Annotated in this window: 52 protein-coding genes (1 of these 52 cut by a window edge); 29 read left to right on the top strand and 23 right to left on the bottom strand. The window is 69.3% G+C overall.

The window, feature by feature from the left end; genetic code table 11:
- Positions 1–201, top strand: partial view of a hypothetical protein gene (locus ON19_RS38055; RefSeq protein WP_157230084.1) — the 3' portion only. It extends 90 nt beyond the left edge of the window; 201 of the gene's 291 nt are visible here — the last part of the coding sequence; its start codon lies off the left edge, out of view; its stop codon occupies positions 199–201.
- 377 nt (positions 202–578) lie between these two features.
- Here the strand turns inward: ON19_RS38055 and ON19_RS38050 are convergent, their stop codons facing one another.
- The gene (locus tag ON19_RS38050; protein ID WP_227954882.1) at positions 579–1,511 is read right to left on the bottom strand and encodes a helix-turn-helix domain-containing protein; all 933 of its coding nucleotides are present in this window, start codon (positions 1,509–1,511) and stop codon (positions 579–581) included.
- Between the two features lie 181 nt (positions 1,512–1,692).
- A complete protein-coding gene (locus tag ON19_RS38045; RefSeq protein WP_157230083.1) occupies positions 1,693–2,871 on the bottom strand; it encodes a helix-turn-helix transcriptional regulator in 1,179 nt (392 codons plus the stop codon).
- A 302-nt stretch (positions 2,872–3,173) separates the two neighbouring features.
- Here ON19_RS38045 and ON19_RS38040 point away from each other — a divergent pair, with 302 nt between their 5' ends.
- From ON19_RS38040 to ON19_RS42725, 6 genes are all read left to right on the top strand, one after another.
- Positions 3,174–3,629 (top strand): hypothetical protein, encoded by a 456-nt coding sequence (locus ON19_RS38040; protein ID WP_051169773.1) that lies wholly within the window; start codon positions 3,174–3,176, stop codon positions 3,627–3,629.
- Between the two features lie 19 nt (positions 3,630–3,648).
- Positions 3,649–3,948: a hypothetical protein gene (locus ON19_RS38035; protein ID WP_218006555.1), complete on the top strand. Its 300-nt coding sequence runs from the start codon at positions 3,649–3,651 to the stop codon at positions 3,946–3,948.
- Entirely contained in the window at positions 3,945–4,259 is a 315-nt protein-coding gene (locus ON19_RS38030; RefSeq protein WP_043704388.1) for a hypothetical protein, read from the top strand. Before ON19_RS38035 ends, ON19_RS38030 begins: the two co-directional genes overlap by 4 nt.
- A gap of 267 nt (positions 4,260–4,526) precedes the next feature.
- Entirely contained in the window at positions 4,527–4,736 is a 210-nt protein-coding gene (locus ON19_RS38025; protein ID WP_043704387.1) for a hypothetical protein, read from the top strand.
- A 136-nt stretch (positions 4,737–4,872) separates the two neighbouring features.
- Complete coding sequence (locus tag ON19_RS38020; protein ID WP_043704385.1) at positions 4,873–5,373, top strand: hypothetical protein; 501 nt, start codon at positions 4,873–4,875, stop codon at positions 5,371–5,373.
- A 28-nt stretch (positions 5,374–5,401) separates the two neighbouring features.
- Positions 5,402–6,484 (top strand): hypothetical protein, encoded by a 1,083-nt coding sequence (locus ON19_RS42725; protein ID WP_157230082.1) that lies wholly within the window; start codon positions 5,402–5,404, stop codon positions 6,482–6,484.
- Positions 6,485–6,623: 139 nt separating this feature from the next.
- Here the strand turns inward: ON19_RS42725 and ON19_RS38010 are convergent, their stop codons facing one another.
- The gene (locus ON19_RS38010) at positions 6,624–7,322 is read right to left on the bottom strand and encodes a DUF8020 domain-containing protein (RefSeq protein ID WP_043704381.1); all 699 of its coding nucleotides are present in this window, start codon (positions 7,320–7,322) and stop codon (positions 6,624–6,626) included.
- Positions 7,323–7,405: 83 nt separating this feature from the next.
- Complete coding sequence (locus tag ON19_RS38005; protein WP_043704380.1) at positions 7,406–8,338, bottom strand: PDR/VanB family oxidoreductase; 933 nt, start codon at positions 8,336–8,338, stop codon at positions 7,406–7,408.
- Between the two features lie 146 nt (positions 8,339–8,484).
- On the opposite strand from ON19_RS38005, the gene ON19_RS38000 reads away from it, so the two are divergent.
- Genes ON19_RS38000 through ON19_RS37965 form a run of 8 tightly spaced genes read left to right on the top strand, consistent with a single transcriptional unit; the run spans position 8,485 to position 16,232 of the window.
- The gene (locus ON19_RS38000; RefSeq protein ID WP_043704378.1) at positions 8,485–9,645 is read left to right on the top strand and encodes an acyl-CoA dehydrogenase family protein; all 1,161 of its coding nucleotides are present in this window, start codon (positions 8,485–8,487) and stop codon (positions 9,643–9,645) included.
- A gap of 10 nt (positions 9,646–9,655) precedes the next feature.
- On the top strand, positions 9,656–10,180 hold the full coding sequence (locus ON19_RS37995; RefSeq protein WP_043704376.1) for a YiiD C-terminal domain-containing protein: 525 nt from the start codon (positions 9,656–9,658) through the stop codon (positions 10,178–10,180).
- The gene (locus ON19_RS37990) at positions 10,177–11,070 is read left to right on the top strand and encodes an alpha/beta hydrolase family protein (RefSeq protein WP_043704374.1); all 894 of its coding nucleotides are present in this window, start codon (positions 10,177–10,179) and stop codon (positions 11,068–11,070) included. The genes ON19_RS37995 and ON19_RS37990 overlap by 4 nt, the downstream gene beginning before the upstream one ends.
- A 9-nt stretch (positions 11,071–11,079) precedes the next feature.
- On the top strand, positions 11,080–12,213 hold the full coding sequence (locus ON19_RS37985; RefSeq protein WP_043704372.1) for an ABC transporter ATP-binding protein: 1,134 nt from the start codon (positions 11,080–11,082) through the stop codon (positions 12,211–12,213).
- A gap of 34 nt (positions 12,214–12,247) precedes the next feature.
- The gene (locus ON19_RS37980) at positions 12,248–13,621 is read left to right on the top strand and encodes an ABC transporter substrate-binding protein (protein WP_227954883.1); all 1,374 of its coding nucleotides are present in this window, start codon (positions 12,248–12,250) and stop codon (positions 13,619–13,621) included.
- Positions 13,618–14,475: a metallophosphoesterase gene (locus tag ON19_RS37975; protein WP_043704368.1), complete on the top strand. Its 858-nt coding sequence runs from the start codon at positions 13,618–13,620 to the stop codon at positions 14,473–14,475. The genes ON19_RS37980 and ON19_RS37975 overlap by 4 nt, the downstream gene beginning before the upstream one ends.
- A gap of 4 nt (positions 14,476–14,479) precedes the next feature.
- Positions 14,480–15,430 (top strand): carbohydrate ABC transporter permease, encoded by a 951-nt coding sequence (locus ON19_RS37970; protein WP_043704367.1) that lies wholly within the window; start codon positions 14,480–14,482, stop codon positions 15,428–15,430.
- The gene (locus ON19_RS37965; protein WP_043704365.1) at positions 15,420–16,232 is read left to right on the top strand and encodes a carbohydrate ABC transporter permease; all 813 of its coding nucleotides are present in this window, start codon (positions 15,420–15,422) and stop codon (positions 16,230–16,232) included. Before ON19_RS37970 ends, ON19_RS37965 begins: the two co-directional genes overlap by 11 nt.
- Positions 16,233–16,257: 25 nt before the next feature.
- Here ON19_RS37965 and ON19_RS37960 read toward each other — a convergent pair whose 3' ends face one another.
- From ON19_RS37960 to ON19_RS37900, 13 genes are all read right to left on the bottom strand, one after another.
- Entirely contained in the window at positions 16,258–16,734 is a 477-nt protein-coding gene (locus tag ON19_RS37960) for a DUF3237 domain-containing protein (protein WP_043704362.1), read from the bottom strand.
- Positions 16,735–16,737: 3 nt separating this feature from the next.
- Positions 16,738–17,184 carry an ester cyclase gene (locus tag ON19_RS37955; protein WP_051169771.1) on the bottom strand — a complete coding sequence of 149 codons (447 nt, stop codon included), beginning with the start codon at positions 17,182–17,184 and terminating at the stop codon, positions 16,738–16,740.
- A gap of 73 nt (positions 17,185–17,257) precedes the next feature.
- A complete protein-coding gene (locus tag ON19_RS37950; protein ID WP_157230081.1) occupies positions 17,258–17,854 on the bottom strand; it encodes a hypothetical protein in 597 nt (198 codons plus the stop codon).
- 139 nt (positions 17,855–17,993) lie between these two features.
- Complete coding sequence (locus tag ON19_RS37945) at positions 17,994–19,370, bottom strand: acetyl-CoA carboxylase biotin carboxylase subunit (protein ID WP_043704358.1); 1,377 nt, start codon at positions 19,368–19,370, stop codon at positions 17,994–17,996.
- The gene (locus tag ON19_RS37940) at positions 19,367–19,882 is read right to left on the bottom strand and encodes an acetyl-CoA carboxylase biotin carboxyl carrier protein (protein WP_051169770.1); all 516 of its coding nucleotides are present in this window, start codon (positions 19,880–19,882) and stop codon (positions 19,367–19,369) included. Before ON19_RS37940 ends, ON19_RS37945 begins: the two co-directional genes overlap by 4 nt.
- Positions 19,882–21,564 (bottom strand): acetyl-CoA carboxylase carboxyl transferase subunit, encoded by a 1,683-nt coding sequence (locus tag ON19_RS37935; protein WP_043704356.1) that lies wholly within the window; start codon positions 21,562–21,564, stop codon positions 19,882–19,884. Before ON19_RS37935 ends, ON19_RS37940 begins: the two co-directional genes overlap by 1 nt.
- Positions 21,561–23,129: a PfaD family polyunsaturated fatty acid/polyketide biosynthesis protein gene (locus tag ON19_RS37930; RefSeq protein WP_043704354.1), complete on the bottom strand. Its 1,569-nt coding sequence runs from the start codon at positions 23,127–23,129 to the stop codon at positions 21,561–21,563. Before ON19_RS37930 ends, ON19_RS37935 begins: the two co-directional genes overlap by 4 nt.
- Positions 23,129–25,240, bottom strand: a complete 2,112-nt coding sequence (locus ON19_RS37925; RefSeq protein ID WP_043704352.1) for a beta-hydroxydecanoyl-ACP dehydratase — start codon at positions 25,238–25,240, stop codon at positions 23,129–23,131. The genes ON19_RS37930 and ON19_RS37925 overlap by 1 nt, the downstream gene beginning before the upstream one ends.
- Entirely contained in the window at positions 25,237–31,863 is a 6,627-nt protein-coding gene (locus ON19_RS37920) for a type I polyketide synthase (RefSeq protein ID WP_043704350.1), read from the bottom strand. The genes ON19_RS37925 and ON19_RS37920 overlap by 4 nt, the downstream gene beginning before the upstream one ends.
- A 28-nt stretch (positions 31,864–31,891) precedes the next feature.
- Positions 31,892–32,497 (bottom strand): SGNH/GDSL hydrolase family protein, encoded by a 606-nt coding sequence (locus tag ON19_RS37915; RefSeq protein WP_043704349.1) that lies wholly within the window; start codon positions 32,495–32,497, stop codon positions 31,892–31,894.
- Positions 32,494–33,744, bottom strand: a complete 1,251-nt coding sequence (locus ON19_RS37910) for an NAD(P)/FAD-dependent oxidoreductase (protein ID WP_043704347.1) — start codon at positions 33,742–33,744, stop codon at positions 32,494–32,496. Before ON19_RS37910 ends, ON19_RS37915 begins: the two co-directional genes overlap by 4 nt.
- Positions 33,745–33,848: 104 nt before the next feature.
- Positions 33,849–35,531: an AMP-dependent synthetase/ligase gene (locus ON19_RS37905; protein ID WP_227954884.1), complete on the bottom strand. Its 1,683-nt coding sequence runs from the start codon at positions 35,529–35,531 to the stop codon at positions 33,849–33,851.
- Between the two features lie 97 nt (positions 35,532–35,628).
- Positions 35,629–36,561 (bottom strand): LysR family transcriptional regulator, encoded by a 933-nt coding sequence (locus ON19_RS37900; RefSeq protein ID WP_043704345.1) that lies wholly within the window; start codon positions 36,559–36,561, stop codon positions 35,629–35,631.
- 350 nt (positions 36,562–36,911) lie between these two features.
- On the opposite strand from ON19_RS37900, the gene ON19_RS37895 reads away from it, so the two are divergent.
- Positions 36,912–38,147 carry a helix-turn-helix domain-containing protein gene (locus ON19_RS37895; RefSeq protein ID WP_043704343.1) on the top strand — a complete coding sequence of 412 codons (1,236 nt, stop codon included), beginning with the start codon at positions 36,912–36,914 and terminating at the stop codon, positions 38,145–38,147.
- Between the two features lie 83 nt (positions 38,148–38,230).
- Here the strand turns inward: ON19_RS37895 and ON19_RS43510 are convergent, their stop codons facing one another.
- The 3 genes from ON19_RS43510 to ON19_RS37885 all read right to left on the bottom strand — a co-directional run bounded on the left by ON19_RS43510 (position 38,231) and on the right by ON19_RS37885 (position 42,136).
- The gene (locus ON19_RS43510; RefSeq protein ID WP_083899988.1) at positions 38,231–40,255 is read right to left on the bottom strand and encodes a serine/threonine-protein kinase; all 2,025 of its coding nucleotides are present in this window, start codon (positions 40,253–40,255) and stop codon (positions 38,231–38,233) included.
- 295 nt (positions 40,256–40,550) lie between these two features.
- Positions 40,551–40,679, bottom strand: coding sequence for a hypothetical protein (locus tag ON19_RS44365; protein WP_255218462.1), 129 nt, complete (start codon positions 40,677–40,679; stop codon positions 40,551–40,553).
- 203 nt (positions 40,680–40,882) lie between these two features.
- Positions 40,883–42,136 carry a PucR family transcriptional regulator gene (locus ON19_RS37885; protein WP_043704341.1) on the bottom strand — a complete coding sequence of 418 codons (1,254 nt, stop codon included), beginning with the start codon at positions 42,134–42,136 and terminating at the stop codon, positions 40,883–40,885.
- A 126-nt stretch (positions 42,137–42,262) separates the two neighbouring features.
- On the opposite strand from ON19_RS37885, the gene pruA reads away from it, so the two are divergent.
- The 6 genes from pruA (at position 42,263) to ON19_RS37855 (ending at position 50,258) form a co-directional block, all read left to right on the top strand.
- Positions 42,263–43,900 carry an L-glutamate gamma-semialdehyde dehydrogenase gene (gene pruA, locus ON19_RS37880; RefSeq protein WP_043704339.1) on the top strand — a complete coding sequence of 546 codons (1,638 nt, stop codon included), beginning with the start codon at positions 42,263–42,265 and terminating at the stop codon, positions 43,898–43,900.
- Positions 43,900–44,859 (top strand): proline dehydrogenase family protein, encoded by a 960-nt coding sequence (locus tag ON19_RS37875; protein WP_043704337.1) that lies wholly within the window; start codon positions 43,900–43,902, stop codon positions 44,857–44,859. The genes pruA and ON19_RS37875 overlap by 1 nt, the downstream gene beginning before the upstream one ends.
- Positions 44,860–45,105: 246 nt before the next feature.
- Positions 45,106–46,560, top strand: a complete 1,455-nt coding sequence (locus ON19_RS37870; RefSeq protein WP_043704335.1) for an amino acid permease — start codon at positions 45,106–45,108, stop codon at positions 46,558–46,560.
- Positions 46,561–46,656: 96 nt separating this feature from the next.
- Positions 46,657–48,066, top strand: a complete 1,410-nt coding sequence (locus ON19_RS37865; protein WP_043704333.1) for an amidase — start codon at positions 46,657–46,659, stop codon at positions 48,064–48,066.
- 228 nt (positions 48,067–48,294) lie between these two features.
- Complete coding sequence (locus tag ON19_RS37860) at positions 48,295–48,936, top strand: GntR family transcriptional regulator (RefSeq protein ID WP_043704655.1); 642 nt, start codon at positions 48,295–48,297, stop codon at positions 48,934–48,936.
- Positions 48,936–50,258 (top strand): MFS transporter, encoded by a 1,323-nt coding sequence (locus ON19_RS37855; RefSeq protein ID WP_051169768.1) that lies wholly within the window; start codon positions 48,936–48,938, stop codon positions 50,256–50,258. The genes ON19_RS37860 and ON19_RS37855 overlap by 1 nt, the downstream gene beginning before the upstream one ends.
- Here ON19_RS37855 and ON19_RS37850 read toward each other — a convergent pair.
- Together ON19_RS37850 and ON19_RS37845 are read right to left on the bottom strand one after the other, a co-directional pair.
- Positions 50,173–50,604: a nitroreductase family deazaflavin-dependent oxidoreductase gene (locus ON19_RS37850; protein WP_043704650.1), complete on the bottom strand. Its 432-nt coding sequence runs from the start codon at positions 50,602–50,604 to the stop codon at positions 50,173–50,175. The two genes, ON19_RS37855 and ON19_RS37850, sit on opposite strands and share 86 nt — an antisense overlap.
- An 83-nt stretch (positions 50,605–50,687) precedes the next feature.
- The gene (locus ON19_RS37845) at positions 50,688–51,095 is read right to left on the bottom strand and encodes a TIGR03668 family PPOX class F420-dependent oxidoreductase (RefSeq protein ID WP_043704647.1); all 408 of its coding nucleotides are present in this window, start codon (positions 51,093–51,095) and stop codon (positions 50,688–50,690) included.
- A gap of 175 nt (positions 51,096–51,270) precedes the next feature.
- On the opposite strand from ON19_RS37845, the gene ON19_RS37840 reads away from it, so the two are divergent.
- Positions 51,271–51,687, top strand: a complete 417-nt coding sequence (locus ON19_RS37840; protein ID WP_157230080.1) for a hypothetical protein — start codon at positions 51,271–51,273, stop codon at positions 51,685–51,687.
- A gap of 107 nt (positions 51,688–51,794) precedes the next feature.
- Here the strand turns inward: ON19_RS37840 and ON19_RS43095 are convergent, their stop codons facing one another.
- On the bottom strand, positions 51,795–52,256 hold the full coding sequence (locus ON19_RS43095; RefSeq protein WP_169334258.1) for a hypothetical protein: 462 nt from the start codon (positions 52,254–52,256) through the stop codon (positions 51,795–51,797).
- Here ON19_RS43095 and ON19_RS37835 point away from each other — a divergent pair.
- The 6 genes from ON19_RS37835 to ON19_RS37810 are packed head-to-tail and all read left to right on the top strand — an operon-like array spanning position 52,249 to position 57,435.
- The gene (locus ON19_RS37835) at positions 52,249–53,538 is read left to right on the top strand and encodes a sensor histidine kinase (protein ID WP_227954885.1); all 1,290 of its coding nucleotides are present in this window, start codon (positions 52,249–52,251) and stop codon (positions 53,536–53,538) included. The genes ON19_RS43095 and ON19_RS37835 overlap by 8 nt on opposite strands.
- Positions 53,535–53,951: a roadblock/LC7 domain-containing protein gene (locus ON19_RS37830; protein WP_043704331.1), complete on the top strand. Its 417-nt coding sequence runs from the start codon at positions 53,535–53,537 to the stop codon at positions 53,949–53,951. The genes ON19_RS37835 and ON19_RS37830 overlap by 4 nt, the downstream gene beginning before the upstream one ends.
- The gene (locus tag ON19_RS37825) at positions 53,948–54,313 is read left to right on the top strand and encodes a DUF742 domain-containing protein (protein WP_043704329.1); all 366 of its coding nucleotides are present in this window, start codon (positions 53,948–53,950) and stop codon (positions 54,311–54,313) included. Before ON19_RS37830 ends, ON19_RS37825 begins: the two co-directional genes overlap by 4 nt.
- Entirely contained in the window at positions 54,294–54,938 is a 645-nt protein-coding gene (locus ON19_RS37820; protein ID WP_043704327.1) for a GTP-binding protein, read from the top strand. Before ON19_RS37825 ends, ON19_RS37820 begins: the two co-directional genes overlap by 20 nt.
- Positions 54,935–56,206, top strand: a complete 1,272-nt coding sequence (locus tag ON19_RS37815) for a cytochrome P450 family protein (RefSeq protein ID WP_043704325.1) — start codon at positions 54,935–54,937, stop codon at positions 56,204–56,206. Before ON19_RS37820 ends, ON19_RS37815 begins: the two co-directional genes overlap by 4 nt.
- Entirely contained in the window at positions 56,203–57,435 is a 1,233-nt protein-coding gene (locus tag ON19_RS37810) for a cytochrome P450 family protein (protein WP_043704324.1), read from the top strand. Before ON19_RS37815 ends, ON19_RS37810 begins: the two co-directional genes overlap by 4 nt.
- Positions 57,436–57,671: the final 236 nt, after the last annotated feature.

Here is a 57,671-nt window from a genome sequence, read left to right as displayed (position 1 = left end):
GGGACCTGCCAGGGCGATGCGGGCAGCTACCGACTCGAGATCGACTGCATCGGATACGACTTCACCGCCAATCCGCCGATCTTGGGCCGGTACACAGCGCGCAAAGACCTCCCTGTCGGACAGTCGGGCACGGTGGCTTGCCTCGGCCCCAACTGGTCCAGCGCCGGATGGGGTGTCGGCGCGCGCATCTTCCGGCTCTGAATGCCGGATGGTCCGATGACCGCCCGCATGGCCGGCCTTCGCGGTGGTCCGCCATGGCCTTGCGGGCATCGAGCCGTGCACACGGCGCGTGAACCGTTCCGTCTGCTATCGGCTTCGATCATGTCCGGTGCGGGTCGTGATCTATCGAAACCGGCTGAATAGACCTATGCGCGGGTGACACGTGCTGCACCATCACTGGAACCAGCGATCTCGTCCATCAGCATCCGCAAAGTCAGTGAGTGCTTCTCCGGCGGCAGTACATCCATCGCATCGCGTGCCGTCCGGATCCCTTCGGCTCGATCGCCCGCCCTGACCAGCATCAGACCGCGATGCATCTCCAGATGCGTTGCGAAGCGCGGCAACTCGACCGGAAGCTCTCAGCGCGCCTGCTCTTGCGAGGCGATCGCCGACTTCTCATCTCCCAGCCGCGCCGCCAGCAAGGAGAGGAACACGTTCATGCGCCACCACGGGACGGCGTAGTCAGAGGTCTGCTCGTAGGACCCCGCCTTGTCGAACACCCGGTGTCCCTCGTCCACAAGAGCGCGCCCCGCCTTGTGATCGCCGCGCAGTACCGCCGCGTGGGCCTTGCCCATGATCGCATTGAGACGACCCAAGCTCGGCTTGTCCGACAGCGCCAATGCCTGGTCGGCGAAGAGGTCGGCGACTCGCAGCGCCGCACCCTCGTAACCGAGCGCAATGGCCGCCCGCCCGCGCACCCACACGCGGGTCTGCTCGTCTTCGGAGCGATCTGCGGCCTCGGCAGCCATTCGATACCAAGTGACTGCCTTGGTGCCGTCCGACCCCGGAAACGTCTTCGCGTACAACGTCATCAGCCGGGCCGCCGCTCCCCACATCTGCGGACTATCCAACTGCTGTTGCAGAATCGCCAGGTCGATAGCCAGGCGCCGCTGGATATCCGCCGCACCGAGCGACATGTAATCGGTGCCGTAGGCGCTGAGCTTCGCCTGCCACGCCTCGAGGCTCGGCCCGGCATGATCCAGCCGCGCCGAGAATCCGGCCGCAAGCAGATCCGACGCCACTACCGGCGCGATACTCGTCGCAGCCACCTGAGCCAGGAACTTTCGTCTGTTCATGCCCTCGTCCTCGAAAACAGCCAGAGGCACATCCAGCACCGCCGATAGATGGCGTAGCCAAAAGCGGCTGGGCACCGTGTCTCCGTTCTCCCAACGCCTCGAGATGTACTCCCGAGAGATGCTCGCCCCCGAATGAGCCGCCAGCTCGTCCGCCAGCCGCCCCTGCGACCATCCCCGAGCCTTCCGGAGCTCACGGATCAACTCGCCCACACCCATACCGCGATCATCTCCCGGTTCGACATCGCGCTAAAGGATCAGCAACAGCTCCGACCGCGATTGCCACTACTGCCAGCCCTGTAGCGCAGCCATCGAGTGACTCAGGACGCAATGCCACTCCCTTGTGCCACTGCACAGGCACCCCCGCCTCGGCGGCGCTCGATTCAGCCCCGACGCTCGGCTACAACACGTCAGCCGCTATCGAGTCCAATCGGCGAACTGCACTCGATCGTGCCCATGGTGCGAGCGCGGCGCGTGTATTGCGGTAAACCTCCCGCAGGCGTGGCGATGTGTTGATCTTCGACAGCTCAACAGCACGTTCCGCTGCCCGGCATGCCCGATCAAGGTCCTCCCGGACAGTCAGTTTTGTCAGGTGAAGCAGCGCAAGCGCACGGTCTCGTACGTCAGTCTCGGGGATGCGATCTATCGATGCTTCGATCGTCTCGACCGCCGCGCGCGTCTCGCCTGCCATTTCCAGACTCTTGCTCGTCAGGAGACCGGTGAGCCAATCACTCATGTAGTACGCGTACGAGACGTCAGGCGTTGTCGGGTTGGCGTGCTTCCCTGAGATTCGATCCAGAAGCGGCCACGCCTCACGTGACCGCCCCGCGTACGCATACGCCTGCGCCGATTGCAGAAGCATGTAGTCGGCCATTCTCGGATCTGCCACTGGCAGCCTCATCGTTGCATCGGCCAAGTCGGCCGCCACCTGGTACCGATGGGTCCAGATCGCAAGCTGGGTTCTGTGGCACAGCATCCCAACCGCCACATCCTGGTCGCCTGCGTCCGTCGCATGGTCGTACGCAGCAACGAAAAGCCGATCGGACTTCTCGTATCGGCCCTGGTCCCATGCTGCCCATGCATTGCTTGCGGTGGCTTCGCTGGTGAGGGATTGAAGCTCCGGTCGAAGTCTCGACGGGCAGTCACGCAACAGTGCCGTACAGGCCCGCGACTGAGCCTCGATGATCGGCTGTGCCGCGTTCGAGCCCAACTGATCATCCAGCAGCATCGCCGAGTGGATGGTTGTGCGCAAATGACCGATCGCATCCGGGGTGACTATCGGTACATCATCGCCGCGCAGCGCAGATGCACCCACCAACACTCCTGTTGCGGCAAAGAATTGTCGCCGATCCACGTCGTCTCCAATCAACTTCCGGAACCGATCTTGTGCCCCATGGTCCGCGTCCGCCAGCAGTCTGTCCAGACCCGCCTGATGGGCGACACCCACTTGCGCCGAAGGACGGCCCTCCCAGAAACTGACCGTTCGCTGGCTGCAACGCAAAGCCTCCGCAAGGTCGTTCTGCGTCAGCCTGCATGCAGTCCGTAGCGCCTTCACATCAGCACCAGTCCACACCGTCACGCCCGTCACCGTGCCCCCTGTCGACTCCACTGGTATCGATTGGTAATACCTGCGCCTGTCCTACCTTCCACCCAGAATCCTCCCCCGGCAACCTTGGATAGGTACCCGGAACCGGGAAAGCCTCTCGCACAACCCAAACCCGCGCGAGAGGGCACCAGAGACGAGCACGGCGCATTGTCTCCGGTGGCAAATGCCCGCCCCGGTTTCGGGTCCACCAACCATTCCATCCAGTACGCAGCGTCAATCGTTCGAGTCAGGGGAGACGTTTTATGGATTCGCCGAAAAGAATTGGGGACACACCGATGTCGGTGTGCGACTTCTACCGAAAGGTGTGTGATCTGCCCGCCGAGGTTCACCCGCCGCATCTAGGGCGGATCACACTGCGTGCGGGCCGGGTGTGCGGGTTGATGATGCCCGCCTTCATCGGCTCGGAGGTCAAAGCGTGGATGCACCGCCACGACCACCGTGTGGGACCGATCTTGACCCACCCGCGCTATCAGCGTTGGACGTTCCTGACCCGCCCGGACCTGCCAACCGATGTCCGGCTGTATGCGGAGCTGTCACGGCTGAACGTATCCATACTCCGTGCCGGAGGAAGCATCAGCTTGCCCGGACCTGGACAGCGCCCCGGCCTCTTCCGGGCGTGGGTACAGCCACCCCGCGACCCCTACCGCCCACCGGCGCGGGTCGTGGTCGAGGCGCTCCGGGGATGCGCCGCCCAGCACGCGCGACAGCGCCAGGCGGTGGCGTATGCCTGACCACAGCAGCACGGCCACAATGCCATTCGGATGCGGCCCAGGCTGTGACCCGTGGATCACCGTCGAGCACTGCGGCATGGCCACCCTGAATCCGGCAACCGGTGAGGTGTCCTCGGTGAAATGCCCATACATGAACTGCTTCGGACAGATGGTGAAGATCGTCAACGGTCGCATGGCCGATCACGACTCACCGATGGACATCGCACTCGGCAGCCAGAAATGCCCGTGGATCGGTATCCGCGTCGTGTTCGACCCCACCCCACACCCCGAACTCATGCCTGCCCCGCCGCCAGGGCCGCCGCCGCGGGCCGGTCGATGACCGACGATCAGGACGCCGAGCGCAACGCCGCCGAACTCGACGTCCTCACCGACGTGATCGGCACCCTCATGGCCAGCACTGCGGTCGCCGTACGGGACGGGATGACCGAGACCACCCGTGTGCGCCTGATGGCCGTGGTTGTCTTTGAACTGATCTCCAGCGCCCGCACCGCCGCCGCACCGCACACCGGCCGCCTGTACGCCGCGCCGGTGCTCGATCCGATCATCGACAACATCCCCGCAGCTGATGACATCACCTTTCTGGACCTGTTGATACCCGCGATCATCGGCCAGCACATCACCGGCACCTGACAACGACCTCTCCAGACCGCCCCGGCACGCCACGCGGCCCCCCTGGTCCCCCCTTTGCACCATAGGGGAAGCACCCATATGCCGGGGCACCCGAAAGGGGAAGGCTGCGCGGACGGGACTCCACATCGGTGTGCCCAACCGAACCCTTCGCCAGCCTTCCCCGGTCCTCCTCAAACACACTGAGCGACAGGATTATTCGATACCCGCGTGACTCCCTTTCACGGAAGGTCCGCCTATGCACACTCCCAGCACGAAGCGGGGTACGTGATGACATCCCCGCTGCCGAACGAACCGGACGTGCACCTGGTCGTCCGGATGCGCGGCTACCACCTGCACTACGCCGCGTGCCGCACTGCCGCTTTGATCTTCGTCCAGGACGAAGGGGTCCGGCACCGCACAGACGGAGTGTCCGTCGCCGGTGACGCACCCGACCACTTACCGAGGTTGCCCGGGGAACGGCTGTATGCAGAGCGATGATGAATCCGGTTCAGGCATCCAACGATCGCGACACCCCGCTTCGCTCCGCCGCTTGCCCGTTGACGCGCGCGGGCGCAAAACTGTACTGCTCAGCCCGCGATACCCAGACAGCCAACATGAGGGGAAGGCCCGGCCAGTGGACGACGAACAGATCGGTTTCGATATCGAATTCGATGACAAAACCCAAGCATTCCTTGATTGGGTTGCGCCCGAACGCATGGAATCGCAGATACGGAAATTCTTGTCTGACACGGTTCCGGGCATTGCCGACTATTCGGACACTTGGTGGACGCAGCCGCTTACGACACGCATCTTGGAAGCGGCGAAAGAAGTTTTCGGCGATCGCGATGGATTCCGCTCTCCCGAAAATCGGGACACTGCGGATCAATTCATTCGTTTCTACGGTGAATGCTTTGTCCGGCGAGCTGGAATGAAATGGACCAACCGCCCAGAGTGGAGCGGCGCCCCCTTCTACACGGATTTCAGTCCGGCGGTACACGACGGCAACGGCGAAGAAACCCGAAGCATGGCCTCGATGACGGACTATTTGTTTCTCGAAGACGATGGCCCCGGCATGGCGGACTACGTGATCACATCGGCCGCCCGAGACATACGCAAAGCCCGAAAGGGCACATAACACCTGGTAAACGGGGGTGGGCACTGTCATGCCCGACGAATACGACGCCATTCGGCAGCGACTGACCAACTACGAAAAGGGTCTGTACTTCGAACTGGGCAGGGCGCAGGAGCGGGGGGAAACTCCCGAAAAAGGCTGGGTGCGTCAGTTCAGAATCGAAACCAGTAAAGGCCCACGTGTTCTGGATAACGCCCGCACCGAAGACCGAGGTACCCGAGGTGTAGAGCGTAAATCCGGGCGGATCAATGAGCGGGACACTCGCGAGCAGTTAGTAAAAGAGCGGGCAGGACTCGAGTCGGGTCAGTTGACCCGTTCCCGGTGGGAAACGGTGGCCGGTGAGAAGGTCCCTCGCGCCGTCGCCGCTGAATTGCAAGCAATGGCGCGCGATTTTCCGGGCCGGTTTCATCACGAGATCGTTTCCCGTGCCGATGCACTACGCGCTATGCAACTCGGTCAATCTCTGATGTCCAAGCAGCTCGAATTGATGCGGGTGTACGAGCTGGATCGTGCCGAGCGTGCCCGTGAACGGCTGGCGAAGATACGCGAGATTGTGCGGGCACAAGAGCGCGCCGAAGGATTCCGGAAGATGCAGCAGTTCCGGGAAGCCGCTGCGCGCGGCAGGGCCGAGGCCCCCCAGCAGGCCGAACGCGACCGGCAGGCACGCGAGCAAGCCGAGCGAGCCCAGCAGGCACACCGAACGCCGGAAACCGAACGTGCGCGGGTGGAACGGGAGGCGGCCGAACGGGTGGCGCGGGAATTTCCACCACCCAGCCAGTACCCGCAGTGGGAGGCCGCCGACGCTGGGGACCAAGCGGCCCGAGAAGCGGCCGACGCCGTTAGGGCGGAGCGGGAAGCAGTCGAGGCACGCGCGGCAGCCGAGAAAGAACGTGAAGCCGCTGCCTTGCAGGCCCTGAACGCGGCGCGGAACGCGGCGTTCAAAGAGTTGGACGAGAAAGGGCGTCTGTCGGAGGTGGAAAGAGTTCTCTGGCTTGGGCAGGCGCAGCATCCACAAGCGGCGGTGAGACAGCCGCCTGGTTCTGCGCCGAGCGTTGTGCGAGGCGGCACCGGACAAGGACAGGAACGCTCACGCGGACTATCCCGCGAACAATAGCCATCCGCGCTCGATCGGCTCACCGTGTAGTCGGCCTCGCTGCTCGGGAGGTGCTTGACGGAAAGACCCCGCCCGGCGTTACCGCCGGACGGGGTCAGGTGTCCCCCAACGAACGAGACGTCGGGTTCTTCCCCACTACCTACTTCGCCGGGGCCGGCGGAGGCTGATTGATAGTGGTGAAGTACTGGATGGCGGCGCCGATCGCCACCGGGGCGGTGACCAGGATCTGGCCCGCGATGGTGCCCAGGGCGCCGATCGCGATGATGCCGCCGAGGCAGCCGATGGCCGCCGCCGGGATGAACGCGCCGAACAGGCCGACGATCGCCGCCGAGGCGACGGTCGCGCCCGCGATGCCGCCGAGCACGCAGCCGACCGCGCCGCCGCCGATGCCGCCGACCAGGGTGCCGATGGTGGCGCCCATGGCGATGGTGCTGGTCATGCGGGACCAGGCGGCCTGCTCACGGTCGTACTCGTTCTTCCACGGCGCCTTGTCTTCGAACGGCAGGGCGACCGGCTTGTAGGCCGCGTTCGCCATGTCGAACTGCGGAGTGAGTGTCGCGGTGCGGCCGGCGATGTCGGCCACGATCGGGAACTCGAAGTCATCCACGCGGAACTTCAACGGCATGCCGGTGAGCACGGTGCCGTTGGCGGCCTTGACCTTGAAGACACCCTCTTCGACGACCATCGAACCGGCATCGGTGGTGACAATGGACTGGGTGTCGGTGGCGTAGGCGGTGAAGTCGACGGCGTCGTCGCTGTCGGGCTGCGCACCGGCGGAGCCGGAGGCAATCCCGACTGCGGCGACCAGCCCTGCGGCCACCGCAACGATTTTCCTCATCCTTTTTACTTTCCTCTCGGTTTTCTCAGGGGAAGCGGCCGCGCCGAGCGCGCCGCACGCCTGCCGCGATCGCGGCGGGCAGGTCAGAGGTCGAGGACGAGCGGGCCGGACCTGGCCCGGGAGACGCACAGCATCATCGTGTCGCCGCGCGCCCGCTCCTCGTCGGTGAGCAGTTCGTCCCGGTGCTCGATGTCGCCGGCCAGAACCGCGGTTTCGCAACTGCCGCAGGTGCCTTCGCGGCACGAGGTGACGATGCCGATTCCGGCGGACTCCAAGACGTCGGCGATGGACTGGTTCGGCCCGATCCGGAACGTCCTGCCGCTGGCCGCCAACCGCACCTCGAACGGCTCGTTCGGGGCGAACTGCACCTGCCGCGGCACGAAACGCTCGACGTGCACCGGCACTCCGCGTCGCGCGCCTTCGGCCTCCGCGGCGGCCAGCAGCGGTTCCGGTCCGCAGCAGTACACGGCGGCCTCGCCCAGGTCGGCGAAGATCTCCTCCAGCGGCAGCAGGCCGTGCTCGTCCTGGGGCAGCAGATTCGCCCGTGGGTAGCGCTCGGCGAGGGCGGCGGCGAACGCCATGTGCCCCCTGGTGCGGCCGCCGTAGTACAGCGACCAGCGCGCACCCGCGGCTTCCGCGGCGGCCACCATGGGCAGGATCGGCGTGATCCCGATTCCGCCGGCCAGAAAGACGTACCCGTCCCGGCCGACGAGTTCGAAGTTGTTGCGCGGCACGGACACTCGCAACACCGAGCCGGGTTGCGCGGCGCGATGCAGATAGGCCGAGCCACCGCGCCCGTCCGGTTCGTGCAGCACCGCTACCCGCCAGCGCGCCCGGTCGGCCGGGTCGCCGCACAGCGAGTACTGCCGCACGCCCGCCGCGCCGACCGCGACATCGATGTGGGCTCCCGGCGTCCACGACGGCAGTTCGCCACCGTCGACCGGGGCCAAGTCGAGCGAGAACACGCCCTCGGCCTCGTCGCGGCGGCGCCAGACTCGCACCGCTATGTCAGTCATATCCGTCCCCTAGCCCGGCAACGTCTCCGCGATCACCGTCGCCGAGACGAGCCGCCCCCGCAGCGAACGAATGGGCAGTCGATTCGCGCAATCGACGTTGACTATCGCCCCCTCCCCCGGTCGCGCGCCGCGCCGAGACTGACGCCATGACCACTGTGGCGCAATTGGTGGACAAGACCACCCAGTTCATTCGGGACCAGGTCGTTCCGGTGGAACGCGAGGTCGTCGTGGACGGGCGGGTGATGGACGACGCACTGCGGCTCGAGCTGCAGAAGAAGGCCAAGGAGGCCGGCGTCTTCGGCCCGCTGTCGGATCCGCGGTACGGCGGGCTCGGCCTGGACACCCGCGCCCAGGCGCAGGTGCTCGAAGCCGCGGGCGCCAGCCTGCTCGGCCCGATCGCACTCAACGCGTGGGCCCCCGACGACGGCAACATCCACCTGCTCGCGCACGTGGCGAACGAGGAGCAGAAGCAACGCTATCTCGCACCGCTGGCCGCGGGCGACGTCCGTTCCGCGATCGCTATGACCGAACCGGCCCCGGGCGCCGGATCCGACCCCGGCATGTTGCAGACCGTCGCCGAGGAGACCGAATCCGGCTGGGTCATCAACGGCGCCAAGCACTTCACCACGGGCGCGCAGGGCGCGGCGTTCACCATCTGCGTGGCGCGCACCGGTGACGGCCCGACGATGTTCCTCGTCGACCAGGACAACCCCGGGTTGCGGGTGGGCCGCCGTATGCCGACCCTCGACCACACCAGCGCGCCCGGCGGGCACTGCGAGGTGACCTTCGCCGACTGCGAGGTGCCCGATTCCGCCGTGCTGGGCCAAGTCGGCCAGGGTCTGGCGCTCGCGCAGGTCCGGCTCGCGCCCTCGCGGCTGGTGTTCTGCATGAACTGGCTCGGGCTCGCGGTGCGGGCGCACCAGCTGACCATCGAGCACATCGGGACGCGCACGTCCTTCGGCGTCCCGATCGCCGAGCACGGCATAGCCCAGGGGCTGATCGCCGACAACGAGATCGACATCGCCGCCGCGCGCGGCGTGATCCGCACCGCCGCCGAGACCATCGACGCCCAAGGGCCGACCTCCTCGCAGGCGCGGCACGAAGCGTCGATCGCCAAGACGTTCGTTTCCGAAGCGGTCTGGCGGGTCATCGACCGGGCGGTCCAGCTGCACGGCGGGCTCGGCGTCTGCGAGGACCACCTGGTCGCCCGATTCCTCGTGGAGGCCAGGGCCTTCCGGATCTACGAGGGACCGTCGGAGGTCCTGCGCTGGTCCATCGCCCGCCGCGCCCTGCGCACCAAACGCTGAAGGAGAGACCATGACCACGCGTGAGATCGCCGGCTTCGCGGCCGCCTATCCCGACCTCGAGTGCGCCGCCGTCGATTACGAATACCTGCGAGCGGTGTCCCAGGAGATGGTTCCGTTCGGCCGCCACGTCGGCACGCTGATCACCGAGATCGGGCCGGACCGCGCCGTCGTCGAAATCCCCGCAGTCGGCGCGGTGCGCAACCACATGGGCACCGTGCACGCGGGCGCGCTGTTCACCGCCGCCGACATCGGCGGAGCGGCCGCGTTCGTCGGCGCCGCGGCCACCCGCCTGCCTACCGTCGAGCGGCTGGTGCTGCGCGGCGGTAGCGCGTCCTACCGCAAACCCGCCGTCGGCCGTATCCGCGCCGTCGCGACCGTCGACCAGCGCGAGCTCGCCGACGTGCTCGCCGCGACGGCTTCGCAGCGCTTCGAACTGACCGGCAAGGCCACGCTGCTCGACGACGGCGACGTCGTCGTCGCCAAGTTCACCTTCGACTACGTCTGCGACGTCACCATCGCGGAGGGCGACCGATGACCACCGCGACACCGAAGAACCGTTCGGAGTTCACCACCCTGGAGTCGACCACGGTCGAGACCGCCGACGGTGTCACCTTCACCGTGCGCTTCCTGGCATCGAAGAAGCCGGGCGCGCCCGTCGTGCTGATCCTGCCCGCCATGGCCATGAAGGCGAAGAACTACCTGCCGCTCGCGAAAGAGCTGCACGCTCAGGGGCTTTCGGTCGCCACGACCGACCTGCGGGCGCATGGCGAAGCCAAGCCCGAGCTGGGCCTGCACCGCGACTTCGGTTACCGGGAGATGATCGAGACCGACCTGCCCGCGCTCGTCGCGGCGGTGCGGACGCGCTTCCCCGAGGCGCCGATCCATCTGTTCGGGCACAGCCTGGGCGGACAGCTCGCGCTGCTGTTCGCGGCGGCCGAACCCGACCGGATCGCGGGGGTCACCGTCATCGGCACCGGCACCGTCTTCTGGTGGGCCTTCGGCGTCCGCCGCTGGTGGGAGGCGCTGAGCCAGATCCAGTGGATCGGCCTGGTCTCCCGGTGGAAGGGGCACTGGCCCGGCGGCGTGCTCATCCCGGCCCCGATGCCGGGCGGCGTCATGCGCGACTGGTCGATGCATTCGCTGACCAGCTACTACCGCCCGAAGGGCAGCAAGCGCCGGTACAACTCCCTGCTGCGCGACCTGACCGCTCCGGTGCTGGTGATCTCACTGTCCGACGACGTGCTGGGCCCGAAGTCCAACGTCGACTTCCTGGTGTCCCGGATGCCGAAGGCCCGGGTGACGCACTGGCACGTCGACGAGAACTCGCCGGTGCAGCACCGCGACCACTTCCTCTGGGTGAAGGACTCGCCCGCGATCGCGGCCAGGGTGGCGACTTGGGTCGTCGCCGGCGAGCTGCCGGGCTGAGGGGCAGCGGTGGCACGACTGCGAATCGAAGCGGTGTCGAAGCGATTCGGCGCCGCCCACGCGGTGCACGAGGTCAGCCTCGACATCGCCGACGGCGAATTCATGGTGCTGCTCGGCCCGAGCGGCTGCGGCAAATCGACGCTCCTGCGGATGATCGCCGGACTGGAGGACCCGTCCGACGGCCGAATCCTGCTGGACGACAGAGACATCACCCACCACGCGCCCCAGCAGCGCGATCTGGCGATGGTGTTCCAGAGCTACGCGCTCTACCCGCACCTGACCGTCGCCAAGAACATCGGTTTCCCGCTGCGCGCCCGGCGCACGCCGCGGGCGAAGATCGCCGAGCGGGTGTCGGAGGTGGCCGCGGTACTCGGCCTGAGCGAGTTGCTGCGCCGCAGGCCGTCCGCGCTGTCGGGCGGACAGCGGCAGCGCGTCGCGCTGGCACGCGCCATGGTGCGCGATCCCGGCGCGTTCCTGATGGACGAGCCACTGTCCAACCTGGACGCGAAGCTGCGCAGCGCGACGCGCGCCGAGCTGATCGGACTACATCAGCGTCTCGGCGCGACATTCCTGTACGTGACCCACGACCAGGTCGAGGCCATGACCATGGCCGACCGGATCGCGCTGCTCAACGAGGGCCGGGTGGAGCAGGTCGGCACGCCGACCGAACTCTACGACCGTCCCCGTTCGACCTTCGTCGCCGGATTCCTGGGCGCACCGCCGATGAACCTGTTCCCGGCCGCCGTCACCGCGCGCGACGGTTCGCTGCGCGTAGTGGCCGACGGTATCGACACCGAATTGTCCGTCGCCGGTGCCGATTTCGGCGACGACCTGGAGGTGGTCGCCGGTATCCGCCCGGAACAGCTGCGCCTGGATCCGACCGGCGCCGACATCCGCGGCCGGGTGACGATGGTGGAGAACCTCGGCAGCGAGGAACTGATCCACTTCACCACCGGTGATCGCGTCCTGTGCGCCCGAGCGCCCCGGCCCGCGGGCGTCACGGTCGACGACAGCATCGCGCTGCGGGTCGACCCGGCGCACATCCACCTCTTCCATGCCACCTCCGGGCTGCGCCTGACCTGGCAGGAGACGCGGCGCGACGCCCGAATCGACAGCGCGGGCGAACCCGTCGCCGTCGCCTGAACCCGAACACCCCTACTCGATGAGGAGATACACCGTGAAACGCACCGCGCCCATTCTGGGCCTGGTGTTCGCAACCACCGTCGCGCTCAGCGCTTGCGGCGGCCTCGGGAGCACCACCACCGACTCGAACGCCACCGGCGCGCAGATCCCGGAGCTGAAGTCCGACCAGCAGGTGTCGCTCGTGTTCGAGTCCTACAACTACGGACTCGCCGGCGCCTGGACCGATACCTTCAACTCCTTGATCGCCGATTTCCGCACGAAGTTCCCGAACATCTCGGTGACCGCGCAGAAGCCGCAGGGCAACAGCCCGAACCCGGCCACCGACACCATCTCCAGCATCCAGAACCAGATGGTGGCGGGCAACCCGCCCGACGTCGCCCAGCTCGGCTTCAGCGACCTGGATTTCACCATCCACCAGCTCGGCGCCAAGCCGCTGGACACCCTGGTCGGCAAGCAGGACGTGCAGCGCAACTTCGACGGGGCGAAGCATCCCTTCGCGCCGAAGGCCCGCACGCTGGCCGATTGGGACGGCCACACCTACGGTGTGCCGTTCGTGTTCTCCACGCCGGTGCTGTATTACAACGCTTCGCTGTTCGCCGAAGCGGGCCTGGATCCGGCGAAGCCTCCGGCCACCTGGCAGCAGGTCGCGGAGGCCGCGACGGCGATCACCGGGAAGACCGGCAAGGGCGGGGTCTACATCGACTGCCTGACCAAGACCGCCAAGGACTGGTGCTTCCAGTCGATGGTGCGCTCCAACGGCGGCCGGGTGATCTCCGAGGACCGCACGAAGCTCACCTTCGCCGACGCTCCCGCGGTCGAGGTCGCGGCGATGAGCCAGCAGCTGGTCAACTCCGGCGGCATGCCCAAGCTCAACCAGAAACAGGGCTACGAGGCGTTCGCGCGCGGTGAGATCGGCATGATCCTGGAGACCAGCGCCATCCAGGGCACCTTCGTCACCGGCGCCAAGGACAAGTGGGATCTGCGCTCGGCGCCGATGCCGAGCTTCGCGGGCAAGCCGACCGTGCCGACCAATTCCGGCGCCTCGCTGCACATTCTGTCCAACGACCCGGCCAAGCAGCGCGCCGCCTGGGAGCTGATCAAGTTCCTCACCAGCGAATCCGCCTACAGCAAGATCTCGCAGGGCATCGGCTACCTGCCGCTGCGCACCGGCCTGATGGACGACCCGGCCGGATTGCAGGCCTGGTCGAAGCAGAACCCGCTGCTGGCGCCGAACGTCGCCCAGCTGGCGAACATGGAACCGTGGATCTCCATGCCGGGCAACAACTATCTGCAGATCCGCGACGGCATGATGGACGCGGTCGAGGCCGTCGTCTTCCAGGGCAAGGACCCGCAGTCCACCCTCACCGCCGCCCGCGACCAGGGCGCCGAACTCCTGCCGGCGTCATGAGCGAGGTGACGATCGTCCAGCTCACCGACACCCACATCCGGCCCACCGGGGAACGGGTGCACGGGATGGTGGACACCTACGCCAACCTCACCCACGTGCTGCAACAGCTGCGGGCCTCCCGGCAGCGCATCGACGCGCTGGTGCTCTCGGGCGATCTGACCGACACCGGGTCGCCCGAGGCCTACCGGCGGCTGCGCGGCGCGGTCGAGCCGGTAGCCGAAGAACTCGGCGCGACGACCGTGTACGTCATGGGCAACCACGACGAGCGCACCGCCTTCGCCACCGAACTGCTCGGAGCCGATCCCGCCGCAGTCGATCCCGACACCACGCACGACCAGGTGGTCGACGTGGCGGGTCTGCGGGTGATCGCGCTGGACAGCACGACGCCGCGCCGCCACGACGGCCGGCTCGAGGAGCAGCAACTGGACTGGCTCGCCGAGCAACTGCGCGAACCGGCGCCGCGCGGCACGCTGCTGGTGCTGCACCACCCGCCGATCCCCTCGCCGGTCGCGGCCACCGAGTACCTGCGACTGGAACGGCCCGAGCTGCTGGCCGAGGTGCTGGCGGACTCGGATGTGGGGCTGATCATCTGCGGGCACAACCACCTCACGGGCGCGGCGGCGCTGGCGGGTATCCCGGTCTGGATCGGGCCTGCGCTGGCCTACCGGATCGACACGATCGCGCCGTCCGGACGGCACCGGGGATTGATCGGATTCGGCTACAGCCGCATCGATCTGCTCGGCTCGACGCTGGTCGCCACGGCGATCGAGGCGACCCCCGCCGAGACCCTCTACGACCGGCCCGAGCAGGACGTGCTCGATCAGCTCGCCGCTCTGGCCGCGGAGGCCGGGTAACTCGATGTTCGTCGTCGAAACACCCCTCGCGACCACGGAGACGACCGAAACGGTCGCGCCGTCGCATCGCCCCGCCCGGTTCCGCCGGGCGGGGCGGTTCGCCGTGCCCTACCTGTATCTGGCGCCCGCGCTGGTGTTGCTCGTCGTGTGGATCTACCGGCCGCTGGTCCAAGCGATCGAGCTGTCCACGTATTCGTGGAACCTGCTGCCGACCTCGCCGATGAAACCGGTCGGCACCGGAAATTACGAACGGCTGCTGGATCTTCCGGCCTTCTGGGATTCGCTCGGCCGCACCGGCGTGCTGATCGCGGGCATGCTGCCGTTCACGGTCGTGCTCCCGCTGCTCATCGCGCTGGCCAGCCGACGGGTGCACGGCCGGGCGCGAACGGTGTACCACGCGTTCGTCTTCGTGCCGTTCCTGGTCGCGCCGGTCGCGGCGGCCGCGGTGTGGCGCTGGCTGCTGCATCCCGGCAGCGGCTTCGTCGACCAGGTCCTGCGCTCGGACCGCAACTGGGTCTACGACGTGGACACCGCGCACGGGGTGATCATCCTGATCACCGGCTGGCAGCTGCTCGGGTTCGCCGTGCTCGTGATCTGGGCGGGGCTGGCGGGCATCAGCGGTGACTACGACGAGGCCGCCCGGGTGGACGGCGCGAGCGCCCGGCAGATCCTCCGGTGGATCACCTTGCCCATGCTGTCTCCCACCCTGCTGTTCCTGGTGCTCACCACGGTTCTGCTCAGTCCGACCCTGACCTTCCCGCTCATCGACTCGATGACGCAGGGCGGCCCGTCGCAGGCGACCACCAACATCTACTACCTGCTGTGGGACTACGCCTTCCACAGCTTCGACGCCGGACTCAGCGCCGCCGCCGGTGTGCTGCTGTTCGCCGGGTTCGGAGTGATCGCAGGCATTCTGGTGTGGATCTCGGAAAAGGTTGCCTTCCATGATGATTGACCGATTGCGCGGCGCGGGCAGCCACCTGCTGCTGGCCGCGACCGCCCTGCTGTGCGCGTTCCCGATCTACTGGCTGTTCGCCACGTCGCTGCGGCGGCCCGAGGACGTCACCTCGCTGTCGCCGATCCCCTGGCCGATCTCGCTGGCCAACTACGGCGACGCGGCCGACAAAGTCGACGTGGCGGGCCTCATCGGCAACACCTTCTTCGTCGCGGCGCTCTCGGCGGCAGGCCAGCTACTGATCGCGCTGCTGGCCTCGTACGCCTTCGCGATGTACGTCTTCCCGTTCCAGAAACTGCTGTACCTGGCGTTCGTCGGCACGTGGCTGGTGCCGTTCCAAGTGACGATGCTGCCCAACTACGTCCTGCTGACCCGGCTCGGCCTGATCAATTCGCTCATCGGCGTGGTGCTTCCGACGCTGTGCTCGGCGCTGGCGGTCCTGCTGCTGCGCCAGCACATGGCGAGCTTCCCCAAAGAGCTCGTGGCGGCGGCGAAGATCGACGGCCGTTCCTCCTGGTCCATCCTCTGGACCGTGGTGGTACCGAATCTGCGGCCCGCCCTGGCGGCGCTGGGCATCCTGCTGTTCATCAACGCGTGGAACGAATACTTCTGGCCCGCGGTGGTACTGCGCCAGTCCAACAGTGTGCTCCAACTGGGTCTGCGCAGTTTCATGGGCACCGAGGGCGACCAGTGGGGGCCGATGATGGCGCTGGCCAGCCTCGCCTGCCTGCCGGTGCTGCTGATGTACCTGCTGCTGCAACGTCATATCGTCAACGCGTTCGTGCGGTCGGGGTTGAAGTAGGAGCATCGACTCGCGGGGCCCGCGGTCAGACGACCTCGAAAACCCGATAGGCGATGCCGCCCTCGACCGGATATCCCGAGCCCACGCACACGATGTCGTTGAGCCACAGGTAGTCCCGTGCACCGGTTTCGAACACCGGTGCCGTGCGGAAGTAGTAACGCCCCGGATCGACGAGGTGCCGCGTGGCCGGATCTCCGAGCCGATCCCGCACGTCCTCCGGCATGGTCCACCGCCCGCCGTAGGTCATCAGCACCAGCGCGCCGTCGTCGGTGCGCAAAGTGAGCCGCACATCGAGCGTCATGGTTGCGTCTTGCCGGAACAGCGCCCAGTCACCGCCGCCCGGCACCACCGCGCCGCGTAGCCGGGGCCCCTCGAACGACCCACCCGCCGCCCCGAACAGCACCCGCCCGTTCCCGATGTGCAACGGCGGCGCCAGATCCACCACGACGTCGAACAGCTGCCCGGTCTCGATCCCGGCGACATCCTTGACCCGTACGTCCATGATTCATCTCCTCGCGAACAGCTTCTGGCGGACCGCGTCGGTGGAGACGCCCGACTGGGCGCACAGCTCCGACAGGTCGAAATGGAAGTACTCCCCCGCGATCAGCCCGTCGGCGAACGCGAAGCGGAGGAAAACCGGCAACTCGGCGCGCCGACCGTTCGGCTCGACGCCGAACCGGTCACCGGTCATGGTCATCCGCGCCGTACCCCAGCAGACCAGCGTCTCGCCCGCCACCGCATGGCCGCTCAGCTCGACGTCATAGTCCGGAAACGACGCGAAGAAGGCCCGCAGCGCGAGCTCGTTCGCGTCCAGCCCGCGCGCCACCGACCCGAAAGCCGGCGCTTCCAAGACCATCGCGCCGTGCATGAGCCGCAACGCGGCCGGCACATCCTGCCTGCTCTTGACGACCGCGAGCTCTGTCGCCAGGTCCATCATCCAGCCACCGTCCATGCAGTAACTGTACGGTCGACCGTATTTATTGTCTACTACTGCCAAACCGTCGAGGGAGTGCAGCGTGGGTCATTCACCGCCGCGGTCGGGGAGTCGATGTCCTTGCACCGAGTTCTCCAACGGCCATCACCCCGCCTCCGATGGCGAAGATCGCGAATTCTGTCGCTGGTTCCGCGTTGTGCTGATAGAGCGCTGACATGAACAGCGCGAAGCCGATGGCCGCGATCGCCCCGCCGACCCACAGGCATACTTTGGCCCAGGCAGGAGCTCTCGAGAGGTCGTCCTGGTTGGCAACGTCGACGTTGGTCAAGATATTGTCGCGCCCGGCTACTTGGCCGTGGTTGTTCACCACGACCTGACCACCCTGTTCGGCCGCCGCCACGACATTCTGCCCGCCCAGCCGATCCAGCCGAGCGCGTATTTCGGACAGTTCCCGCGCGAATTGCTCATCGATCAGGGCTTCACGCTCGATTGCCTCGGCGACGCGGCGGCGCGCCTGAATGCTGTCCGGGTTTTGCGTAAGGACATCGACGGGCTGACGTCCGAGTCTGCGCGTCACCGCATCGGTGAGAGCACTGAACGCCTGGTCCAGTTGACCGTTCACCCACCGTCCGCTTGCTGCCCCTATCGCTGCGGCCAAATACGCGGCGATCGCCATCCCGTCGATCATGCTCGCCTCCTCCAGAGCCCACCGAGCACCACAATGGTCTCATCGAAGAAGCGGTCGTGTGCGTTTCTCGCGCAGCGAATTGCAGCGGGGTGCGCCGCCATCGGCCGCGGGCCGTCACCGCGTCCGATGGCGGCGGCTTTCATGAGGCGACGCGCGACACCGTGGTGAGGGTCCCGATGAGGGCGGTGTCGTGGTCCGCGGCGCGGAAGCGGGGGTGGTCGAGGATGTCGTGCAGGAATTCGGTGGTGGTGGCGATGCCTCTGCCACGGATCCTGGTCTCGGCCAGTGCCCTGCGCATGCGCGCGATGGCCGTGCGCCGGTCGGGCGCCCAGACGATGATCTTGGCGAGCAGCGAATCGTAGTGCGGCGGAATGGCGTAGCCGGGAGCGACGTGGGTGTCGATCCGGACGAACGGCCCACCCGGAAGCGTGCACTCGGTGAGTGTGCCGGGGGCCGGCGCGAATTCGCGTTGCGGGTCTTCGGCATTGATCCGGCATTCGATGGACACCCCGCGCGGGGTCGCGACGTCGGCGGGCAGCGCCAGCGGCAGGCCCGAAGCGATGCGCAATTGCTCGGCGACGAGATCGATGCCCGTGACCATCTCGGTGACCGGATGCTCGACCTGCAGGCGGCAGTTGACCTCCATGAAGTAGAACTGTCCCTGCTGGTCCAGGAGGAATTCGAAGGTACCGGCCCCGACGTAGCCGACGGCTTCGGCGCCACCCACGGCCGCCGCGCCGATCCGGGCGACGAGTTCCTCGGACAGTCCGGGGGCGGGCGACTCCTCGACGAGCTTCTGGTGCCGCCGCTGCAAAGAGCAGTCCCGGGCGCCGAGATGCCGCACCGTGCCGTGGCGATCGGCGAGGATCTGGACTTCGATGTGCCGCGCCGAGTCGAGGTAGCGCTCGACGTAGAGGCGTCCGTCACCGAACACCGCGGTGGCATTGGCGCGGGTCTCCTGCCAGGCCCCGGAGAAGTCGGCGGAGTCCCGCACCACCCGCATCCCGCGGCCGCCGCCGCCCGCCACCGCTTTGATGATCACCGGATAGCCGATGTCGTCGGCGAGGGCGTGCGCCTCGTCCACCGTGTCGAGCGGATCGCGGCTGCCCGGCAGCAGCGGCAGCCCCGCCGCGGCCATCAGCGACCGCGCCGTCGACTTGTCACCGAGATCGGCCATGATCGCCGCGGGCGTGCCGACGAATACGAAGCCCTCCGCCTCGCACACTTCGGCGAAATCGGGGTTCTCGGAGAGGAATCCGTATCCGGGGTGGATCGCGTCGGCCCCGGTGGCCCTGGCGGCCTCGATGACCGCCGGAATGTAGGAGTAGCTGCGCTTGGCGGGACCGGGACCGATGCGGAACGCCTGGTCGGCGAGCCGGACCGCGGCAGAATCGGCGTCGGCCGCGGAATACACCGCGACGGTGGCGATCCCGAGTTCGGCGCAGGTGCGGATGACCCGCACGGCGATCTCGCCGCGGTTGGCGACGAGCACCTTGCGGATCGGCCGCACGGTCATCGCACGACCTCGAGCACCAGCAGCGGTGCGCCGTGCTCGACCGCCTCCCCGTTCTCCACGAGGAATTCCGCCACCCGCCCCTCCCTGGTCGCGGTCACCGGGATCATCAGCTTCATCGCCTCGACGATGCCCACCTGCTGACCGGCCCGCACCGGGTCGCCCTCGGCGACGAACGGCGCGGCCCCCGGCTCCGGCGCGCGATAGAACACGCCGACGGTCTCGGCGGTGAGCGTGAAGGTGTCGGCGTCCGAACGACTTTCGGCGGATCCGGTGATCGGCGCCGCTGCCGCTGACGCGCCGTCGGCGGGCGCGACGGCGATGGGTTTGCTCGGCCCGGGGTGCCCGTCCCAGCTGATCCGCAGCACGAGCGGACCATTGGCGACGGTCACCGAGGTCGGCCCGGTCTCGGCCCGCACGGACAGCGCGTGGCGGGACAGCACGGCCAGCGCCTCGTCGGCGTCGACCGGATTCAGCGCCCGGCCGGCCGGCTCGGTGGTCACGGACTCGGTCATCACTTCTCCTGATCGTTCGTGGACAGTCCGAAGACACGGAAACGGTGGTGGCGGCGGTCGAGCAGCTCCGCGACCCGCAACCGCGCCAAGTCTGCGACCGCTTGACGCAGCGCCTGGCGCAGGGCGGCGGCGGCCGCGGCGGGATCTCGGTGCGCGCCGCCCTGCGGCTCGGTCAGCACGCCGTCGGCGACGCCGAGTTCGAGCAGGGAGGTCGAGTCCACCCGCAGCGCGGCGGCGGCGCGCGGTGCGGCGGCCGCGTCCTTCCACAGGATCGAGGCGCACCCTTCCGGGCTGATCACCGAGTAGACGGCGTTCTCGCAGACGAGCACGCGATCGGCCACGGCCAGCGCGAGCGCTCCCCCGCTACCGCCCTCGCCGGTGATCACGGTGACCACCGGAACGGGCAGCCCGGCAAGCAGTTTGAGCGATTCCGCGATGGCGACGGCCTGCCCCTGCTCCTCGGCGGTCACACCCGGGTAAGCACCCGCGGTGTCGACCAGGGTGATCACCGGAATGCCCAGCTTGGCGGCCAGGCGCAGCACGCGGGCCGACTTCCGGTAGCCGGCCGGGGTCGGCATACCGTAGTTGCGCTGCGCCAACTCGGTCGCCGTATGGCCCTTCTGCGTGCCGATCACGATGACCGGCGCGTCGTCGAGACGGGCCAGCGCGGTGATCATGGCGGGGCAGTCCGCCGACAACCGGTCGCCGTGCAACTCGACGAATTCGTCGAAGGACGCGGCCAGGTAGTCCAGTGTGGTCGGCCGGCCCAGTTCTCGCGCGGCCCGCACGCTCTGCCAGGCATCGCGCGGCGCGAGGCGGGCCGCGTCCACGCAGACCGGGTCCGGGTCGTCGGCGACCTCGATGCGGCGCGCGCTGTCGGCCGCCAGTGCCAGCAAGCGGGCCAACCGGTCCCGCAGGGCCGAACGGTGGCAGATCATGTCCACCACGCCGTGTTCGAGCAGGAATTCCGCGGTCTGGAATCCGGCGGGCAACGTCTCGCCGATGGTCTGCTGGATCACCCGTGGACCGGCGAATCCGAGACGCGCGCCGGGTTCGGCGATGATGATGTCGGTGGAGGTGGCGTAGGAGGCCGCGACGCCGCCGTAGGTGGGATCGGTGATCACCGAGATGGTCAGCACGCCCGCGTCGTCCAGGTCGCGCAGTGCCTGGCTGGTCTTGGCCATTTGCATCAGCGCGAGGATGCCTTCCTGCATGCGGGCGCCGCCGGAGGCGGTGACCAGCACGAGCGGCACGCGCGCCGCCAGCGCAGTCTCGGCAGCGACGGTGACCGCTTCGCCCACCGCGGCGCCGAGACTGCCGCCGAGGAACCGGAAGTCCATCACCGCCAGCACCACCGGCGCGCCGCCGATGGTGCCGCGCACGCACCGGATGGCGTCGGTCAGCCCGGTGCGGCGGCTCGCTTCGGCATGTCGCTCGGGATAGGGGCGGGAGTCGCTGAAGCCGAGCGGATCGGCGGCGGTGGCGGACGGCTCGAGGTACCGCGCCGAGCCCGGGTCCAGCAGCGCCTCGATGCGCTGGTCGGCGGTCAGCATGCCGTGCCCGTCGCAGTCCGGGCAGACCCGGCCGGACCGCTCGTAGCGTTTGGCGTAGAGCATGGCGGCGCAGGACGGGCACACCATCCAGGAGGTCCGGGTATCCGGACCGCTCTCCAGCGTGGTCATCGTTCCTCCCTCGGTCGGGGCACGAATCGGGCGCAGTCGGCGGGTAGCCGCACGCCCGCGGTACGCAACTGGGCGACCCGGGTCAGGTAGGCCGCGCCCAGCATCATCTGGTCGGCGATATCGGCGACGTGCCGGTTGCGCAGCGCGGCCAGGTAGCTTCCGGCCACCCAGTTGTTGAACCCGCCCATCGCGGGCCCGCACCAGATCTGGTAGTCGGCGACGCGGCCTGCCTCGCCGCGCATGCTCCACCCCGACGACAAGCCCAGGTACCACCGGAACACCAGGGCCATCTTGCGTTTCGGGTCGGCGTCGGCGCCGGCGAGCTGGGCCGGGTCACGCTCGGTGAAGTAGGTGACGCAGTCCTCCCACACGGCGTCCAGCGGCCGCTGGAACAGCGTGGCCTCCAGATCGCGACGCAGGTCGGCCGGGATCGCGTCGATGCCGTCGTAGGCGCGATAGGTGTCGTAGAGCCGCTGCGCGCGGGCGGCGAACATGGTGCCTCTGCGCAGCACCTGCACCTGGACGCCGAGCTCGAACATGTCCGAGGACGGCGCCATGGTGCAGTCGGCGAAAGCGGCTTGGGTGAGCAGCTGTTTGGTGGTGTCGCACTGGGCCGCTTCCCGGGTGGCCTGGTTCACCGACCCGGTCACCACGTAGGCGGCGCCCAGCGCGAAGGCCGCGGCCGCCGCGTCGGGGGTGCCGATGCCGCCCGCCGCGCCGACTCGGACCGCCGCCGCGGCGGGCACGGTGCGGGCCAGCCGGTCCCGGGCCGCGATCAGCTCGGGTAGCAGTACCAGCAACGGCCTGCGGTCGGTGTGACCGCCGGAGTCGGCTTCGGCCGTGATGTCGTCGGCCATCGGCACCTGTTCGGCGAGCCGGGCCTGCTCCGGCGTGAGGTCACCGGATTCGACCAGCATGCGCAGCAACCGGGTGGGCGCCGGGCGCAGGAACGGCTCGGCCACCTCGACCCGGGAGACCTTCGCGATCAGGCGGTTGCGCACCTCGACGCGTCCTTGCCGGTCGACGGCCAGCCCCGCCGCACGGTAGCGCACGACCTCGCCGGTGAGGTCCATGAACGCCGACGCTTCCACACAGCGCACCTGATGGCGCAGGCACGCGTCGACGATCGCGCGCTCCAGCGCGGGCTCGGAAGGGCTGTGGATCAGGTTGCACGCGAACGGCTTTCCGGGCAGCTCGCGGCTCAGCTCGGCCAGTGCCGCGTCCACCGCCGCGGGGGGCACGCCCGCCGCGCCGTAGGAGGCGAGATACCCCGCCCGGGCCATCGCCGAAACCAATGCGGGCGAGGCGATTCCGTTCGCCATGGCCCCCGCGGCGTACGCGGCGCGCACACCGTGGGCGGCGGCGAAGCGCCGATCACCCAGCTGCTCGGGCGGTAGCGGGGCCACCGCCGCGAGGACCTCGGCGTGTGCCGCGGTCCGCTCGTCGGTCGTCGCGCCCACCCGGCCCTCGTGGCGCACGATCCAGCAGGGGCGGGCCAGGTCGGACAAGACGGCGGTGATGTCGTCGGCGGTGTCCGCGAGGACACCGGCCGCGGATGTGGTCATCAGCGTTCCTCCCGCTCGGCGAGTTCGACCGCGAGGTCGGTCAGCTCGTAGATGCGCAGCCCCGGCTTCCACAGCGAGCCGTCGGCGACGACGGTGACGCCCCGTGGCCCGTGCTGGATCTCCTTGATGTGGGCTTCGAGTTCGACGGTGCCGTCGGTGGGCAGGAACTGCCCGCGGTAGCGCCAGCTGAACGGCCGCCCGGCGGGGATGCGGAAGACCGGATCACCGATCGTGTCGGCGAGGCCGGCGTCGAGCATCCACTCCTGGATCGCGTGGATCACCGATTCCACGCCGAGCGATCCCGGGATCACCGGGTCGAGGTGGAAGTGCCGGGCGAAGTACCAGTCCGACGGGTCGATCTCGCGCAGCGAGTGCAGATATCCCGCGTCGTACCGGCCGCCGCCGTCGACCACATCGACCCGATCGATCAGCGCCAAGGTGCGCCGGGCGCACAGCCTCGCTCGCGGGTCGGCCCGGCGGGCGGCGACGTCGATGGTGCGCACGTCCGCGCCGGGGTTCTCCGCGAGCCAGCTCGGTGCGGGGCGGCCCGCGTCGAGGCCGGTCTGGTTGGCGAGAGCCTCGTCGCTGAAGTATCCGAACATGGTCTCGCCCGCGTAGAACGGTTCGCCGTCCACGCTGAGGGTGTAGTCGAAGGTCTGCAGCGACGAGCCGGGCAGGACGGTGGTCGACAGCAGCCGGGAGGACTGGCGAATCGTCCTGTCTCGCAAGTCGATCTGCCGTAGCACGGTGGCGGTGCCGCCGAGGTTGCGCAGGCTCAGGGTGGTGCCGGGCTGGGTGAGCGTGGGGCCCGCGTAGTAACCCATCAGCAGTGCCGCCTGCAACGAGGTCTCCATGTAGACGAAGTGCGGCATGGAGTCGTTCGCGGTGTCGCCGTAGTACCAGGAGTCGGCCGGTGAGTCGTACTCGGTGGTGTAGGACGCGCCGTCCAGGTTTCCGCGGCGGCCGTCGAAGTCGAGCACCCGGTCGACCAGCAGCAGGCCGCCGGTCGGCAAGCGGGTCGCCCGCACGCCGGTGTACTGCGCGAATTCCGGTCCCATGGCGATGCCTTGGTCGCCGCGGGACAGATGCGTCATGTGGAACTCGTTGAGCAGCAAGCCTTCCGAGACCTGACCTGGGCCGACCCCGCTGCCCGGGCGTTCCACGACCGTGACCGTGACGTCGAGCGCGCCTTCCGCTCCGGCGATGGTCGCCGTACCGCAGATGTGCGGACGGGGCACCAGGTCGAGCGCGGTCACCGTCAGGGTGATCGTGCCGGACGCGACACCCGCGACCGTGCCCGCGCATTCCGCGACGAGGGAACTGCCCGACAGCGCCAGCGGCAGGCCGAGGTACAGCGCGAACACCTCCGCGGTCTGCGTCGCGGCCGCGCGTGGATCACCTTCGAACCGGGCCTCGACCCTGCCGTTGCCCGCGCCGCCGTACAACTCGATGGCGGTGACTTCGGTGAGCGCGAGTTCGGCCGTCCCGGCGAGCCGGGCCACCGCTTCGATGCCGGAGCGCCGGTGCGCCGCACCGAAGACGCCGCTCAGGTCGCCTTCGGTGAGGCGCAGCAGAGCCGCTCGATCCAGACGGGTGCGGCCGGTGCGGGCCAACGGCTTGAAGGCGGACTCCGCGGCGGTGAACCCGCCCCGAACGGAGGACACCGCGCGTGCCGTCCCGGGATCGACGCCTTCGTCAGCGTGACCACCGAAACCCGGACCGGACGCGGCCTGCGCCTCGCCCGGTCCCGCCGGGCGGCGCAGCGCCCGCTGCCACACCGCCCGCTGCATGGCCAGCTGCGCGTTCAACGCCGCCCGGTGCGCGGCGACGACACCGGAGCGGATTTCGGCGAGTGGACCGGCGGCGCGCGCCGCGGCACTGTCCGTGCGCTGCGCCGCCGACGCACCGGGTTGTGTCCCGGAGACGGCGAGACCATCCGCCGCACTGCTGTTCGGGGCATCGTCCGGGGACGGGGCGAGCGAACCCGCCCGCGGGCCCGCACTGCCGGGGTCCGGTCGGCGTGACGGCGATCCGTCGACGCTTCCCCGCAGGTCCGCCGCGAGCGCGGTCACCGGATCGAACGGAATGCCGTCGAATTCCAGGGTTGTCATGCCATCCACCGCCTCACCGAGGTCTGGAACTTCTCCGTCAGATCGGGTGTCGTCACCACCGTGACGTCCGAGAACTGTTGCAGCACCGTGCCGTCCGCCGTGGTGGCGGTGGCGTCGAGCCGGGCGTCGAGCCGACCGGCGCGCGGGTTGTCCACGGTGAGCAGGAACGGCTCGCCCGCGGGCAGCGGCCGGAAGTAGTCGATCCGCCCCACGCCGAGCGGCAGACAGGCACTGCCGAGCAGCCGGTGGCCCAGCACCGGCGGTCCCTGCAGGATCAGGTCGGCGAGGACCGGATCGTGCAGCCGCCCCGCGTAGGCGCCGCCCGCCACGGTGGCGGCGGGCAGTTCGCACTCGAAGACGATCGCGTCGTCGGAAACCGCACGCACCGAGCGCAATCCCTGCAACGCGGGCGCGTGGAACTGAACGGCGTCTCGGTAGATGGTCGCCGCGCCGGCCGGACCACCGGGCACCGGCTTGTGCGGGGGACGATCCGCCGCGTCGGCCAGCGCGAGGGCCGCCCGGAAGTGGACGGCGTGCTCGCCGCGCACGGTCGCGTGCACCGTGGACGCGTCTTCCCCCGGCACCAGCTCGAGTTCCACTTCATCGAGCGGACGGTCGAAGACGATCCCTTTGAGGACCTGGAAGTCCCGGACACCGACGACCGTGCGGCCCGGCAGGGCGCGTTCGGCGAAATCGACCATCGCGCCGAGACCGAAGGTGGCGGGCAGCACGATGTGCTCACCGATCCGGTGCGCCGCGATGATCGGATCCTCGCTGATCCCGGTGATCGTCCGCCGCGCCCGCACCGGGCCGGCGACGGCCGCCGTGTCCGACAGCGACTTCGCTGGTCCGACGAGCACGATCGTGTCCTCGGCGCGTGCCTCGGTGAACTGCTCGGTGAACGCCGCCGCGCCCATCCGCGGGTCGAGCAATTCGACTCCGCGCGTCCGGAAGTGCTCGCGCAAGGCGGGGGTCACCATGCCGCCGTCCCACGCACCCCAGTCGATCGCCGTGACGTGGCAGTTCGGCTGCTGGGTTCGCAGGCTCACCGCCAATCGTGCCAGCGCTTCGTTCGCGGCCGCGTAGTCGGCCTGGCCCGCGTTGCCGAACAGCCCGGCCACGGACGTGAACAGCACCAGATGCCGCAGTTCACCGAGCGCGCCGAGGACGGCGGCGAGCCCGGCGATCTTCGGATCGAGCACCCGGGCGACGGATTCGGCGGTCTTGTCGGTGATCACCGAGTCGGCCAGCACCCCTGCCCCGTGCACGACGCCGGTGATCGAGTCCCGCAAGGGCGCGAGTGCGGCGGCGACCGCCTGCTCATCCGTGGCATCGACGGCCAAGTACTCGGCGCGTGAGCCGAGGGCGGCCAGCGTCTCCCGGATCTCGCGGGTGGCGCGGACACCGGACACGGCACGCTCGATATCACGGGGCGTGGCGCCGGTACCGGCCAGCGCCCGTACCGCGGCGGACTTGAGTTCCGCGTCGGAAACCCCTGTCGCCCAGCCGGGTTCGACGCTCGGCTCGGAACGCCCGAGCAGCACGAAGCGCGCCTCGCTCCGCGCGGCCAGCGCCAGTACGCAGGTGGCCGTGACGCCGCGCGCGCCGCCGGTGACCAGCAGGACATCATCGGCGGTGAGCACCGTGGCATCCTGCTCGTCGGCCGGCCGGACCGGGGTGACCGTCCGTGCGGCCGCGTGCCCGCTCGGCACCGGGGTACGGCGTTCACCCGCCGCGTCGATACCGACCTCCAGGGTGTCGCGGGCGGAATCGGACAGCTCGGTCGTCACGAACTCGGCCAGCTGCCGTGGCGAGCAGGCCGGATCGATGTCCAGCGCCCGGCAGAACAGTCCGGGTTGTTCGGCCGCCAGGGTTTTCACCACACCGCCGATGCCGCCGAGCAGCGCGTGCTCCGGTTGCGCGGTGCCCAGGAAGCCCAGTGCGCCGTCGAGCCGCGTCACCGTCACGAAAGCCGCTCGCCCCGGCGCCCCGCGCAGTAGCGGCACAGCACGGCCCGCCGCGAGGATGCCGTCGGTCAGATAGCGCCGGGCCGACGCCCAGTCTGCCGAGCCGCCGAGCAGGACCACGCACACGTCGACGGGTTCGCCCGCGGTGTCGATACCGGCGACCGAATTCGTCTGGCGCACCGTCCATCCGAGTCCGGTCAGCGCGGCGGCGAGCGCCGTACGGTCGGAGTCGAGTTCACCGGTGGGGTCGAGGAGTACGGCCCGCGCTCCCTCGCGGTAGGGCGCTACCAACCGATCCAGCGGCGGCAGGGAGACGATTTCGACGGCGTGCCGCGACGTTCCCGCCGCGGCCTCAGCTTTTGGGTGGACATCACCACCCGCCGCTCCGGCGAGCTCCACCACGATCTGATCCAGCGTGCGAAGTGTCCCGAGTTGCTCCGGGCCGAGGCTCGGTAGGTTCGGAAAGCGTTCCTGTAGCGCGCCGATCACCTGCACCCGCTTGATCGAGTCCACCCCGAGATCGGCTTCCAGATCCATCGACGGATCCACCATCTCGACCGGATAACCCGTCTTCTCGGCAACCACCTCACGCAGCGCACGACGCAAAGCCTCACCTAAGACCTCGGCGTCGGCGCCGTTCGCCGACGGTCCGGCGGTATCCTGGGCGCTCGCGGTGCCGCCGAGCAGATCGACGATCTGATCCAGCGTCCGCACCGTGCCCAACTGCTCCGGACCCAAGCTCGGCAACTGCGGAAACCGTTCCTGTAGCGCGCCGATCACCTGCACCCGCTTGATCGAGTCCACCCCGAGATCGGCTTCCAGATCCATCGACGGATCCACCATCTCAACTGGATAACCCGTCTTCTCCGCAACCACCTCACGCAGCGCAAACCGCAACGCCTCACCCGAGACATCAGCGTCGGCCCCGGACGCGGTGGCCGGGTGAGTCGCACCGTTCGCGGACGGCTCGGGCGTGGTCCGCGGCCCCGCGCCGCCGAGCAGATCGACGATCTGATCCAGCGTCCGCACCGTGCCCAACTGCTCCGGGCCGAGGTTCGGCAACTGCGGGAAACGTTCCTGCACCGCGCCGATCACCTGCACCCGCTTGATCGAGTCCACCCCGAGATCGGCTTCCAGATCCATCGACGGATCCACCATCTCAACTGGATAACCCGTCTTCTCCGCGACCACCTCACGCAGCGCACTGCGCAGCGACTCGCCGGTCACCTGGCCGCCGACCGTCGCGGCTTCGGACGGTGCGTTGCCGTTGGGCGCCGGAGTCTCGGAAGGCGCGTGGCCGTTGGGCGCCGGAGCAATCGTTGCCGCAACGGGTTCCGGCGCGGGCGCGACCCGGTGGTCGTCCACGACCATGGCGGTGGCCAGCGGGCGGCGTACCGGCGCGGGCTCGATCGCCGCGCGCGGCTCGGGCGCCGGTCGCGTGACCTGGGTCGAGGGGCGAGCGACCGGAGCGAAGCCGCTTTCCAGCTCGACCAGTTGGGCGAGCACTTCGCTGGCTCGCGCATGGCTGTGGCTGATCGCGACGCCGTGTTCCTTGACCGCCTCGATGGCGCGCACCGTGGCGGCGTCGAGCCTGCCGTCGCCGAGCGCGCCGGCCAGGCCGCGGGCCATGTCCAACTGGCCGTCCAGGAACTGGCGATGGGTGTGCAGGTGCTGTACGAGCGCGCTCTCCAGCGCGTCCGAGCCGGCGTCGCCGGGCTGCGGTGTGGGATACACGGGTCTCTCCGTTGCTGCGGTGGAAGCGGTGGGCACGGCCCGCTGTTCGGCGGGCTGGTGATCGACCACGCTGTCGACCGGAGCGGGAGCGGCCGCCAGGACGCTGAGCCGGTATTCGTCGGCGAGCGCGGCGGCATACGCGGCGCGACGGGTCTCGGGCACGTACTCGGGCGCCGACATCGTCACCGTCATCGCGCGGCCGGAGACCGCGGCCTGCGGTGCGGGGGCGGCGTGACGGTTGATGCCGCGCAGGCCGAATCCGAGCACGGCCAAGCGCACCGCCGCGCGGGTCAGCGCGAGATCGCTGTTGCCGATCGGGCCGGAGTCGGTCGCGATGACGACGTCGTCGCCGAGGGTGCGCCGCACCAGCGAGGTCAGCACCTGCTTCGGCCCGAACTCCACGAATACGGTGCAGCCCGCGTCACGCATCGCGGTGAGCGCGGCCACGAATTCGACCGGCTTGCCGAGCTGTTCGGTCAGCAGTGCCCGGTTGGCCGCCACGTCCTCGCTGTAGCGGGCGCCGGGGGTATTGGCGAAGACCGGAGCGTCCGGTGCGCCGATGGGCACCTGGGCGACGGCGGTGCCGAACGCGGCCGCGGCGTGGGCGACGTAGGGCGTGTGGAACGCCCCGGACACCGGAAGCGCGCGCGTTGCCACGCCACGCTCGCCGCAGCGGGCGACGACGGCGGCGATCCCCTCGGCGCCACCGCCGACGACTATCTGGTCGGGTGCGTTGTGATTGCAGATCCAGACGTCCGCGACGCCGTCGAGCAGTTCCTCGGCGGTCTCCCGGGACGCGCCCAGCGCCACCATGGTGCCCGCCTCGACACCCGGTTCCGGTGTCATGGCCACACCGCGGGCGCGGGCCAGCGCGTAGAAGTCCGCGGTGGCCAGCGCGCCGGAGGCCCACAGCGCGGTCAGCTCTCCGAAGCTGTGCCCGAGGTACCCGTCGGCGTGCAAGCCGTAGTCCGACAGCGCGGTGAACTGTCCCGCCGACAGCGCGCCGATCGCGGGCTGGGCGAATTCGGTTCGGCGCAGGGTGGTCTCCTGCGCCGCCGCAACGTCGTCGTCGAACGCGGGTGGCGGGAAAACCACCGACGACAGACGCACCGGCGCACCGGCGAACGCCTCGTTGGCCGCGTCGAACGCCGCGCCGACGGCCGGGTTGTTCAGCGCCGCGTCCAGCCCCATGTCGACGTACTGGCTGCCCTGTCCGGCGAACAGCGCGCCCACCTTGCGATCCGGCAGGGCGGCGGCGCGGAAGTACACGCCCTCGGGGTGCTCCCAGGCCGTGGCGTCGGGGTTGCGGACCAGTTCGTCCACCGCGAGCGACCGCAGGTGTGCGGCGTTCTCCTCGTCTACCGAGACGAATCCGATGCGCGCGTGCGCCTCCGGGATGTCGCCCCCATCGCTCGCCGCGACGCTGCGCACCGCATCGATCAGCCCGGCCACGTCCGGCGCGTGCCAGAGATGCGCGCGGGCGGTGCGATGCAGCACCGGGTGCGCGGCGCGGTCGGCGTCCGCTTCCTCCAGCACGACGTGGAAGTTGGTGCCGCCGAAGCCGAATGCCGAGGCCGCCGCCCGGCGCACCGGCCGCTGCGGGTCGCGGATCCACGGACGCGTGCGGGTGTTCACGTAGTACGGCGCGTCGGCGGCGGCGATCTCGGCGTTGGGCGCCGAGACGTTGATGGTGCCCGGCAGCACCTTCTGGTGCAGCGCCAGCGCCAGTTTCATCACGCTCGCGGTGCCCGCGGCGCCCTTGGTGTGACCGATCTGGGACTTCACGCTGCCGAGCGCGGCGAACGCGGGCTCGGTCGTCGCGTCGGTAAGCAGCTCTTTCAGCGCGGTGAGCTCGGTCTTGTCGCCGACGGGCGTGCCGGTGGCGTGCGCTTCGATGAGCGCCACGTCGGCGGGTGAGATCTCGGCGTCGGCGTAGGCGCGGTCCAGCGCGACCCGCTGGCCGCCCGCGCGCGGGGCGTAGATGCTCTTGGCGCGGCCGTCGCTGGAGGAACCCAGGCCCCGGATGACGGCGTAGATCCGGTTTCCGTCGCGCCGTGCGTCTTCCAGCCTGCGCAGCGCGAGCATGGTGATGCCCTCACCGAGCAGCGTGCCGTTCGCGTCGGCGGAGAAGGGACTGATCTGCCCGCTGGCCGACAGCGCGCCGACCTTGCTGAAGCACATGTAGATGAAGATGGTGTTCTCGGTGTCCACACCACCGGTGATCATCATGTCCGCGCGGCCGTCCTGGAGTTCGGCGATGGCGGTGCGCAAGGCGGCCAGCGAGGCCGCGCAGGCCGCGTCGACCGTGCAGTTGATGCCGCCGAGGCCGAGCCGGTTGGCCACCCGGCCCGCGGTGATGTTGGCCAGCAGGCCCGGGAACGAATTCGCCTCCCACGGCGCGAATGCCGCGACGAACCGGTCGGCGATGGCATCGGCGTCGGCGTCGGACAGCCCGACCGAGCGCGCCGCCTCCTTCAGCACCGGCGTGGACAGCCGCGCGGCCAACGGGTGCATGAGCGGCACCGGGCCGGTGGTGCCGAGGACGACGCCGGTGCGGCCCGGGTCGTACCAGTCGGAGTCCACCGCGCCCGCGTCGCGCAGCAGGTCACGGGCGACGCCCAGACCGAGCGTCTGCATGGTGCTGGTCACTTCCAGCTGGTTGGGCGGCAGCCCGAATTCCAGTGGGTCGAACTCGACGTCGGGCAGGAACGCGCCCCGGCGCGAGTAGGTCTTGTCCGGCGCCGTCGGATCCGCGTCGAAGTAGTCGTCCAGGCTCCAGCGTGACTCGGGGACCTCGGTGGTGCAGTCCACGCCGTCGACGATGTTCTGCCAGTACTCTCGGTGGTTGTGGGCGTTGGGCAGCAGCCCGGACATCCCGACGATGGCGATCGGGTTGCGCGCCAGGCGTCTGTCGTCTGTCACGGATGTTCCTCTCGAACCGGGTGGATGATCAGGCGGCCACGGTGGTGGCGGTGCGCGACGCGACGAGTTCGGCCACGCCTGCGGCGAACAGGTGGTGGCCCAGCGAACTGGGGTGCAGACCGTCGGCGGTCCACATCTGCGGCCGTTCCCATTCGGGCTGGGCGGCGATGTCCAGCAGCAGCGTGCCGGTGTCGGCGACGACGTCGGCGAGCACCGCGTTGGCGAAGGCGAACCGCTCGCGCAGCAGCGCGCGGAACCCGTCCGGCACCGGCAGCCGGGCCGGGATATCGGGGTAGCTGGCGGTGAACACCGTCGCACCGCCCGCCCGCAGTGCGCCGAAGAGCTCGGCGAGGTTGCGGGCGAATCGTTCCTGGTCGTAATCGCTCACCAGGTCGTTGACTCCGACAACGACGCCGAACAATCCCGAGCGGCCCGAAAGGGCCACGCGCAGTTGCTTTTCCAGCACGATGCCGGTTGTGGCGCCGTGCTCGCCGAGATTGCGCACCGCCGCGGGTCGCAGGCCGAGCTGGCCGCCGAGCCGCGGCACCCAGCCGCGGTAGCCGCCGCCGGGCGCGGCGTCGCCGCGCCCCTCGACGAAGCTGTCGCCCAGCGCGGTGAGCACCGGCGCGTTCATGCGGTCACTCCGTCCTTGCTGACATGCCGGGCAGCCGTCGGGAAGTTCACCTTCTCGTACAGCGCGGCCAGCTCGTCCTCGCCGAAGTACTTGTCCGGCGAGTAGATTCCGGCGATCAGCCCGAAGAAGTGCTTGGTGTAGTCGGCGTCCAGCGAGGTCGCGCGGAACACCGAGTCGTAGTACGGGGTCAGCGACAGCTCCGAGATGCTCAGCGTCAGTTCGTAGGTGCTGGCGCTCTGCGCATCGCGCTCGCGCTGGTATTCGGCCAGCGCCTCGTCCATCGGGCGCGCGCCGGACAGGCCTTCGTCCACCAGGTCGGCCAGCAACTGCGCGTACTTGAACGCGTCGGTGATGCCCCAGCCGGTGAACGGGTCCTTGTGGTAACCGGCGTCGCCGACCAGCGCCCAGCCGAGACCGTAGGACTGACGGCGGTAGTTGTCCGGGTACAGCATCGGGCGGAACTGCTCCACCCGCTTGCCGGTGTCGCGCAGACGAGCGCCGATCTCCGGGTCGATCTGCTCGACGATCTCCTGCACACCGGCGTCCGGGTCGGCACGGAACTCGCGGAACCGGTCCCGCTTGCGCATCACCGCGACCAGAGCGAGATCGTCGTTGGTCGGCCAGGACGCGAACTGCTGCTCGCCGAAACCGGTGCGGTGCTGCATGCCCCAGTCGACGCCCTCGTAGTAGGAGTAGTAGATGAAGCACGCCGCGGGCGAGCCCTCGTACTCCTGCGCGCCGACCGCCTTGGCCACCGTCGAGTTCGAGCCGTCGGCACCGACCACCAGCTTGGCGCGGAACTCCTGCTCGGCCCCGTCGCCGATCGCGCCGCGGATGCCTGCCACGCGGTCGCCGTCGAAGACCAGCTCCGAGACGGTGAAACCCTGGATCACCTCGACGCCCGCGTTGCCCGCGGCCTCGACCAGGATCTTGTCCAGCACCGTGCGGCGCGGGCAGTAGACGGCGTCGATGCCGTCGGCGGACGGATCGGCCATCCCCTGGATGACGATGTCGGTGTAGGAGAAGTTCAGGTGCCGGATCGGCGGCACGCCGGAGGCGACGACCTGCTCCAGCAGCCCCCAGGACTTCAGGAAGCCGAGCCCGGCCTGGTGGATGTAGTGGGTCGACGGGGTGTCGCTCGGGAAGCTCGCCCGGTCCACGGCCAGCACCCGGTAACCCTTCCTGGCGAGCAGCATGGCCAGTGGGGAGCCCGCCACCCGGGTTCCGACAACGATGACGTCGTACATGTTCGCATCACTTTCCGGTAGTCGAATTCCGATTTCGAGTCTGTGGCCGCGACGGGTGATCGACCACCGCGGCGGGCCCTGATTCATCGGCCGATCGGCCGCGGCTATCGTGCGGGTCGGGGCGCCGAATACAGCAGTTCGATATCCGCCGCGTACGCGTCGGCGATCGCGGCGCGGCGCAGTTTTCGGGACGACGTCGACAATCCGTCTTCGACGGTGAAATCGCCGTCCACGATCCGGAATGCCCGAATTGATTCCGCGCGCGATACCAGAGAATTCGCGTCGTCGATCGCCGATTGGACGGTGGCGGTGAGATCGCCGTCCGGTTCGGCGGCGCGCCAGCGCTGCACCTGCGCCGGATCCAAGGTGACCAGGGCCGCGACGAAATCGCGGCCGTCGCCGAGCACCATGCAGTTGGACACCAAGGGATGCAGCCGGATCCGGTCCTCCAGCGGCGTGGGGGCGACGTTCTTGCCGCCCGAGGTCACCAGGATCTCCTTCTTGCGTCCGGTGATCCGCAGGAATCCGTCCTCGTCGAGTTCGCCCAGGTCACCGGTGTGCAGCCAGCCCTGCGCGTCCACCGGTGACTGGCTCGCCGCAGCGCCCCAGTAGCCCGGTGACACGTGCGGCCCGCCGACCAGCACCTCCCCGTCCTCCTCGGCGATGGCCACCGAGGTGCCCGGGATCGGCTTGCCGACCGTGCCGAGCCGGTTGGTCTCCGGGGCGCTCACCGTCACGGCGGTCGCGGCCTCGGTGAGGCCGTAACAGTTCAGCAGCAGCACACCGAAACCCGCGTAGAACCCGACCGTCGAGTCGTCCAGCGACGCGCCGCCGGAGATGACGTGGCGCAGCTCGCCGCCGAGCGCGGCCGCCACCGGGTGCGCCGACGGCTCCGGCGCCGCCTGCGCCCGCACGAGCTCGATACCGCGCCGCACCGCCTCGCGCTCCTCGGCGTCGGTGAGCAGGGTGCGGCAGTACTTGCGGATCTTCTCCAGGCCGTAGGGAATCATCGCGAGGAAGGTCGGCCGCACCGTCGGCAGCACCGGCACCAGGTCGGGAATGCCGGGCAGCAGGTGGGTGCGGCTGCCGCCGAACAGGCAGGCGAACAGGATGGTCTGGCCGAAGACGTGCGACAGCGGCAGCGCCAGCACGGTGGTGCCGTCGAACATGTCGCCGGTGCGGCGCACCGTGTTGGACGAGGACACGAACATGTTGCGATGGGTGATCAGGCAGCCTTTGGCCAGGCCCGTGGTGCCGCTGGTGTACACGATCATCGCCAGGTCGTCGGCCCGCACCTCGGCCATCCGCGCGGCCAGCCCCGGATCGATCGCACCGGTGGCCCAGTCCGCGATCTGCTCGAAGACCCAGACCTCGCTCGCGCCGGCCGCGCGCAACCGCTCGGCGTCCTCGGCGCTCTCGGCGGCGAAATACGCACTGCCGCTGTCGCTCAGGATGTGCTCGATCTGGCTGGGCGACGAAGTGGGGTAGACCGGCACCACCACCGCGCCGATGGCCAGCAGCGCGCAATCCAGCAGCACCCAGGACAGATTCGTGCGGCCCAGCACCGCCACCCGATCGCCGGCCGCGACGCCGCGTCCGGCCAGCGCCGAGGCCAGGGCGCGGGCCCTGCGGTCCACCTCGGCGCTGGTGAGCTGGGTTCCGTCGGCGTCGCACAGCGAAAGCCGATCCGGATGCTGCGCGGCCGCACCGGAAATCACCGAGTACAAACTCGCCGTATCCGGAAGATCGAAACCATTCTCACCCACCGACACTGCGATGACAGACACTGTGTTCACAATGTCGAATTCTGGTCGGCGTCACCGAATTACAGTGCCGTCGATATCGCGGTCCCTACCGCGCGAATGTCATCACCTATCGACGTGGTCAGGCCGACACTACGCGGGCAATATCGATTTGCGCAGGTTCCGGGTAATCGACGCAATCCAAGAAAAAGCCGACCGCCGGATTCGACTCGTCCGCACGCCACACCGCGTACAAATCGAGCGTCGGCACCGGATCGAACAGCTTGACCGCGACCGAAGCACTGCCCGGCCCACCCATGCCCATCGAGATCGCCCGCGGCAGCGAGGCGAATCCCACCAGCGGGCGCACCGAGACCATGTGCGCCGTCGCACCGGGGTCGTCGGCGGTCTGCGCCACCGCCAGAGAGATCCGGGAATCCGCGGCCGCGCGGAAGATCGAGTCGTACATGGCCGGACACTGCTCGCGGGCGAACAGCACGCAATCCTGTCCCTCCAGTTCGGCGAAGGGAACGCCGGGCCGATCGGCCCACCGATGCCTGCGCCCGACCACGGCGACCAGCGGCACCCGATGCAGCAGCCGCCGGTACCGGAAATCGGTCGTGCTCGGATGGCCGTACACGAGGGCGAGATCCAGTGACCCGTCGCTGAGCGCGGCCAGTTGCGGGCCGGTGCGCTTCTCCCACAGCGACACCACGATGTCGGGGTGCCGCTCGGTCATCCTGGTGAGCGCTTCCGGCAGCACATGTCTGCTGGCCGGCAGGTTGTAACCGATGTTGAGGGTGCCCGCCCGCCCTTCGGCGGTCGCCTTCGCGGCCTGGGCCGCGCGGTCCATCTGCGCCACGATGAGCCGGGCCTGACTCTCGAATTCCCGGCCCGCCGGGGTCAGCTTGACCTCGTGCGAGTTGCGTGCGACCAGTTGCACGCCGAGCGATTTCTCCAGCTTCTGCAGCTGGGCACTGAGACTGGGCTGCGTGAGATGCAAGCGCTGCGCTGCGCGGCCGAAATGCAGCTCTTCGGCAATCGTGATGAACGAAACCAGATGTCGGAACTCCATGCCGCCGGCTCCTTTTTCCGCGTACCGGAAACGGTAGCGCCACCAGGTAACCGACGATGAACCAGATCCGGACAAAGAGCACCGGGATCGTAGCGGATGGGTGAACTGAACCCGAAGGTAGAGCGCGGTGTGCTACCTGCGCCCGTGACCATCCAGGATCCCCGAAACCCGACCCGACGGCAACTCGAAGCGAGGCGCGATCCGGCGAACCCCCTGCTCGCCCGTCGGAAACCGGTACCCACACCGAAGCGACGCCACTGAGCCGCCGCGCCATCGGCTGTCTCGACGGCAGTGTTCTAGTTGTCCCGGTACCGTCACAAGTGGGTAAGCCAACGGCGGAGGAGCACGCCATGAACGACATTCCCCCGAACGAAGTCGGACGCAGACTGCGCGAGATCCGGGCGTGGCGCGGGCAAAGCCTCGAGGTTGTCGCGGGCCTGGCCGGGATCAGCTTCGGTTATCTCGGACGGCTCGAGCGCGGGGAGCAAGCCCTATCCAACAGGGCCACCCTCGAGGCGCTGGCCCGGGCGCTGCGGGTATCACCATCGGAGTTTTATCCGGCGCCCTGGCAGGCGGGTTCACCTGCCGACGGCAATGAAGCCGCCCATGCCGGAGTCGTGGCGATCGAACGCGCGCTCGATGTGTACGAGCTCGGAGAAGACCCAGGAGGCACGGTCCGTGACTGGCCCGCGATCACCGCAGACCTGAAGCGGCTGGCCGACTCCCAGCAACGCGCCGACTACGCCGAACAGGCGCGTGTGGTACCGGAGTTCCTGGCCGAGTTGCACGCGGTCCATGCCCGCTCACCCGAACATCGGCGCGACGCGCTGCTCGGCATGATCCAGTGCTACTCGGCGGCGATGTGGGTCACCAAGCGACTCGGCGGGCGGGGCCTGCCGCTGCTGGCAGCCAAAGCCGCGCAGGAGTGCGCCGCTCTACTGGAATCGCCCGCATGGGCGGGGTTCACCACCTGGCTCCGTGGTGATGCCACCGGCGGGCTGTCGCGTCCCGAGCAGTACCGGCGTGCGGTGCGCTGCATCGATGAACTGAACCCGCACCTCGACGACGGTGAGGTACTGCAAGCGTCCGGAATGCTGCACCTGTCGGCGGCGCTCGCGTCAGCAGTCCAAGGCGACCGATCCACCGCCGACACGCACTTGAACGAAGCCGCCGCACTGGCCGGGCGCATGGACACCGAGACCGGCGCGTTCGGCCGCATGTGGTTCGGCGCACCGAACGTAGGAATCTGGCGCGCATGCATCGGACTGGAGTTCGGAGACGGTGCGAAGGTGGCCGAGAGTGCGCGCGGAGTCGATGTTGCCACGATCCCCAGCAAAGCTCGGCAAGCGGAGTTCTACATGGAAGTCGGTCGCGCGTTGCTGACCGATCCCACCAGCCGCGACAAAGGCGTTCAGGTACTTCTGCGAGCCGAACAGCTTGCGCCGCAACGTGTCCACGCCGATGTACTCGCCCGCGAAGCGGTCGCCGACGTCCTCCGCTCGGCCCGTCGCGACGCCGGGGGACGCGACCTGCGCGGGCTGGCCTGGCGATTGGGAATCGCTCCCGATCTCGCACCCGAGAACTGATCGAATCTCCGACCCCGGGCCGGACGCCGAGAAAGCGTTGACCGCGGCAGCTGCCGGATGACGCGGAGATACAGGACGCGGCGCTAGCCGAAGTACTTGCGGAACCACGCCGTGAGTTCGGCTTCGCTCTTGGGTCCCGGATCCGGGTGATCGGCGCGCAGTGTGCAGAAATGCGCGGTGATCGCGAACTTGTTGTGCACCAGGAACAGGCAACTGGGCCCGAGCGCGGGATCGTCGGCCGGGTAGCAGAAGAAGCGGCCGAGAACGTTGCCGTCCTGTCGCCACACGTCGTCGCCCGGCTCGCCGCGACCGCACACATGGCCCGAGAACTGCCCGCGGTTCGCCTCGTACAGGTACGTCGCCGACTCCTGGTTCGGGAAACCGTAGAACTCCGCGGTCGGGAACCCGGCCTTCGTGCCACAGGTCAGCACCGCGTTCACCGAGCCGGGCGGCGGATCGGCGTGCCTGCAGTTGGCCGGGCCGAAATCACCGGTCAGATGGTTGAGCACCGCACGATCGGCTTCGGTGTAATAGTCCGGATCTCGGGCGGTATCGGGCGTGCGGAACGCGCCGCCGTTACGCGCGGCGACGTAGTCGCGGTATGCCTTCTCGGCCGGGTCCCAGATGTACACCGCGACCGCCATCGACTGCTCGTCCGTGACCAGCAGCCCCGGCCGTGGCATCGCGGGATCGTCCACCTTGCTCATGAAACAGGACTTGCGACCGACTTCCTCGCCGTCGCGCAGCATCGGTCCGTCCTGGCCGGGCGGGTCGCCGGAGCAATTGCGTCCTTGCAGGCCGCCCAGCAGCGTCGAGGTGTAGCCGCGCAGTTGGTCGACCGTGCGGAACCGCAGGAATCGTGCCGCGGGATTGCTCGCAGCCGGATTCGCGGTGCAGAACACGACGGCGACGGTAGGCGGGTTGGGGTTCTCGTGCACGCAGTTGGCCCGTTTGTAGCCCGACGAACCGACCAGCGACAGCAGATCGACGTCCGGGCCGTACGGGGCGCTCGCGTCGGGCACGGCGGCGCCCGTGGTGGGGCGGGTCAGCTCCCAGCCGAGGAAGCCGAGGACGGCGGCCAGCAGGATGACGCACAGCAGGGCGAGCAAGCGCAGCAGGCGTCGGCGGCGTGGTCGCGGCCCGTCGTGCTCGCGGCCCGGCTCCGGCGGACCCGTCGTCGCGCCCGGCCGGTTCCCTGGCGGACCCGCATCGGTCGGCGGACCGCCGTCCTCCGGCTTCGCGGGCTGCGCGGGCGAACGGCCGGTGGTCGCCTCTGTCATCGCCGCCTGCGCGGCCGCCCCGAGCTCACCTGCCGTGCCGTACCGCGCCTGCGGGTCTTTGGCCATGCCGCGCGCGACCACCGCGTCCAGCCGGGCGGGCAGTCCGGGCCGGGACGAATGCGGCCGCGGCGGCGGCTCGAACAGGTGCGCCGAGACGATCTGCGCCTCGGTGTCCTTAGGGTACGGTCGCGATCCGGTCAGGCACTCGTACAGCACGCAGGTCAGGGCGTAGATGTCGGCGGCGGGCGTGACCGCGCGGGAGTGGAACCGCTCCGGCGCCATGTAGTGGAACGAGCCGATCGCCGAGCCGGTGCTGGTGAGGCTCTCGGCGCTGGCCGACTGCGCGATTCCGAAGTCCACCAGGTAGGCGAAACCGTCCGGGGTGAGCAGGATGTTGTCCGGCTTGATGTCCCGGTGCACCAAGCCGTCGGCGTGCGCGGCGTCCAGCGCGGCGGCGACCTGCCGCACGATCGCGATCGCCCGTTCCGGCTCCAGCGCCGCCCGCTCGGTCAGCAGCGCGCGCAAGCTGTCGCCGCCGACCAGCCGCATATCGATGAAGAGCCTGCCGTCGATCTCGCCGTAGTCGTGGATCGGGATGATGTGCGGCTCCTGCAGCCGCGCCGCGACGTGCGACTCGCGCCGGAACCGTTCCCGGAACACCGGGTCGTCGTGCAGACGCTCGGGCAGCACCTTCAGCGCGATGGTGCGGTCCTTCACGGTGTCGTAGGCCTCGAACACTTCCCCCATGCCGCCACGACCGATCAGGCGATCCAGGCGATACGGCCCGAATCGCGACCCCACCTCGAGCGTATGACGTCGTGTGGTCATCTCGTCCTCCGTGACGGGGACCCGGAGGGTGTCCGGCGCGGACCGAGCCGAACGCCTTCCCGGGGCCGTGACCCGGGTTCCTGCGCTCAACTCTAGAGCGCGGCCGACCGCTTCGGCAGGCATATCGCGCAGCGGGCCGGTCGGCCGCCCATTCGCGGTCCACAGCACGTCGGCGCAGGTCCGCCGACGTGTGATCGGCCCGCCCGGCCAACTCCTCGACCGTCCAGGGATGCACCGGATCGTCGTGCATATAGCGCAACGTGACGGAGATGGACCGGTCTGCCTGCGCCGCCGCTCAGCCGGTCGGTCCGCAGTGGGCCTGCCCGTCGTACCAGGCGCGCGGGATGTACAGCAGCAGCGTGTTCAGCAGGCCGGTCACGACCACGTCGGTCCCGTGGCCCGGCCGCTCCAGCCAGGCGGGCACACCGCAAACTCGTCCTCGCCGAACTTCGCCGCCGCGGCGTGGATCCGGTGCGGGTCAGCCGGGACTTCGACCGGCTGCGGGCGGCCGCGGCCTAGACCGGCCTGCCGGATACAGCGGTCCGCGTGGCCGGGCTCGGCGACGCCGCGCTCGCGGAGGGGACGACCCGCACCCGTTGCGGCGGTCGCGGCTCGTCCGAGCCGCCGTCAACCCTGCGCCCCGGGCGGGCGCGGACGGCGGTGCAGGGCGAGCTGGATCTCCAGTAGCAGGCGATCGGCGGGGTCGTCGAGGTTCATGCCGAGAATGTCCTCGACCCGGCGAAGCCGGTAGCGCAGCGTGTTCGGATGCACGCACAGCGTCGCGGCGGCGTCGCGCACGTCGCCGTGCGCGCGCAGATAGGTCTCGACGCTCTCGCGCAGGCTCGCGGAATGCTTGCGGTCGTAGTCCAACAGCGCTTGCAGCCGGGGATCGCGCAATTCCGCCCGCGCCCCGACGAGATCGAGCACCTCACCGAGCAGCACCGCCGTCCGCGCCTCGGCGAGGGTGGTCACCCGGTTCCCGGTTGATGCCACGACGGCGCCGTTCAGCACCCGATCGACCTCGGCGCGTGCGGCGGCCACCCGGCCCAGATCCGGGACCGGGCAAGCGATCGCCGCCGACAACCACAGCGAGCGCTTCGTTTCGAACTGCTCGATCAGCTGCCTGGTCCAGGCCGTCACCGCATGCGCGGATCGATAGCCGGGCAGCAGCACGTAGACACGCTCACCGATCGTGGTGGTCACCGAGTCAGCGCGAAAAGAGCTGGCGTGCAGGCGGAGAACGTTGCCCAACGCGGCAGGTTCGGTGACCGACGACTGCTCGGCGGGCAGGAGAGCGAACCCGATCACGGCCGCCGGACCGGTCGGCGGCAGGTGCAGCGCGTCCGCCACCACCGCCGCGTCGACCGGCGCCCCACCGGCGCCGAACAGCCGCCGAATCCAGAGCGCCTCGGTGGTGGGCGCGTCCAGGCTCCGGGAGATCAGGCGAGCCGCGATGGCCGCCGCGCCGCGCAGGATCTCGGCCGCGTCCGGTTTGAACGGCCGATCTCCCTGCTGCAGCCAGATCGCACCGAGCACCGGTGGCACGTGGGCATCCCCGTCCGCGGGACGGCGGATGCCGATCACCAACCTGCGCTTGATGTTCAGCTCGTCGTGCGCGGGCACGTCGACGACCTCGTCGGTGTCGCGGAGCCGATCGAACACGCCCCATTGCCGCAACAGGGCCAGGTACTCCCGCGGTCCTTCCCGGCCGAGAATCGAGCGCACACGCAACTGGTCGGCGTTCTCGTCGGACGCCGAGTACGCGAGCACGTGCGACCGCGGATCCTCGATCGACACCATCCCGCCCGCGTGGTGCGCGATCATCTGCGCCAGCTCGAACAGGTCGATGTCCGCGGCGACCTGCTCACCATCCCCGGCCACGTTCCCGTCCTTCGGCCAACTCGACAACGCACTTGTCCCATCTTTGTCCGACTGGCTCATTCTCCGGGCAGTTTTCCGGTGTTGACTTCCCTCTACCGGAAAATCACCTAAATAGCAGGAGGTCTCATGGACGCCGTCGTGGCCCCACCCGCGCCGGTCAACGAACCGGTGGGCAGTTTCGCGCCGGGCACGGCGGAACGCGAACGCCTGCGGGTCAAACTGGCCGAACTCGCCGCGACGCCGACCGACATCGCGAACGTCATCGGCGGCGTGCACCGAGGCGGTCACGGCGAGCGCGTCAGGGTGGTGCAGCCGCACCGGCATGCCGCCGTCCTGGGTACGGTCGCAACGGCCGGACCGGGCGAGGTCCGCGACGCCATCGCGGCGGCGACCACCGCGGCGCCGGATTGGCGTGCGCTGTCCTTCGCCGAGCGCGCCGCGATCTTCCTGCGCGCCGCCGATCTGCTGGCCGGGCCGTGGCGCGAAACCATCGCCGCCGCAACGATGCTGGGCCAGTCCAAGACCGCGTACCAGGCCGAGATCGACACCCCGTGCGAGCTGGTCGACTTCTGGCGGTTCAACGTGCACTTCGCGCGCCGGGTCCTGGCCGAACAGCCGATGTCGGCGCCCGGGGTGTGGAATCAGATGGACTACCGCCCGCTCGAGGGCTTCGTCTACGCGATCACGCCGTTCAACTTCTCCGCCATCGCGGGCAATCTGCCCACCGCACCCGCGCTGATGGGCAACACCGTCGTGTGGAAGCCGGCCCTCACCCAGTCGGTGGCGGCCTACTGGACGATGCGGCTGCTGGAAGCCGCGGGGCTGCCGCCGGGCGTGATCAACATGGTGCACGGCGCCGGACCGGAAGTGTCGGAGGTGGCGCTGGCCGATCGCCGCCTCGCCGGCATCCACTTCACCGGGTCCACCGCCACCTTCCGGCACCTCTGGCGCACCGTCGCGGCGAACCTCGACCACTACGACACCTATCCGCGCCTGGTCGGCGAGACCGGCGGCAAGGACTTCGTCGTGGCACACAGCTCGGCCGATCCCGAGGTGCTGAGCACGGCACTGATCCGCGGCGCGTTCGACTACCAGGGCCAGAAGTGCTCGGCCGCCTCCCGCGCGTTCCTCCCGCGATCGCTGTGGGACCGGATGGGTCGCGAGTTCATCGACCGGGTGGCCGCACTCAGCTACGGTGACGTCACCGACTTCGGCCACTTCGGCGGAGCGCTCATCGACCGGCGCGCCTTCGGCAAGAACACCGACGCCCTCGCGCGCGCCAAGGCGACGCCCAGCCTGACCATCGCCACGGGCGGCCACGCCGACGACAGTGTCGGCTATTTCGTCGAGCCCACCGTCCTGCTCGGCGACGACCCCGCCGACGAGGCGTTCTGCACCGAGTACTTCGGGCCGATCCTGGCCGTGCACGTCTACGACGATTCGTCCGGCGGCTCGTTCGAGTCCACGCTCGACGTCATCGACCGCGGCTCGCCCTACGGCCTGACCGGCGCGGTCATCGCCGAGGACCGGGCGGCGATCGGCACCGCCGTCGAGCGGTTGCGCTTCGCGGCGGGCAACTTCTACGTCAACGACAAACCCACCGGCGCGGTCGTCGGACAGCAACCGTTCGGCGGGTCGCGTGCGTCGGGGACCAACGACAAGGCAGGCTCGGCACAGAACCTGCTGCGCTGGACCTCCGCTCGCACGATCAAGGAAACCTTCGTCCCCGCGACCGACCACCGCTACCCGCACCAGGAGTTGTGATGGCCTTCTCCGGACTGCTGCGGCCCGCCGTCCTGGCGGCGTCCCGTTCCCCGCGCCTGGAACGCGCGATCACCCGCATGCCGAGCACCAAGAAGCTGGTCGACCGTTTCGTCGCGGGTGAGACCGAGGACGACGCGGTCGCCGCGTCCTCGGCGCTGCTGGGCTCCGGCCGCTTCGTGAGCATCGACTACCTCGGCGAGGACACCACGACTCTCGACCGCGCCCGCGGAACCGTCGCGCACTACCTGCGGTTGCTGTCGGCGCTGGGTGAACTCCGGGCGGTCGACGAGACGCCGGTGCCTCGACTGGAGGTTTCGCTGAAACTGTCCGCGCTGGGCCAGTCGCTGCCGCAGAACGGGTACGCCATCGCCCGCGAGCACGCCTACGAGATCTGCACGGCGGCGAAGGCGGCAGGCGTTTGGGTGACCGTGGACGCCGAGAACCACACCACCACCGATGCGACGCTGGCCATCGTGCGCGAGCTGCGTCTGGATTTCCCGTGGCTGGGCACGGTCTTGCAGGCCTATCTCAAACGCACCGAGCAGGACTGCCGGATCTTCGCCGGGCCCGGCTCACGGATCCGGTTGTGCAAGGGCGCCTATCGCGAGCCCGCGTCGGTGGCCTATCAGAGCCGATCCGCGGTGGACGAGTCCTACCTGCGTTGCCTGCGGGTTCTGATGGAGGGCAAAGGCTACCCGATGATCGCCACACACGATCCGGCGCTGATCGAGGCGGCGTTGGGCTGCGTGCGCGAAAGCGGCAGGAAGGCGGGCGATTTCGAGTTCCAGATGCTGCACGGCATCCGCGACGCCGAACAGCGCCGCCTGGCCGGAGCGGGCCACGCGCTGCGCGTCTACCTACCCTACGGCGACCAGTGGTACGGCTACTTCATGCGCAGGCTGGCCGAGCGCCCCGCCAACATCGCGTTCTTCCTGCGCTCCTTCGGCCGCGACCGCTGAGAGTAAGAACGGGCGGCTTACGATACTCGACCACAGTCGCGAAAGCCGACCGTAGAATGCCTGTACGCGGTGGCTCGCCTACCGCGTTACCCAGCCGAACACCTGAACCTATTCACCCGCTACCGGCAGACTTTCGCCGCAGCTTACGGCGTCACGCGACCACACCGGCCCAACACCCGGTATCGAGCGAAGCGAGACCGAGCATGCGCCGTTCGCGCTGAAAAAATCAACACACCAAGGATCTTCATGTCCCTCGCGCAGTTACGCGGTCAGATGACGCGCCGGAAACCGCTCGGCGAAGTCGAGGAGGAGGCCGCCCCGGCCGACGAGCAGCTGTCGCGGTCGCTCGGCCTGTGGCAGCTCACCGCGATCGGCGTGGGCGGCATCATCGGCGCGGGCATCTTCACCTTGGCGGGCGCGGTCGCGCACTCCGTCACCGGGCCGTCGGTGTTGATCTCGTTCCTCATCGCGGGTGTCGCCAGTGGCGCCGCCGCGCTGTGTTATGCCGAGTTCGCCGGGATGATCCCCAAGGCCGGTTCCGCCTACACCTACGGGTATGTCTCACTCGGCGAGATCGCGGGCTGGTTCATCGGGTGGGATCTGCTGCTGGAGTACATCGCGGTCGCGGCGGTGGTCGCCATCGGCGTCTCCGGATACTTCAAATTCCTGCTGGAGCAGGTCGACGTCACGCTGCCGGACTGGATGATGGGCGCCTCGGGCACCGGCGAAGGCCACGTGATCGATGTCTTCGCCGTCCTGTTCTGCCTCGGCACGGCCTGGCTGCTGTCGCGCGGCATCCGCAGTGTCGGCCGGTTCGAGACCGTGGCCGTCGGCATCAAGGTCGCCTTGGTCGTGCTGATCGTGGTGCTCGGTGTGTTCCATATCGACAGCTCGAACTACACCCCGTATTTCCCGTTCGGCGCGGGGGCGGTGTGGACGGGCGCGGCCACGGTCTTCTTCGCCGTGTTCGGCTACGACGCGATGAGCACCGCCGCCGAGGAATCCACCGAGGGCAAGAAGCACCTGCCCAAGGCGATCATCTATTCGCTGGCCATCGCCATGGTGCTCTACGTGCTGGCCACCCTGGTGCTGACCGGCATGCAGAAATACACCGAGATCAGTCCGACCAGCGGGTTCTCCACCGCGTTCGAGTCGGTCGGGCAGCCGGGCGTGGCGAACATCATCGCGGTCGGCGCCATTGTCGGCATCGTCACCGTGGTGCTCACCTTCATGCTCGGCGTCACCCGGGTCTGGTTCGCGATGAGCCGCGACGGGCTGCTGCCGGAGTGGTTCGCCAAAACCCATCCGGTCCGCAAGGTGCCCACCCGGGTGACCTGGATCGTCGGTATCGGATCGGCGCTGATGGCCGGGTTGCTGGACATCACGGTGGTCGCCGAGCTGACCAATATCGGCATCCTGATGGCGTTCATCGTGGTGTCCGTCGCGGTGATCGTGCTGCGGCGCACCCGCCCCGACGAGCCGCGCGAGTTCCGGCTGCCGTTCATGCCGGTCGTGCCGCTGATCGGCATCGGGTTCTCGGTGTACCTGATCTGGTCGCTGCCGTGGGAGACCTGGGTGCGTTTCGCGATCTGGCTGGTCGTCGGCCTGATCGTCTACTTCGCGTACTCGCGCACCCACTCCAAGCTGGAGCGCACCGATGCCGCCACGATCGAGGGCCCGGCGACCGGGCGCGACCGATAACCGAACGGGCTCGCCGGACGGATTGATTGCGGAATCGTCGCTCGACTGCATACGGTCGGGGTGTCGGCATCGGCGGCCCGGAAGGAGCGGTAGCGGATGGATCTCCAAGAGGTCGTCTCGTCGGGCGTACTCGAGCAGCGCGAGCTCTTGGCGCAGGGCGCGCTCTCCGCGGAGCAACTCGTCGAAGCGACGCTCGACGGGATCGATGCCGCCGCGGATCTCGGCGCCTTCACGCGCGTCCTGCGCGAGGAGGCCAGGGCCGAAGCGGTCGAGCGGGACCGTGAGCGGGCGGCGGGCGGCGCGGTCGGCCCGTTGCACGGGGTGCCGATCGCGGTGAAGGACGAATTCGACGTCGCGGGCGTGGTGACCAGCTTCGGTACCCGGGCGAACGCGACGCCGGCCGTGGCGGATGCCGAGGCGGTGCGCAGGCTGCGCGCGGCCGGGGCGGTCATCGTCGGGAAGACCGCGATGCCGGAATTCGGGCAGTGGCCGTTCACCGAGTCCAGCACCTTCGGCGTGGCCCGCAATCCGTGGGACCCGAGCCGCTCCACCGGCGGATCGAGCGGCGGGTCCGCCGCCGCGGTGGCGGCCGGTCTGGTGCCCGCCGCGCTGGGCGGCGACGGCGGCGGATCGATCCGGATCCCGGCGGCGTGCTGCGGGTTGTTCGGGCTCAAACCGCAGCGTGGGCGCGTGCCGATCGCGCCGAACGAGCACCTGTGGTGGGCGCTGGGTGTCGCCGGACCGCTCACCCGCGGCGTGCTGGACTCCGCCGTCGTCTACGACGTCATCCGTGGCGCCACCCGCACCGACCGATTCCGTGCGCCGGACCCGGACCTCTCGTTCGAGGCGGCGGCGCGTGGACCGGCCCGGCCGTTGCGCATCGGCTACAGCACCAAATCCCCCATTCCACTGGTGAAACTCGATCCGCAGCACGTGCGCGCCGTCCGCGACACCGCGAGACTGCTCGCCGAGCTGGGCCACACGGTCGCGGAGATCGACCCCGACTACCCCGATTCGACCCATGCCTTCTTCCCGCAGTTCTTCGGCGGCGTGCGCGCCGAACTGGCCGAGGTGGACCATCCGGAGCTGCTCGAACGCCGCACCAGGCAGACGATCGCGCTCGGCGCCTGGGCGCGCGGGCCGGTCGTCGAGTGGGCGATCCGGCGGGGCGAGGCGGTACGGCGCAAGGCCGATCGGATCTTCACCGAGTGCGATCTGCTGCTGACGCCGACCATCGCGATCCGCCCGCCGCTGCTCGGTGTGCTCGACGGGGCGAACACAGCGCGCGCTCAGCTCGCCTCGGTTCCGATGGTCGCCTACACCGCGATCTGGAACGTCACCGGCCACCCCGCCGCGTCCGTGCCCGCCGGTGTCGGCGACGACGGGCTTCCCTTGTCGGTTCAGCTGGTCGCCCCCACCAACGGCGAGACGACGATCCTCCCGATCGCCGCGCAACTCGAGCAGGCGCGGCCACAGCCCCGTCCGGTGCTCCGCTCCGCCCGATAGCCGAGGAAGATCCGCTCGGACGGCCCCGCCACTCGGCACGGCCGCAGCGGCGTCGTGATTCGGCGCGAGGCGGTGAGCGCCGTTGGCTGCGGTCACCGTGGCGTAGGCATGGCGGTGATGCCGGAGGTCGGCAACGATCGTCCGCACCATCTTCGGCGTGCGTTCGGCAGATCCCGTTCGTCGACCACCTCGCAAACCCGCCGCGAACCGGTGGCTAAGATACAACTTGTGTCTAAGACGTATTCATCGGCTGAACAGGCTTATCGTGTCGTGAAGGAGCGCATCCTCGCCGGCGCGCTGGCCGGGGGCGAGCTGATCAGCGAGGGCGAGATCGCCGCCGAGCTGGGCACCTCCCGCACGCCGGTGCGCGAGGCCTTCCTGCGGCTGGAGACCGAGGGCTGGATGAAGCTGTACCCCAAGCGCGGCGCGCTGGTGGTACCGATCCCACCCGACGAAGCCGAGCACGTCGTGCATGCCAGGTACGTGGTGGAGACCGCGGCGGTTCGCGGCGCGACCGCGACCGACACCGGCATGCTGGTCGACGCGTTGCATTCCTCGATCCAGCGGCAGCGCGACCTGGCCGCCGCGGGCGACCTCGACGGATTCGCGCTCGCGGACACCGACTTCCACCGCACCTACGTCCTCGCCGCTGGCAATCCGCTGCTGTCGGGTTTCTACGACTGGCTGCGTGAACGCCAGCGCCGGATGAACAGCGTCGCCCTGCGCCGCGGCCCGGTCGACATGACCCGGATCATCGAGCAGCACGCACGGCTGGCCGAGCTGATCGCGGCGGCGGAGGTCGACGGGTTCGCCGACGCACTGGTCGAGCATCTGTCCGGCGTCCACCAGCTGGAACTACGGAGCCGGTGATGGCGACACTCACCGTCACCGCGCCCGGTGACCGGGTCGTCTCCAGTCCGTGGCGCGGGGTCGCCGCCGCGATGTTCACGATCGCCTGGGGCGGCAACGAGTTCACGCCGCTGCTGGTGATGTACAAGAGCGACGGACTGGCGGCCACGACCGTCGATCTGCTGCTGTTCTATTACGTGCTCGGCATCGTGCCCGCGTTGCTGATCGGCGGTCCGCTCTCGGATCGCCACGGCCGCCGCGCCCTGCTGCGGCCCGCACCGCTGATCGCCGCGGCCGGATCACTGCTGCTCGCGTTCGGGTCCGCGTCGGTACCGCTGATGTCGGCGGGACGGGTGCTGTGTGGCGTCGCGCTCGGGTTGGCGATGGCGGTCGGCGGCAGCTGGCTCAAAGAGCTGGCGCAGCCGCCCTACCGGCCGGAGCTCGCCGCGGGCACGGGTGCGCGTCGCTCCGCGATGAGCCTCACCGGTGGTTTCGCGGTCGGCGCAGGCTGCGCCGGGGTGCTCGCGCAATGGGCGCCGTGGCCGAATACCTTGGCGTACCTGATCAACGTAGCGCTGTGCCTGGTCGCCGCCGTGTGGGTCAGGCGGGCGCCGGAAACCGTCCCGCCCCGCCGCGATCCGCGGCGGCTCCATGCTGACCTGCGGATTCCCGCGACCGGTCACCGCCGGTTCCGCATGGTGGCGATCCCGGTCGCCGTGTGGCTGTTCACTTCCGCCGCGACGGCGTACGCGGTGCTGCCCGCGCTGATGGCACCGCAGGTCGGCGCGGCGCCGATCGCGTTCTCCGCCGTGGTGTGTGTCATCACGCTGGGCTGTGGCTTCGCGGTCCAGTCCGTCGCGCGCCGGATCGATCGGCCCGGCACCGCGCGGGCGGCCGTGGTGGCGCTGACCTCGGTCACACTCGGGATGATCCTCGCCGCGGCGGCTTCGGGCCTACTGACCCTGTGGGCGACGCTGGCCGCCGCCGCGGTGCTCGGCGCCGGTTACGGCATCGGCCTGGTGGCCGGGCTGCAAGAGATCGAGCGCATCGCCCGCCCCGACGATCTCGCCGGGCTGACCGCGGTGTTCTATTCGGCCAGCTATCTGGGTTTCGGCGTCCCGGCCCTGCTTTCGTTCCTGCACGAAGCCGTCGGCCTCGGCTATCCGGCGATGCTCGGCGCGGGCGCGCTGGCGGCGGCCGGATGTCTGACGCTGATGCTGCGCGACTACCGAGCCCGACCGTCACCCGAGGGCGGTCTCACCCCTTCGGCGTCAGCAGCACCAGCGGAATCTCGCGCGTGGTCTTCGTCTGATAGTCGGCATAGTTCTTCGCCGCGGAGGTGACGCGGGGCCACAGCGCGGCCCGTTCCTCGGCCGTGGCCACCCGAGCCGTCATGGGCACCTTCGGGCCGCTGCGCACCGACACGACGACGTCCGGGTTGTCGCGCAGGTTCAGGAACCATGCCGGGTGCACGGGGTCGCCGCCGCGCGAGGCGACGATGACGTAGGTGTCGCCGTCGACGACCGGAGCGGTGAGCATCACGGCGTGCGGCCTGCCGGATTTGCGGCCGATGGTCGTGAGCTCGAGCGACGGCATGCCCGCGAAGTCATTGCCCACCTTCCCGAGGCTGATCTTCAACAGGACACGATGCGCCGTATTCATGGCCTTCAGCGCGAAATTCGAGGGCATGCGATCCTCACGATCGGCTCGACAGGTGGACTGCCGCAGGGGGATGCGACGAATCGGACTGTACCCGAACCGGCGCGGACCGCTCAGCGCGCGGACCACCCCGACCAGCGCGCCACGTCGATGGCTATCACCGGGCCCGGCGGCGGCTGCTGCTCGTACTGGGGGTAGCACTCGGTCAATCGCCGGATCGCCGCTGCGGCCTCGTCGGGTTCCGCGATGCGGGCGTCCCCGTCGGCGCGGGCCCACCACAGCTGGGTCCAGTCGTCGCCGTAGCGGTCGACGAGCACGGCGACCGCGGGGTTCGCCGCGATGTTGTCCAGGCGGCGCAACGCCGTGGTGGTCTTCGGCTTCGCGTCCACGCTGGTGTAGATCACCTCGCCCGCCACGACGAACACGATGGGCACCAGATGCGGGCGCGACCGCGCCGAGACGGTCGCCAACCGCGCGACCGGGCTGGTCGCGAATCGTTTGCGCGCTTCCTCGGAACTCAGTCGCACATCCGCCTCCTCGACGCCGTTGTCCCCGTAATTCGGGGATCGAGTCTGTTCCGCCCCCTATGCAACCGGACATTTGCCGTGAAATCACGGTGATCGACTGCTCCCACGCTACGGTCGAGTGAATGTTTGACCCGTCAAGAAGCTATGTCCCCAGAAGGTGGAGGCGGTCGTGGACATCGATATCACTGCCCGGCTGAACCTAGCGTTCGAGATGTGGGAGCGCGCGCACGGGCGCCCGCTCGCCGACGATACGGTCGAGACGTGGGTAACCGCAGCCGGGTACGACCTGGAACCAGGTCACCTGGCGAAAGTCCGGCGCGGGCAGCTCACCGCACTGCCGGAGCAGGCACGCGCCGGGCTGGCCCATGTGTTCGGGCTCGACCCCAACTACTTCGTCTTCGATCCCGGCCCCGACCGGGCCGACGACGCCGAAGTGATCGCGCACCTGGACAATTCGGCCCTGCGCCGCCTCGGGCAAGCCGTGAACGGCGTGTCGCTGCGCACGCTGCTGTACCTGGAGTCCGTCGCCGAAGTACTCCGCGAGGCCGACGGCCTGCCTCCGTGCGAGCAAACCGCACAACTCTGATCGAACGACAGCGGCTCGGTTTCGGCCCCCGGCTCCGGTAGACCGGCGGGCCGGCCACACCGCCGATTCGCTCGACGCGGCTGCCCGGCGCGTCGATAATCTAGATTTCAAATATCCGTCCGCAATACCGCTGCCCGCACCAGCGCGAGCACGGATAGTGAATTCCAGGCAAACGATTTTTCGGCAATTTCCCACTGACCGCGCTGCGAAGCAGCGCTTTTCGGTCGTCGCCAGCGTAATCCGAGCATCGGCACGGTAGCGGGAATATCCGGTCGTGCCGCGCGCCCGCGAAATCCGCCCGGGTGGCGCGGCACCGCCCGTCCCGCTATGCTCTTGCCGCGAGATTCGAAAATGCTTGTCGGTCTGCGTATTTGGGGCGAAAGTGCACGCAGAAGGGGGTAAGGGGATGTCAATTCTCCGGCGGTGAGCGCGAGTGCGGAAGTACGAAATTTGTCAGAGTTGTTGCATCCGGCGGCGAGTGAACTCGGCGAAGGCGCTGTCCGGCGCTCGAAACCGCCGTACGCCACGTTGTCGGCCTGCGTTGTCGCGAGCGCGGCCATCGTGACCACGGCGGTGTACTACGCACCCGCCGAATTCCGAATTTCGCTCGCGGTGGGCGCCACCGCCGCGGCGATCGCCTTGTGCGCCGCGGTGACGACGGCGGTGTACTTCCGCCGGGAAGCCCGGCACGCCCGGCGGGACGCCGACCAGGCCCGGGACGACCGCGTGCATGCCATCGCCGGTGCGCACGCCGAGGTCACCGCCGCGACCGAGGCGGTCGCCGAACACACGGCGCGCTCGAAGAGCAGCGAGAGCCGCCGCGCCGCCGCCATGGCGGCCTTCGCGGGCGCCGCGGGGCGCATGCAGGCGATGACCACCAGCATGCTCGCGGAGCTGCGCGAGATGGAGCACCGGCACGGCGATCCCACCGTGCTCGCCGACCTGCTGCAACTGGATCACCACACCGCCCAGGCGGGGCGACTGGCCGACAGCATCGCCGTGCTCAGCGGCGCGCGATCCGGCCGCAGGTGGGCCAAACCGATTGCGATGGAATCGATTCTGCGCGGCGCGATGGGTCGCGTGGCCGGCTACCAGCGGGTGCGGTTGCGCGCGATCGCCGATATCGCGGTCTCCGGGCATGCCGCCGAAGGCGTCATGCACGCGCTGGCGGAACTGCTCGACAACGCCTGCAACTTCTCCCCGCCCACCACCGAGGTGCACGTCTACGCCGCCGAGGTCCCGGCCGGGGTCATCATCACCATCGAGGACAGCGGACTGGTCATGAGCGCCTTCGCGCTGCGCCGCGCCGAGGCGGCGGTGTCGGCCACCGGACCGGACGCACGCGGTTCCGGACTCGACCTCTCGTCACTGACGGGGACCCGGCTCGGCCTCGCCGTGGTGGGCAATCTCGCGCGCAAGCACGGCCTCACCGTCTCCTACCGTCCTTCCGCCATCGGCGGCACCGCCGTGGTCGTGGTGATCCCGCGGGATCTCACCACTCGTGTGGAGCGGCCGCAGTCGTCCACCACCACCGGCATGCTGCCCGTCACGCGGGAGCGCGCGGACGCCACCGCACCGCCGGAACGGGCGCCCGCCGAACCGGAGCCGGTGGGCTCCGGCACGGCACAACCGTCCGCTGCCGGTCCGGCGCTGCCCAAGCGACGCCGAGGCAGCACGCTGGCCGCCGTCCATCCCGAAGGGCTCGCCGCACCGGAACCGGCCACGCCGACGCCACCCGCGGCGCGGCCGGACTCGCTCGGCGCGTTCCAGCGCGCGGTGGCCGGGCGCGCGACCGACAGTGCCGTCACCCCTTCCCCCGCCCCTTCCGTCTCCGTGGAGAACGAACGATGACAACCTCCGAGACCGCCCAGCTGAGCTGGCTATTGGATCAGCTGCTCACCCGCACACCGCGCACCAGGCACGCGCTGCTGCTGTCCAGCGACGGGTTGAAGATCTGCCACACGCCCGAACTCACCGTGGACGGAGCCGACCAGCTCGCGGCCATCGCCGCGGGCATCCAGAGCCTCTCGCACGGGGCATCGGTCGAATTCGGCGACGGCCGGGCGGGGGTGCGCCAGTCGATGACCGAGTTCTACGGCGGCATCCTGTTCATCGTCGAAGCCGGGCTGGGCGCGCATATCGCGGTCGTCGCCACCGAGGACGCGGACGCCGGGCTGGTCGGTCACAACATGCGGGAGCTGGTGGAACAGCTCGGCGAGCACCTGGCGGCCGCGCCGCGCTTCCCGGGAGCGAGCGTGTCGTGACCAGGCCAGGCCGCGACGACGACCCCGATCGGCTCTACACGCTGACCGGGGGACGGAGCAAGCCGGACTCCGACACCTTCGATCTGGTCACCCTGGTGGTCAGCGAGTGCGCGCCCACACCGGGCATGCAGTCCGAGCACGTGGCGATCCTCGACCTGTGCCGCGCCCCGACCGCCGTCGTCGAAATCGCCGCCGAACTGCGCATTCCGGTCGGCATCGCGACCATCCTGCTGTCGGACCTGCTGCACGCGGGCAAGATCACCGTCCGTCCGCCGCGCAGCGGTCTTCCCGGCGCGCCCTGGCATTGCCTGCCCGACACCACCACGCTCGAGAAGGTGCTCGTTGGACTTCGCAAACTCTGATCCGCGCCCCGCCCGCGCGGACGCACCCCTGCACCGTGCGACCAGGCGGGGACTGAAGATCGTCATCGTCGGGGGTTTCGGCGTCGGCAAGACGACGATGGTCCGCGCCGTCAGCGAGATCCGCCCGCTGGACACCGAGGCGATCATGACCGACGAGGGGCTGGACATCGACGACCCCAGCGGCGCGCCGGGCAAATCGACGACGACCGTCGCCTTCGACTTCGGGCGGATCACCATCGACGACGAGCACGTGCTGTATCTGTTCGGCGCCCCGGGACAGGAGCGGTTCCGGTTCCTCTGGGATCGGCTGTTCACCGGCGCGCTCGGCGCCATCGTGCTGGTCGACCCGCACCGCATAGCCGATTCCTGGTACGCCATCGACCGGCTGGAACACCAGAAGACGCCGTTCATCGTCGCCTGCAACGATTTCGGCGCGGGTCACCGGCCCGGCGAGGTTCGCGACGCGCTCGACCTGGATCCGCACGTGCCGGTGATCGATTGCGACGCCCGCTCCCGCGAGTCCGGCGCGGGCGTGCTGATCACCCTCGTCGAGCACCTCTACTCCATCGCCACGCCCCCTGCGGCCCGGCGTCCCCTGCTCCCGACTCCGGAGGCCGCGTCATGACCGTGCCCGCGCCGAGTTCCACCGACAGCTGCCCCGTCCACGCCGCTCCGGTCGCGTTGAGCGGTCCGCGTTTCCACACCGACCCGCATCAGCTCTATCACGAGATGCGCCGCGAGCACGGTCCGGTCGTCGGCGTCGAGTTGCCCGGCGGCGTCCCCGCGTGGCTGGTCATCGGTTATCGCGAATTGCACCAGGTGACCAGCGATCCCGAGTTGTTCCCCCGCGACGTCGCCCGGTGGAACCAGTGGCCGAACATCCCCGCGGACTGGCCGCTGCTGCCGATGGTCGGGCAGCCGATGCCGTCGATCTACTTCACCGCGGGCGCGGAGCACCGCAGGCACGTGGCGATGGTGGAGCCCGCGCTGGAAATGGTCGACACTTTCGAATTGCGGCGCACCTGCGAGGACTTGGCCGACCGCTTGATCGACGCGTTCTGTGGACGGGGCGAAGCGGAGTTGGTCGCCGACTACGCCGAGCCGCTGCCGGTGCTGGCCCTGGCGCGGATCCTGGGTTTCCCCGACGAGGACGGGCCCCAGGTGGCGTGGACGATGAAGACGCTCGCCGACGGCGGGTCCGACGCCCAGGCCGCCCATCAGCAGTTCGCCGAGCACATGCAGCATCTGCTCGCGACCAAGAAGGCCGGGCGGGGCGCCGACCTCGTGTCCTGGATGCTGGCGCGACCCGGTGCGTTCACCGACCAGGAATACGTCCTGGACCTGATGGCGATCACCGCCGCGGGGTACCTGCCCACGGCCGACTGGATCGGGAACTCGGTGCGGCTGATGCTCACCGACGACCGGTTCGCCGCCGCGCTCGGCAGCGGGCGCCACAGCGTGGGCCAGGCGATGAACGAAGTGCTGTGGGAGGACACGCCCACCCAGATCCTCGCCGGGCGCTGGGCGGCCCGCGACACACGGCTGGGCGACAAGGTCATCCGCGCCGGGGACATGCTGCTGCTGGGCCTGGCCGCGGCCAATGCCGATCCCCATGTGCGCCAGCATGTCTCCGACGGCGCCGAACCGGCGCACACCGGCAACAGCGCACACTTCGCCTTCAGCTACGGCGAATACCGCTGCCCGTTTCCCGCACAGGAGATCGCCGAGGTCATCGCGCGCACCGGCATCGAGGTGCTGCTCGACCGGCTGCCCGACCTCGACCTGGCGGTGCCCGCCCGGAACCTGGTCCGGCGACCGTCGGCCTTCCTGCGCGGCATGACATCCCTGCCTGTCCGCTTCACACCCGTTCGCGCCGTCGGAGGTAACCCGTGAGCACTGAATGCCCACACGCAGCGACCCTTGTCATCGACCCGATGGTCGGCGACCTGGGCACGGAGACCAGCCGGTTGCGCGCCGCCGGTCCGCTCACCCGGATCGAGTTGCTCGGTGTGCCCGCCTGGACGGTCACCCAGCACGCTCTGGCCAGGCAGTTGCTCGTCGACACCAGGCTGGTCAAGGACATCGGCGCCTGGTCGCTGTGGCAGTCCGGCGCGGTGACCAGGCAGTGGCCGCTGATCGGCATGATCGACGCCGGCCGTTCCATGTTCACCGTCGACGGCGCCGAGCACCGCAAGCTGCGGATCAAGACCACCCAGGCGTTGACCAAGCGCAGGCTGGACGCGCTGCGGCCGGCGATCGAGCGGATGACCGCCGAACTGCTGGACGATCTCGCCGAGGCCGGACGCGACGGCGCGGCGGTGGACCTCAAGACGGTGTTCGCCTATCCGCTGCCGATGCGGGTGATCAGTGAGCTGATGGGCGTGGACCGGGCCGACCATCCGATGCTGCTCTGCTGGTACAAGGCGTTCTTCTCGCTGCTGACGCCGCAGGACGAGCGGCTACGGGTGATCGACGAATTTGACGCCTACTTCACCGACTTGGTGCGCAAGAAGACCGCCGACCCGACCGACGATCTGACCAGCGCCTTCATCGTCGGCGACGACATCGAGCCGCTCACCGAGGAAGAGGTGGTGGGCAACCTGAAGGCGCTGGTGGCCGCCGGACACGAAACGACGATCGGTCTTATCCTCAACGCCGTACGCGCACTGCTCGGGCGTCCGGACCAGTTGAGCGCCATCCGCACCGGCGAACTCACTTGGGAAGCCGCGGTGGAGGAAACCCTGCGCTGGGACAGCCCGGTCACCCATCTGCTGATGCGGTTCGCCACCGAGGACATCGCCGTCGGCGACACGGTCATCGCGCAGGGCGAGGGAGTGGTGATGTCCTACCGTGCGATCGGGCGGGATTTCGCCGTGCACGGCCCGGACGCCGACGATTTCGACGTTGCCCGCCCGACGGCCAACCGGCACTTGGCGTTCGGTTATGGCCCGCATATCTGCCCTGGTGCGGCACTCGCCCGCCTGGAAGCGGGAATCGCGCTGCCCGCCCTGTTCGATCGCTTCCCCGGCCTGCGCTTCGCCGTGCCGGTCGAGGAGATCCGCAACCTGCCCGTGCTCACCCAGAACGACCTCGAAGCGTTCCCGGTGCATCTCGGGAACTGACCCGAAACGACATAGCCGGCCTGCTGCCAGTTGCTGCGCACAGCGAGCTGCTGAGGCGACTGGCGGTGAACTCGTCGAACTGTTGCTGCCACCGGTCACCGACTACGCTGTCGAGCTCGGCCGGCGGCCTGACCAGCAGCATCATCGATCACGAAGTCCGGCCGGAGTACTAGGGTCTGTGTCGAAGTGAGTTGGGGGTGGCACCGCTGTGCGGTGCCACCCCCAACCGTTTGGTG

Origin of the sequence: Nocardia abscessus NBRC 100374, assembly GCF_000308455.1 — a bacterium.
Taxonomy (GTDB): Bacteria; Actinomycetota; Actinomycetes; order Mycobacteriales; family Mycobacteriaceae; genus Nocardia; species Nocardia abscessus.
The sequence above is the reverse complement of the archived record's forward strand: the minus strand, read 5'-3'. Positions and strand labels throughout refer to the sequence as shown.

Bases quoted from the DNA above. Each gene is read 5' to 3' on its own strand.
- ON19_RS37865 (WP_043704333.1), top strand. From the start codon at position 46,657: ATGGATCTCCAAGAGGTCGTCTCGTCGGGCGTACTCGAGCAGCGCGAG.
- ON19_RS37955 (WP_051169771.1), bottom strand. From the start codon at position 17,184: ATGGACGGTGGCTGGATGATGGACCTGGCGACAGAGCTCGCGGTCGTC.
- ON19_RS37940 (WP_051169770.1), bottom strand. From the start codon at position 19,882: ATGACCGAGTCCGTGACCACCGAGCCGGCCGGCCGGGCGCTGAATCCG.
- ON19_RS37995 (WP_043704376.1), top strand. From the start codon at position 9,656: ATGACCACGCGTGAGATCGCCGGCTTCGCGGCCGCCTATCCCGACCTC.
- ON19_RS38050 (WP_227954882.1), bottom strand. From the start codon at position 1,511: ATGGGTGTGGGCGAGTTGATCCGTGAGCTCCGGAAGGCTCGGGGATGG.
- ON19_RS37925 (WP_043704352.1), bottom strand. From the start codon at position 25,240: ATGACAACCCTGGAATTCGACGGCATTCCGTTCGATCCGGTGACCGCG.
- ON19_RS38000 (WP_043704378.1), top strand. From the start codon at position 8,485: ATGACCACTGTGGCGCAATTGGTGGACAAGACCACCCAGTTCATTCGG.
- ON19_RS38035 (WP_218006555.1), top strand. From the start codon at position 3,649: ATGCCATTCGGATGCGGCCCAGGCTGTGACCCGTGGATCACCGTCGAG.
- ON19_RS37910 (WP_043704347.1), bottom strand. From the start codon at position 33,744: ATGTACGACGTCATCGTTGTCGGAACCCGGGTGGCGGGCTCCCCACTG.
- ON19_RS43510 (WP_083899988.1), bottom strand. From the start codon at position 40,255: ATGACCACACGACGTCATACGCTCGAGGTGGGGTCGCGATTCGGGCCG.
- ON19_RS37895 (WP_043704343.1), top strand. From the start codon at position 36,912: ATGAACGACATTCCCCCGAACGAAGTCGGACGCAGACTGCGCGAGATC.
- ON19_RS38030 (WP_043704388.1), top strand. From the start codon at position 3,945: ATGACCGACGATCAGGACGCCGAGCGCAACGCCGCCGAACTCGACGTC.
- ON19_RS37950 (WP_157230081.1), bottom strand. From the start codon at position 17,854: ATGATCGACGGGATGGCGATCGCCGCGTATTTGGCCGCAGCGATAGGG.
- ON19_RS37975 (WP_043704368.1), top strand. From the start codon at position 13,618: ATGAGCGAGGTGACGATCGTCCAGCTCACCGACACCCACATCCGGCCC.
- ON19_RS37850 (WP_043704650.1), bottom strand. From the start codon at position 50,604: ATGCCCTCGAATTTCGCGCTGAAGGCCATGAATACGGCGCATCGTGTC.
- ON19_RS37970 (WP_043704367.1), top strand. From the start codon at position 14,480: ATGTTCGTCGTCGAAACACCCCTCGCGACCACGGAGACGACCGAAACG.
- ON19_RS37915 (WP_043704349.1), bottom strand. From the start codon at position 32,497: ATGAACGCGCCGGTGCTCACCGCGCTGGGCGACAGCTTCGTCGAGGGG.
- ON19_RS38005 (WP_043704380.1), bottom strand. From the start codon at position 8,338: ATGACTGACATAGCGGTGCGAGTCTGGCGCCGCCGCGACGAGGCCGAG.
- ON19_RS37815 (WP_043704325.1), top strand. From the start codon at position 54,935: ATGACCGTGCCCGCGCCGAGTTCCACCGACAGCTGCCCCGTCCACGCC.
- pruA (WP_043704339.1), top strand. From the start codon at position 42,263: ATGGACGCCGTCGTGGCCCCACCCGCGCCGGTCAACGAACCGGTGGGC.
- ON19_RS37830 (WP_043704331.1), top strand. From the start codon at position 53,535: ATGACAACCTCCGAGACCGCCCAGCTGAGCTGGCTATTGGATCAGCTG.
- ON19_RS37855 (WP_051169768.1), top strand. From the start codon at position 48,936: ATGGCGACACTCACCGTCACCGCGCCCGGTGACCGGGTCGTCTCCAGT.
- ON19_RS37945 (WP_043704358.1), bottom strand. From the start codon at position 19,370: ATGACCGTGCGGCCGATCCGCAAGGTGCTCGTCGCCAACCGCGGCGAG.
- ON19_RS37930 (WP_043704354.1), bottom strand. From the start codon at position 23,129: ATGACCACATCCGCGGCCGGTGTCCTCGCGGACACCGCCGACGACATC.
- ON19_RS38010 (WP_043704381.1), bottom strand. From the start codon at position 7,322: ATGAGGAAAATCGTTGCGGTGGCCGCAGGGCTGGTCGCCGCAGTCGGG.
- ON19_RS38040 (WP_051169773.1), top strand. From the start codon at position 3,174: ATGTCGGTGTGCGACTTCTACCGAAAGGTGTGTGATCTGCCCGCCGAG.
- ON19_RS37870 (WP_043704335.1), top strand. From the start codon at position 45,106: ATGTCCCTCGCGCAGTTACGCGGTCAGATGACGCGCCGGAAACCGCTC.
- ON19_RS42725 (WP_157230082.1), top strand. From the start codon at position 5,402: ATGCCCGACGAATACGACGCCATTCGGCAGCGACTGACCAACTACGAA.
- ON19_RS38025 (WP_043704387.1), top strand. From the start codon at position 4,527: ATGACATCCCCGCTGCCGAACGAACCGGACGTGCACCTGGTCGTCCGG.
- ON19_RS37935 (WP_043704356.1), bottom strand. From the start codon at position 21,564: ATGACCACGCTGGAGAGCGGTCCGGATACCCGGACCTCCTGGATGGTG.
- ON19_RS37900 (WP_043704345.1), bottom strand. From the start codon at position 36,561: ATGGAGTTCCGACATCTGGTTTCGTTCATCACGATTGCCGAAGAGCTG.
- ON19_RS37990 (WP_043704374.1), top strand. From the start codon at position 10,177: ATGACCACCGCGACACCGAAGAACCGTTCGGAGTTCACCACCCTGGAG.
- ON19_RS37960 (WP_043704362.1), bottom strand. From the start codon at position 16,734: ATGGACGTACGGGTCAAGGATGTCGCCGGGATCGAGACCGGGCAGCTG.
- ON19_RS37965 (WP_043704365.1), top strand. From the start codon at position 15,420: ATGATGATTGACCGATTGCGCGGCGCGGGCAGCCACCTGCTGCTGGCC.
- ON19_RS37875 (WP_043704337.1), top strand. From the start codon at position 43,900: ATGGCCTTCTCCGGACTGCTGCGGCCCGCCGTCCTGGCGGCGTCCCGT.